The sequence below is a fragment of the Mycolicibacter sinensis genome, from assembly GCF_001667945.1.
Classification (GTDB): domain Bacteria; phylum Actinomycetota; class Actinomycetes; order Mycobacteriales; family Mycobacteriaceae; genus Mycobacterium; species Mycobacterium sinense_B.
In genome coordinates this window covers 1-43574 of record NZ_LZJK01000108.1, presented here as the reverse complement: position 1 = coordinate 43574, position 43574 = coordinate 1, and the positions used below count along the sequence as shown (strand labels likewise).

Here is a 43574-nt window from a genome sequence, read left to right as displayed (position 1 = left end):
GGCGCGCTGATCACCGACGACGAGGAACTCGACGCCGCCTTCGCGTTCCTGCAGAACGGCGCCGGCGCGGTGCCCGGCCCCTTCGACGCCTACCTGACCCTGCGGGGCCTCAAGACGCTGGTGCTGCGGATGCAGCGGCACAGCGAGAATGCGACCGCGGTGGCGGAGTTCCTCACCGGGCACCGCGCCGGCGCCGTTCTGCAGGAACGCGAAGGCGGCGTCGAGTTCCTCGTCGTCGGTGATCAGCGCGCCGCCGACCACGTCGGAGTGACCGCCGATGTATTTGGTGGTCGAATGCAGCACCACGTCGGCGCCCAGCGTCAGCGGCTGTTGCAGCGCCGGCGAAGCGAAGGTGTTGTCCACCAGCACCTTTGCGCCGGAGTTGCGACCGATTGCCGCAATGCCTTCGATGTCACTGATCGACAACAACGGGTTGGTGGGGGTCTCCACCCAGATCAGCCGGGTCTTGTCGGTGAGCGCGGCGCGCACCGCGTCCAGGTCGGCCAACGCGACCGGGGTGTGGGCCACACCCCAGTGGGTGAACACCTTGTCGATCAGCCGGAAGGTGCCCCCATAGGCATCGTCCGGGATGATCAGGTGGTCGCCCGGGCGCAGCATCGCCCGCAGCGCGCAGTCCGTCGCGGCCATCCCGGAGGAGAACGCGCGTCCGAAACTGCCGTGCTCGACCGCGGCCAGAGCGGTCTCCAGCGCGGCCCGGGTCGGGTTTCCGGTGCGCGCGTACTCGTACCCGCCGCGCAGGCCGCCGACACCGTCCTGGGCGAAGGTGCTACTGGCGTAGATCGGGGCGTTGACCGCGCCGGTCGCCGGGTCGGGACGGAATCCGGCGTGGATCGCCTTGGTGGACAGGCCCTTTAGGCCGTGTCCTTGACCCTGGCTCACCGGATCGGCAGGCAGACGGTGGTCATGATCTTGTCGGCGAGCGTCTGCCGTTTGGCGTCCCAGAGCGGGAACAGGTAGCCGATACACAAGATGGCGCCGTCGATGATGTGAGCCAGCTGCCGCACGACCGACATGCCGAACCCGATCGGCTGGCCGGTGGCCTCGGAGACGACCTTGAACTTCATCACCGATTTGCCGATGCTCGACCCGGTGACCCCTTGCCGGTAACCGAAGTTCCAGATTCCGTAACCGAGCGCCGCCACCCAACCGACGAACATCAGCATCGCGCCGGCGCCGGACGGGCTGACGGTGCAGGCGAACCCCGTCGACGTGGTGATGCACTCCTTCTTCGCCGTAGATCCGGCGATCATCGACGGGATTCCGTAGAGCACCAGGATGGGGATGAAGTCGATGAAGTAGGCGCCCACCCGGGTCAGCCACGACGTGTAGGCCTCCTGCGGAAGCTGGCCGACCGGGCTTCCGGCCGAGGCGTATCCCGGCGGCGGGGGCGGGTAGTTGCCGGGCGGCGGCGGCGGGTAGTTACCGGGGGGGGGTAGTCGCCGGGCGGGGGCGGGTAATTGCCCTGGGGCGGCTGCGGGAAGTCAGTCATGGGCAACCCTTCTGGCGAATCGATTGGTGCGGATTGCCACGCTACCGCAAGGCACCCTCGCCGTGGCTACCTGCGACGCGGCCCGTCGGAGAGGAAACCCAACAGGTCGTGGCGGGTGATGACCCCGACCGGCTTGCCGTCTTCGACCACCATCACCGCGTCCACCTCTCGCAGCGTGGTGGCGGCGACGCCGACCACTTCACCCGAGCCGATCAGCGGCAGCGGCGGACCCATGTGCTGCGACACCGCGTCGGCCAGCTTGGCGCGGCCTTCGAAGACCGCCGAGAGCAGTTCGCGCTCGGACACGCTGCCGGCCACCTCCCCCGCCATCACCGGTGGCTCGGCGCCGACGACGGGCATCTGCGACACTCCGTACTCCCGCAGGATCCCGATGGCGTCGCGCAGGGTCTCCGACGGGTGGGTGTGCACCAGGTCCGGCAACACCCCGGACTTGGCGCGCAGCACGTCGGCGACGGTGGGCTGCACGGTCGAGCCGTCCAGCCGGGAGCGCAGGAACCCGTAGGACGACATCCAGGCGTCGTTGAAGATCTTCGACATGTAGCCGCGGCCGCCGTCCGGCAACAGCACCACCACGAGCGCATCGGGCCCGGCTTTGACGGCCGCTTCCACCGCGGCCACCACGGCCATTCCGCAGGACCCGCCGACCAGCAGCGCTTCCTCGCGGGCCAGGCGCCGGGTCATGTCGAACGAGTCGGCGTCGGACACCGCGATGATCTCGTCAGGGATGCTCGGGTCGTAGGCGGCCGGCCAGAAGTCCTCACCGACGCCTTCCACCAGATACGGCCGCCCGGTACCGCCGGAGTACACCGAGCCTTCCGGGTCGGCGCCGATGATCCGCACCCGGCCGCCCGACACCTCCTTGAGGTAGCGGCCGGTGCCGGTGATGGTGCCGCCGGTGCCGATCCCGGCGACGAAGTGGGTGACCTGGCCGTCGGTGTCGGCCCAGACCTCCGGACCGGTGGTCTCGTAGTGACTCTCCGGGCCGGCCGGGTTGGAGTACTGGTCGGGCTTCCAGGCGCCGTCGATCTCTTCGACCAGCCGGTTGGACACGCTGTAGTAGCTGGCCGGATCGTCGGGCGGCACCGCAGTCGGGCACACCACGACCTCGGCGCCGTAGGCCCGCAACACGTTCTGCTTGTCCTCGCTGACCTTGTCCGGGCAGACGAATACGCACTTGTAGCCGCGGCGCTGCGCGACCAGCGCCAAGCCGACACCGGTGTTGCCGGAGGTGGGTTCGACGATGGTGCCGCCGGGCTTGAGCGCCCCGCTGGCCTCGGCCGCGTCGATCATCTTCACCGCGATGCGGTCCTTGGAGCTCGCGCCCGGGTTGAGGTATTCGATCTTGGCCACCACCCGTCCCGCGCCGGCGGGAACGATCGAACCCAGCTCGACCAGGGGGGTGTTGCCGATGAGATCACTGATGTGGCGCGCTATCCGCATGTCTGCCATCGTCTCAGGTTGTTGGTCCCTCCGGGTCAGCCGGTGGCTTCGCGGATGTATTCGCCGATCTGGCGCAGCGACCGGGTGGCCTCCGGCACGAACGGTGCGGTGATCTGGAAGACGTGGATCTGGCCGGGCCACACCCGCAGTTCGACCGGGACGCCGGCTGCGGCCAGCACCTTGGCGCCCAACCGCGCGTCGTGCAGCAGCACTTCGGAGCCGGAGACGTGGATCAGGGTGCGCGGCAGCCCCGGCTTGACGTGCTGCAGTGGTTCGAGGATGTCACCGCCGTGGACGCGGTCCCGCCGTGCCGCATCTTCGATCAGCTCGACGAACGCGTCGAACGCCTTGGGCGGGAACATCGCATCGACGTGGATGTTCCGGTGGGCCTTCTTGGCTTCCTTGGCGATCTCCAGCAGCGGCGACATCGCGACGATCGCCGCCGGGGCTTCGTCGCCCTGCTCCAACAGCTTTTCCGCCAGCGCCAGCGACAGGTAGCCGCCGGCTGAGTCGCCGGCCAGCACGATCTGGTCCGGTGTGTAGCCCTGGCGGCGCAGCCACCGGTAGGCGTCGTAGCAGTCGTCGATCGCGTCGGCGATGGAGTGCTTGGGGATCATCCGGTACTCGACCACCAACACCGGGCTGTCGGCGTACTTCGACAGCTTGGTGACCAGCCGGCCGTGGGTGTTGGCCCCGCAGGTCAGAAAGGCCCCGCCGTGCATGTACAGCACCACCCGGCGGGTGCCGTCGGGCGGCAAAACACCGGCGGCCCGCACCATCTGGGCGGTGCAGCGCGGCAGCCGGATGGTGGCGCGCACGGTACCCGGCGCCGGCAGCACCGCCTTGGCGGCGAAGTCCAGCAGGCCGAACGGCCACGGCATGCGCGGAAGGTAGCTGCCGACCGAGAGCACCGTCCGGATCGTGGGCCGGGCCGCCAGCCACGCCAGCCGTCCTTCGACGCTGGGAGGGTCCTCGACGACCTCGACGGGCAGGCCGTCATTGCGGGGGAAGCGGTGGGTTCGCGGTCCGGGCCGCAGACCGCTGAATGTGCGCGGCGAGCTGGCAATCTTGCTGGGCGCGGTCATGGTGCACACTCCCTCCAGCCGGCCCCGGACGGCACAGCCAACGCGGTAGCTCGTATCGTCACACGGCCGCGTTTGTGAAGAGATCCTAAGAGTCGTTCCGATACGGCTTCGGGTCCGCATCGTGATCATTTGTGTTTGCTACACCCGGTCCCCGGGGTGCTTGCTCGCCTAAACTTGCGGCATGGGGATCCGGGTGGCGCGGCGGTCGGCGATCACGCTGGCCACCGCCGGAGCGCTCGCCTCCAGCGGAACCCTCTACCTGGGTGTGCGCAATCTGTTGGCCGGTCAGGCCGACCTGGCCCGCCAAACCATCCCTAGGGCATGCCAGATCCCACCGCGCGCCGATGGCATATACGTTGCTGGCGAGACCACCGTGCAGCGCTTTCAGCGTGGCCTGGGCGTCGATCTGCACCTGATGATGTTCGGCGACTCGACCGGGACCGGCTACGGCTGCTGTTCGGCCGAGGAGGTCCCCGGCGCGCTGATCGCCAGGGCGCTGGCGGAGCGGACCGGTAAACGGGTTCGGCTGAGCACCAAGGCGATCGTGGGCGCCACCTCCAAGGGCCTCGCCGGGCAAGTCGACGCGATGTTCGTCGCCGGGCCGCCACCGGACGCGGCGGTGATCATGATCGGCGCGAACGACGTCACCACGCTCAACGGGATCGCCGGCGCGGCGCAGCGGCTGCACGCGGCGGTAAGGCGGCTGCGCTGCAGCGGTGCGGTGGTGGTCGTCGGCACCTGCCCCGATTTCTCGGTGATCAGCGTGATCCCCCAACCGCTGCGCTGGGTCGCGCACACCCGGGCGCGGCAGCTGGCCCGGGCCCAGACCCAGGCGGTCAAGGCCGCCGGCGGTATCGCCGTCCCGTTCGCCGACTTGCGCACGCCGGCGTTTCGCAACTCCCCCGGCTTGCTGTTCGCCCCCGACCAGTACCACCCGTCGGCGGCGGGTTATGCGCTGGCGGCGAGTCAACTGATCCCGGCACTGTGCGCCGCGCTGGACGAGGCCGATTCACGCGTGATGGCCTGAGCGGACTAGATTTCCCTGGAGTACCCGACCAGAGGAGCCAGAAGTGCCCGAAGCTGTCATCGTCTCAACTGCTCGTTCGCCGATCGGCCGGGCCGGCAAGGGATCGCTGGTCACCATGCGGCCCGATGACCTGGCCGCCCAGATGGTGCGCGCCGCGCTGGACAAGGTGCCCGAGCTGAACCCGCACCAGATCGACGACCTGATGATGGGCTGCGGCCAGCCCGGCGGCGCGGCCGGCTACAACATCGCGCGCGTCGTCTCGGTGCTGCTCGGCTACGACTTCCTGCCGGGCACCACGGTGAACCGCTACTGCTCGTCGTCGCTGCAGACCACCCGGATGGCGTTCCATGCGATCAAGGCCGGCGAGGGCGACGCCTTCATCTCCGCTGGGGTGGAGACCGTTTCCCAGTTCGGTATCGGCGCCGCCGATGGCGCCCCGAACAGCAAGAATCCGCTGTTCAACGACGCGGTGGCTCGCACCGAGGCCGCCGCGGCCGGCGCTACCGAGTGGCATGACCCGCGCGCCGACGGCAACCTGCCGGACATCTACATCGCGATGGGCCAGACCGCCGAGAACGTCGTGCTGCACACCGGGATCAGCCGCGAAGACCAGGACCACTGGGGCGTGCGCAGCCAGAACCGGGCCGAGGAAGCCATCAAGAGCGGCTTCTTCGCCCGCGAGATCTCCCCGGTCACGCTGCCGGACGGCACCGTGGTCAGCACCGACGACGGCCCGCGCGCCGGCACCACCTACGAGAAGATCAGCCAGCTCAAGCCGGTATTCCGGGAGAACGGCACGGTGACCGCCGGCAACGCCTGCCCGCTGAATGACGGCGCGGCCGCGGTGGTCATCACCAGCGACACCAAGGCCAAGCAGCTGGGCCTCAAGCCGCTGGCCCGGATCGTGTCCACTGGGGTGTCGGGCCTGTCGCCGGAGATCATGGGCCTGGGCCCGATCGAGGCGGTTAAGAAGGCACTGGCCAACGCCAAGATGTCGGTCTCCGACATCGACCTGTTCGAGATCAACGAGGCCTTCGCCGTGCAGGTGCTCGGCTCGGCCCGCGAGCTCGGTATCGACGAGGACAAGCTGAACGTGTCCGGCGGTGCGATCGCCCTGGGCCACCCGTTCGGCATGACCGGCGCCCGCATCACCGCCACCCTGCTGAACAACCTGGCCACCCACGACAAGACCTTCGGCGTGGAGACCATGTGTGTGGGCGGCGGCCAGGGCATGGCGATGGTGGTGGAGCGCCTCTCCTAATTTCTCCGTTGCCGTCTTGGGGCGTCCCAAGCACGCCTGACGCGGCGAATCACGTCGCAGCCCCGGTGCTCGGCGAGCACTCTGATATGCGTCCAGCCGACCTGCTGGATGTACTCGAGGCGTTCGGCGTCCTTGACGAACCGGGGGCGGCTGGTGCGGTGTTGTTCGCCGTCGTATTCGACCGTGAGCATGAGGTCCTGCCACCCCATGTCCAGGAAGTATTCGGGTAGCCGTCATTGATCAACAGCAGCCGCAGCCAGGACTCCTTCAGCGACTGCGCTCCGGCGTCGACGAGATCGAGGGCAGCTTCCAATTGCCGCAGGCCGCGGGTGTGCCGATGCCGGGCGACGAGATCCGCCACCTGCTCGACCTTGAGGCCGGTGGCATGCGCCAACGCGTCGAGCCTGGCGACCGCCTGCCCGATACTGCCCCGCCTGCCCAGGTCGCCAACGCCTCACTGCCGATGAAGGGCTCCGCCATGCCCAGAGGGTGACAGGCCGATCGCCGAACCGCGGGCCGTCAGCCACAGCAGAAATGACTCTGCGCTGAGGGCAGGTGCTACTCGCACTTTTGCGCCCTCAGCGCAGAGTCAACGGGGAAAGACGAAGGTCACTCGTTCTGGAAGTAGCTGAGCAGGCGCAGGATCTCCAGGTACAGCCAGACCAGCGTCACGGTCAGACCGAGTGCGATACCCCAGGCCGCCTTCTCCGGCGCCCCGGCCCGGATCAGCTGATCCGCCGCGTCGAAGTCGATCAGGAAGCTGAACGCGGCGATGCCGATGCACACCAGCGAGAACACGATCGACAGGGTCCCGCCGCTGCGCAGGCCCAGACCCTCACCACCACTGACGCCGAACAGCGACAGCACCAGGTTGCCGATCATCAGGGCCAGCACCCCGAACATCGCGCCCACCAGCATCCGGGTGAACTTCGGGGTAACGCGGATGGCGCCGGTCTTGTAGACCACCAGCATGCCGCCGAACACCCCGAAGGTGCCCATCACGGCCTGACCGATCATCGAGCCGGCATTGCTGGTCCCCACCGTGACCGCGGTCAGCACGAACGAGATGGCGCCCAGGAACAGCCCCTCGAGCACCGCGTAGCTGAGCACCAGCGCCTTGCTGTCCTGCTTGCGGGCGAACATGCCGACCATGACCAGCGCCAGCCCGCCGAACGCGCCGATGAAGGTCAGCGGGCCGGCAAGCGCCTGGTTGGCCGACACCAGGAAGAAGGACACGATCGCGGCGACGCTGAGCACCCCCAGCGTGATACCGGTCTTGGTGACGACGTCGTCGATGGTGAGCGGGCGACTGACCTCCCGCCGATAGTCGGTCTGCGGGCCCTGCAGGCCGGGATAACCCGGGGTCATCTGCTGGGCTGCGCCGGCGGTGGCCTGACCGAAGCCGGTTCCGAACTGCGCGTAACCGCCCTGTTTGGGCAACGAACGAAATACCGGGTTGCTGGTCTCCCGCACCTTCCCGATCCTCTCTAATGCTGTCTTGTGCTCTGACACGAAGATGTGCGAACAACTGATCAACGATCCGCGGCCCGCCGGAGTTCCCGGCGTCCGGCCGTTCTTCCGCCAAACCTTACCCGCGGATGGACGACCGCGGGTAGGGATCTACATTGCGAAGGCGTGACAGGTGAATCTGACGAGGTACTGGCCCGCGTCGATAGCGGGGTCGGGCTGCTGACCCTGAACCGTCCGCAGGCGATCAACTCCCTGACCCTGCCGATGGTGACCGCGATGACGACGGCGCTATCCACCTGGGCTGATGATCCGTCAGTGCGTGCCGTGGTGCTGTCGGGGGCCGGGGAGCGCGGGCTATGCGCAGGCGGAGACGTGGTCGCGATCTATCACAGCGCCAAAGCCGACGGCGCCGACGCGCGGCGCTTCTGGCACGACGAGTACCTGCTCAATGCCCAGATCGGTGCGTTCGGCAAGCCGTACGTGTCCTTGATGGACGGCATCGTGATGGGCGGCGGCGTCGGGGTGGGCGCGCACGCCAACACGCGTGTGGTCACCGACACCACGAAGATGGCGATGCCCGAAGTGGGTATCGGCTTCATCCCCGATGTGGGCGGCACCTATCTGTTGTCGCGTGCACCCGGTCACCTGGGCCTGCATGCGGCGCTGACGGGCGCACCGTTCTCCGGCGCGGATGCCATCGCGCTGGGCTTCGCCGACCACTTCGTACCGCACGACGCGTTGGGCGACTTCACCGCGACGATCGTCGCCGACGGGGTCGCCGAGGCACTGCAGCGCCACGCGGTCGAACCGCCACCGAGCCCGCTTGCCGCGCAACGCGAGTGGATCGACGAGTGTTATGCCCACGACACCGTCGCCGAAATCACCGCGGCGCTGGCCGGCCACGGCAGCCCCGGCGCCACCGCCGCCGCAGAGCTGATCGGCACCCGCTCGCCGATCGCGTGTGCGGTGACGCTGGAGTCGGTGCGCCGGGCAGGCAGTCTGGCCACTCTGGAAGACGTTCTGGTTCAGGAATTCCGGGTGTCGACCGCCTCACTGCGCTCCCACGACCTGGTGGAGGGCATCCGTGCCCAGTTGGTCGACAAGGACCGCAACCCGCAGTGGTCGCCGGCAACCCTGGCCGAGGTGAGCGCCGCCGACATCGAGACCTACTTCGCCCCCGCCGAACCCGATCTAGCCTTTTAAGGAGTCTTTCCCATGGCGCAGAACACATACGAAACGATTCTCGTCGACCGCGACGGGCGCGTCGGAACCATCACCTTGAACCGGCCGCAGGCCCTCAACGCGCTCAACAGCCAAGTGATGAACGAAGTCACCACCGCCGCAGCTGAATTCGACGCCGATCCGGGAATCGGCGCGATCATCATCACCGGGAGCGCCAAAGCGTTCGCCGCCGGGGCGGACATCAAGGAGATGGCGAACTTGAGTTTCGCCGAGGTGTTCGCCGCCGACTTCTTCGCCGCCTGGTCCAAGCTGGCCGCGGTGCGCACCCCGACCATCGCGGCGGTCGCCGGGCACGCCCTGGGCGGCGGTTGCGAACTGGCGATGATGTGCGATCTGCTGATCGCCGCCGACACCGCCAAATTCGGCCAGCCGGAGATCAAACTCGGCGTGCTGCCCGGCATGGGCGGCTCCCAGCGGCTGACCCGCGCCATCGGCAAGGCCAAGGCGATGGACCTGATCCTGACCGGCCGCACCATCGACGCAGCCGAGGCCGAACGCAGCGGGCTGGTGTCCCGCGTGGTGCCGGCCGACGACCTGCTCGCCGAAGCTCACAAGGTCGCCGCCACCATCGCGGGAATGAGCTTGTCGGCGGCCCGGATGGCCAAGGAGGCCGTCAACCGGGCGTTCGAATCCACCCTGGCCGAGGGGCTGCTCTATGAGCGCCGGCTGTTCCATTCGGCGTTCGCTACCGAGGACCAGACCGAGGGCATGGCGGCGTTCACCGAGAAGCGCGCACCGAACTTCACCCACCGCTAAGCGATGGCCGGGTCGCCCGAACGGCCTTGGTGGATACGGCATTACACCTTCACCGGTACCGCGACCGGACTGGTGTTCATCTGGCTGTCGATGACGCCGTCGCTGCTGCCCCGCGGACCGCTGTTCCAGGGGCTGGTCAGCGGCGCGTCCGGGGCCGCCGGGTATGGAATCGGCGTGTTCATCGTGTGGCTGGTGCGCTACATGCGGTCGGCGGAAACCAGCCCGCCGGCGCCGGGCTGGGCCTGGGCGGTGCTGATCCCGGTCGCCGTCGTCATCCATGTGGTGATGATCGTCCGCGTCCACGACTGGCAGCGGGATGTCCGTTCGCTGATGGGCGTACCGCAGCTGAGTTGGTACTGCTTCCCGATGGCGGCCGGGCTGGCGGTGCTGACCCTGTTCGTGCTGGTCGAACTCGGACAGTTGGTGCGCATCGTGGTCCGCACATCGGTGCGTCAACTCAACCGCATTGCGCCGCCACGGGTTTCGCTGGTCGTGGTGGTGGCGCTGCTGGCCGGGCTGACCATCGCGCTGCTCAACGGTGTGGTGGTGAAGTTCACCATGCGCACGCTGAACAACTCCTTCGCCGGAGTCAACAACGAGCTGGACCCCGATCGGGCGGCGCCGTCGACCGGGCTGCGTTCGGGCGGCCCTGAGTCGCTGGTCTCCTGGGAGTCGCTGGGCCATCAGGGCCGCATCTTCGTGGCCGGCGGACCGACCGTCGCGCAGCTCACCGCCTTCAACGCCACCCCGGCGGTCGAGCCGATCCGCGCCTACGCCGGCCTGAACTCCGCTGACGGGATCCAGGCGACCGCCGAACTGGCCGCCGCGGAACTGGCCCGCACCGGCGGGCTGACCCGTGCGGTGGTGGCGGTGGCGACCACGACCGGCACCGGCTGGATCAATGAGGCCGAAGCCTCTGCCCTGGAGTACATGTTCAACGGTGACACCGCGATCGTGAGCATGCAGTATTCGTTCCTGCCGAGCTGGCTGTCCTTCCTGGTCGACAAGGAGAACGCCCGCCAGGCCGGACAGGCCTTGTTCGAGGCGGTCGACAAGCGGGTACGGGCCATGCCGGAGTCCCGGCGCCCCAAGCTGGTGGTGTTCGGTGAGAGCCTCGGGTCCTTCGGCGGCGAGGCACCGTTTATGAACCTCAACAACGTGCTGGCACGCACCGACGGCGCGCTGTTCTCCGGGCCGACGTTTCAGAACACCATCTGGAAAGACCTGACCGTCAACCGCGATCCCGGTTCGCCGCAATGGCTGCCGATCTACGACCACGGCCGCAACGCGCGGTTCGTTGCCCGCCGGACCGACCTGACGCGCCCAGACGATCCCTGGGATACCCCGCGCGTGGTGTACCTACAGCACGCATCTGACCCGATCGCCTGGTGGAACCCGGATCTGCTGTTCCACAAGCCGGACTGGCTGTCCGAGCCGCGCGGCTATGACGTACTGCCGCAAGTGCATTGGAAGCCGATCGTGACGTTCCTGCAGGTCTCCGCCGACATGGCGGTAGCAGTCGACGTGCCCGACGGCCACGGACACTGCTATGTCGCCGAGGTAGCCGACGCCTGGGCGGCGATATTACATCCAGCGGCGTGGACCCCGGACAAAACCGAGCGGCTCCGACCGCTGCTGCACTCCAATGCCTAGCCGGTTGAGCCCCCGGGACCCTTTCGGCTCCACCAGCACCCCGGCGGCGGCCAGGGCGTGATAGCCGCCGATGACATCGGTGGCGCGATGCAGGCCCAGGTCCACCAGCGCGGCGGCGGCCAGACTCGAGGTGTAGCCCTCCGAGCACAGGATCACCCACTGCACGTCGTCGTCGAGGGCCTGCGGCAGCCGGGCGTCGCTGGTCGGGTCGCAGCGCCACTCCAGCACATTGCGCTCGATCACCAGGGCGGCGGGGACGTGTCCTTCCCGGGCGCGCTGGGCCGCCGGACGGATGTCGACCAGGATCGCGCCGTCGCGCAGCGCTGCGGGTAGCTCCTCGGCGGTCAACCGGTGCAGCCTTGCCCGTGCCGCGGCGAGCATCCCGTCGATACGACTGGTCACCTGCGTCGCGGTCATGATGCCTCCGGGTGTTCGGTGAGTTCGGTGCGTTGCCGGCGCAACGTGTTGTCGCTCGCGACGTCGTAGTAGGACATCTCGACCAGCGGCGGGGAGTAGGCGTGCACGCTCAGCGTCGGTCCGGGACGTGACGGCGCCCAGACGACGTCATGCACCCAGCCCCGCGAAAATGCGGCCTGGTCGCCGGCTTCGAGACGGCGCCGCGCCAATCCGGCGCCGTCCCAGTGGTATTCGTCCAGGGAGCCGGACAGCACCGTCAAGGCGCCGAGCGAGTCGCCGTGGTCGTGCAGTTCGGTGGGGTGTCCGGGCACCCAGCTGATCAGCCAGATGTCGAGCCGCTCGTCACCGTGGATCCGGGTGAACCAGCGACTGTCTTCAGGCAGCCCGGCGGCGGGCAGCAGGTGCTCGTAGCGGCCGGCCAGCACCGCGTCGGCGGCCAGGTCGGTGGTCTGCAGGAGGTCGGGCAGGCGCAGCGAGCGGGGCCGGGAGCCCGAACGCCGCAACGCAACAGGATCAGCGATAACCATGGTGGAAAACTCCAGAACGGATGGGGTGGATGTCAGGGGTCGGCGGCAGCGATCAGCTGCGGCAACAACAACCCGGGAATCCGACGTACTCCATCACGACGGCCATGCTAGGCGGTCGGCGGCGCCAGGCGCATCCGCCCACGACGGGCGGCCGGGCGGCGTCCGTCCCACGCGCCGCAGTGTCACCCGCCGTGAGCTGGGCATTTGCGCCGGAAGTGCGGTTGCAATCACGGTGAGGAAAAAAGCCGGGCCGGCGCTGCCCGCAAAATGGTGGGCATGACCTCTACAACTGCACCGCGGGTGTCGGTGGTCCTGGGCAGCGGCAGTGCACGCGGCTACGCCCACATCGGGGTGATCTACGAGTTGCGCGAACGCGGGTACGACATCGTCGGGATCTCAGGGTCGTCGATGGGCGCGCTGGTCGGCGGTCTGCAGGCGGCCGGGCGGCTCGACGACTTCGCCGAATGGGCCAAGTCGCTGACCCAGGGGGCGGTGTTGCGGCTGTTGGACCCGTCGTTCACCGCGGCCGGTGTGCTGCGGGCCGGGAAGATCCTCGATGTCGTCCGGGACATCTTGGGCGACATCGACATCGAGCGGCTACCGATCCCCTACACCGCCGTCGCCACCGACCTGATCGCGGGCCGGTCGGTGTGGCTGCAGCGCGGTCCGGTCGACACCGCCATCCGCGCCTCGATCGCGATCCCCGGGGTGATCGCACCGCATGTGGTCGACGGGCGGCTGCTCGCCGACGGCGGCATCCTCGACCCGCTCCCGATGGCGCCGCTGTGTGCGGTCAACGCCGACCTGACCGTGGCGGTGAGCCTCAACGGTGGCGATCCGACGGCCGCCGGGCCGGCTGCCGAGGATTCCGAGCGCGGCGCGCCGGCCGGGCGGCTCAACCGCATGCTGCGCAGCACCTCAGCCCTGCTGGATACCAGCGGGGCGCGTTCGCTGCTGGATCGGCCCACCGCACGGGCGATTCTGGACCGGTTCAGCAGCGGTGAATCCGAGCACGCTGACGCCGATCCCACTGAGGCCGCGGCCGAGGCGCCCAAGCTGGGCAGCTTCGAGGTGATGAACCGCACGATCGACATCGCCCAGGCGGCGCTGACCCGCCATCAGCTGGCGTCCCACCCGCCGGATCTGCTCATCGAAGTGCCTCGCGCCGCCTGCCGCAGCCTGGACTTCCATCGCGCCGCAGAGTTGATCGACGTCGGCCGCGAACTCACGCGCCGCGCCCTGGACAGCATTTAGCCGGTGAGGAATTCGGCGATCGCGGCGGCATGCCGGCGACCCTGCTCGCGTCCTGCGCGCGCCGACGGCACCCGGCACGCCGGGTCCAGCGGGTTGCTGCCGAAGGCGCGCAGCGCGGCGGAGTCGGCGAACACCGCGTACACCCGCCCGCCGAACGCCGCGATCTCGGCGGCCGCGCCGGCGCTGAACGGCGACGGCGCCGATTCCCCGGAGGGCACCAGCACGACGGCCACGGCGCAATCGTCGGCGACGTCGAGGTTGATCGAGCTGCGCATCCCACCGTCCATGTAGCGCCGCCCGCCGATCACCACCGGCGGCCACACGCCCGGGACCGCGCAGCTGGCCGCCACCGCGTCGACGAGCCCGACGCCCGAGTCCCGGTCGAACACCATCAGCTCACCGGTGTCGATGTCGATGGCGGTGATCCGCAGGCAGCGCTCCGGCCAGTGGTGGGAGGGCAGCCGGCGTTCGATCACCTGCCGGCGCACCGGGGCGGGGACGGTCTCGGCAGCCAGCGCGACCGCACCGATGCGCTGCATCTTCTGCGCGGCAGAGGTGTTCGGTTCGGTCATCGCGGCCAGGAACAGCTCGGCGATCCCCTCCACCCCTACCCCGGGGTCGAGCTCCGGCGAGGTTTCGGCGACCTGGCGGGCGTAGAGCTCATCGAGGCTGGTTCCGCTGCTGATCTGTCCGCTCACCGCGGAACCGGCCGAAGTCCCGACCAGTACGTCGGAGTCCAGCAGCGCCGCCGCGGTGGCCGGCGACTCGTCGGCGATGCCGCACAGCACACCGGTCTCCCAGGCGATGCCCGCCACTCCCCCGCCGGCCAATACCAGGGCACGTTTACCTGTCACAGCCGTTCTTTCCAAGGGTGTTGAGCCTCCTGCGCCGCGGTGGTCAGTTCGTCGCGGCGCAGTTGCCGGGCGGGGGGATCGGGGAAGGCCAGCTCGGTGGTGAGCTGCAGCTCGGCGTCGACGTGGATCAGTTCGCCCGGGGCCAGCAGCCGCCAGCGCGGGTCGGTGTCCATCGGTTCACTGGCGAACACCACCGCACGGCGGCCGCGCAGCTGTTCGGACTGTGCCCGGATCCGCTGGGTGTACAGATCCACCCCGAACGGTTCGGCGCCGTCACGGCGGTCCAGCAGGTGCAGTTGGTGGGTGTCGGGATAGCGCAGCGCCCACATGTCGGTGGCGGTGCTCAGCAAGATGTTGAGCGCATAGATCGGCACGTGGGCCGCTAGCCAACCGATCGCGTCGCGCAGGCCAGCGCCGACATCGCCGTCGCACGCCCGGATCGACCCGGTGATCAGCGCGAAGACGCGCTCGGAATCAGTCTGTCCCGCAACGAGTTCAGCGGTGCCCAGCTCACCGAGGCGCTGTTCGACGGCGTCGAGACCGCGTAACACTCCGTTGTGGGCGAAGATCCGGCCGTCCTGCAGAAACGGGTGGGTGTTGGCCATGTCGCGAGCGCCGGTGGTGGCGTAGCGCACGTGCGCGACGAACGTGGTGCCGGCCATTTCGTGTGCCTCGGTGGCGAATTCGGTGTCCTGCCACGCCGCGACCGGCTCCTTGCGCAGCCGCGGGCGGCCGTCGCGGCCGAACACGCCCAGGCCGGTGCCGTCCGGGTTGCGCCGGCTCTGGGCGGCGAGGTTGTCCGGAGCGTTGAGCAACCAGAACGTGGCGGTGACGGCATCGGTCCCGGCATGCAGTCCGAACAGTCGGCACACGGGTGCCTCAGCCCTCCAGCAGTGTGGCCAACTGCGCCAGGGCCCGCTGGGCGTAGCCCTTCCACAGCCGCCCGAGCACCGGCATCGCGGGGGCCGCCAGCGCGGACCGCGGGTGGATGATCCACCGCCAGGTGACCGTGGTGCCCGTTGCCGTCGGGCTGAATTGCCACCGGCCCTCGACGAATCGCACCAACGGCGCCAACGGGCCGGTGATCTCAGTGAGCCGGTAGCCGAACGACTGCGGCGGCTCGATGCTGGTCAGCTCCTCGCGCATGCTGCCGCCGCCGGTCAGCCGCACGATCCTGGTCTGGCCGGCCGCCTCCCATGCGCCGGTCTGGCCCAGCACCTCTTTGATCGGGGGAATCGGCCCGTACCAGTGCCGGAACAGCTGCGGCAACGGCAGCGGCATCGTGCCGGCGAAGGCGTCCTCGACCGGAACTGCTATCACCCGGGATTGCTCGACTGCGTAGGCCACGGTTTTCAGGTTAACGTTCAGCGCGCCAGGCGCGGGGCGGCCCGACCGGTGATCAGCGGCAGGTCGAAGAACCCGGCGAACCCGGCCGGGGCCGCACAGGTCGCCGGAATCGCGTTGACGCAGTGCGCCGCGGTCGCCACGACACCGGGGTTGCTGATCAGGCCGGCCTCGACGGTCTCGGGCTGCCAGCCCTTGACGGTGACGAACGTGTCGGGGTTTCCCCGCACCTCCATCTCGTAGCGCTCCCCTGCGGGACCGAACGTCCAGGGCGGGTCGAGGTTCTCCTGGCCCATCTGCCAGTTGACCGTGACCCGCGCGACCACCTCGTCGCCGACGGTGGCCTCCCAGTGGAACCGGCGCCCGGCCACCTGACCGGGTTCGATGGAACCGATCGGCGAGTCGATCGGGGCGGTGGCCACCGCGACCTCCTGCCGAGAGCGGATCTGCTCGTCGGCGGCGAAGCCCAGCCGGTCGACGCACAGGCGTACCGATTGGCGAAACCCGCCGTCAAGCAGCTTCTGCATCGGGCCGCTCAACGCCTGATCCGGGGTGCCGCCGAAGCCCATCACATGGCGCAGCACATCCGGCGCGTCGTAAGTGCGCAGATCCGAATACTCTTCGCCGCGAATGAATGTCACGCCGGTGGACATCACCGACAGCAGCAGCGGGAACAACTCGAAGGCCGCGCCCGGCCCGATGCCGGCGCCGTGCAGGGTCACGCCACCTTCGCGCGCTGCCGCCTCCAACGGTCCCACCTCCTTCTCGGACGGGTAGAACCAGCCGACCGGGGTGACGACGTTCTTGCCGGAGCGCAGCAGCGCGGCGACCTCATCGGGGTTGGGCAGCAGGGGCGCGTAGATCACCGCGTCGGCGTCGAGCGCCAAGATCTCGTCGACGCTGTCGGTGGCCGTCACGCCCAGCGGCTCGGCGCCGATGATCTCGCCGACGTCCTTGCCGCTCTTGGCTTTCGAGTGCACCCAGCAGCCGACCAGCTCGAGGTCGGGGTGTTCGAGCACTCCTTTGATCGCGGCCACGCCGACCGAGCCGGTCGCCCACTGGATCACCCGCAGACTCATCAGTCACGCACCTCGCTCACTTGGTATTGGCCGTCGGAGTATCGGGCCCGGATGGTCTTCTTGTCGTACTTGCCGACGCTGGTGCGCGGAATCTCCTCGACGAATGTCCACCGTTCCGGCAGCCACCAGCGGGCGACCTTGTCGGACAGGAACGTTCGCAGCTCGCCAGGGCTGACCGAGGCGCCGTTGCGCGCCACGACGACGGCCAGCGGACGTTCCTGCCAGCGCTCGTCGGGCACCCCGACGACGGCGGCTTCGACCACGTCGGGATGGGCGATCAGGTCGTTCTCCAGCTCCACCGAGGAGATCCACTCCCCGCCGGACTTGATCACATCCTTGGCCCGATCGGTCAAGGTGATGAAGCCTTGGGCGTCGATGCGGCCCACGTCGCCGGTGCGCAGCCAGCCGGAGGAGAACTTCGACTCGTCCTGGCCGCGGTAGTAGGCGCCGGTGATCCACGGGCCGCGCACCTCCAGCTCGCCGACCGCTTCGCCGTCGTTGGGCAGCACCGCGCCGTCGTCGTCGACGATGCGGGCCTGCACACCGCACACCGGCTGCCCTTGGGTGCCGCGCAGCGACCAGTGCTCCTCGGGCGGGGTACCGGGTGGTGGCCAGGCCATGGTGGCCAGCGGCGAGGTCTCGGTCATGCCCCACAGTTGCCGCACCTGCACCCCGTAGCGCTCTTCGAAGGCGCGCATCAGCGACACCGGGACCGCCGAACCGCCGCACGCCACCAGCCGCAGCGACGAGATGTCGTGGCCCGGTTGGCGATCCAGGTAGTGCATGACGTCGTTCCAGATCGTCGGCACCGCTCCGGCGACCGTGGGTCGCTGGGTCTCGATGAGGGCGACCAGCGACGCGGCGTCCAGATGCCGGTCTGGCATCGCCAGATCCGCACCGGCCATCAGCGCCGAATACGGCAGCCCCCACGCGTTGGCGTGAAACATCGGCACGATCGGCAGGACGCAGTCGCTTGAGCCGACTCCGATGCCGTTCGTGGTGCAGCCGGCCATGGTGTGCAGGTAGCTGGATCGGTGGCTGTACACCACGCCCTTGGGGTTGCCGGTGGTGCCGCTGGTGTAGCACATGGCGGCCGCCGAGTTCTCGTCGACGACCGGCCAGTCGAACTCTTGCGACTCGGCCGCCAGCAGCTCGGCGTAGCGCAGCACGGTCTTACCGGAGGCCTCCAGCGCCGCGATATCACCCTCACCGACCGCGATTACGGTGTGCACGGTGTCGAGTTGCGCCAGCACCGGCGCCAGCAGCGGTATCAGCGATGTGTCGATCAGGATGACGCGGTCCTCGGCCTCGTTGGCGACGAAGACGATCTGCTCGGCGAACAGCCGGATGTTGAGGGTGTGCAGCACCGCGCCCATCGCCGGCACCGCCAGGTAGGCGGCCAGGTGTTCGGTGTTGTTCCACATGAACGTGGCAACCCGCTCGTCGCCGGTGATGCCGATCCGCCGCAGGGCGTTGGCCAGCCGGGCCACCTGCCCGCCCAACTCCCGGTAGGTGGTGGTGCGAAAACCGTCGTCGGTCATGGTGGTCACGGTGCGGGCGCCGTGAATGCCGGTGGCGTGGTGCAGGATGGCACCGATCGTCAGCGGCCAGTTCTGCATGGTGCTGCGCATCGACATATTCGACCATGCCGACGCGAGCCGCGTGGCGTTGGCTACAGAGCGGGTTCGAGTTGGAGCATCCGGCTGACGGCGTCGTCGAGCGCCAGTTGCTCATGCAGCGACGCCGACGGCGCCGGCAGGTCGGCCAGCGAGGCGACGGTCACGGTGCCGTCGAAGCCGGCGATGTACAGGCGGCTGCCGTCCGGGCTCTCGGCTGCGCAGGACGGCGCCGTGGTCGCGGTCAGGGTGCCGAGGGCCTCGTTGGTGCGGGCGCACATCACCAGGACGCCTGCCGCGGTGACCAGGTAGGCGCGCTCGCCGTCGCGGCTCACGATCAGCTGGATCAGCTGGGTGTCGACGACGAAGCCGGCCCCGACGGCGTGGGTGCGGGCGTCGACGGCATGGACTGCTCCGCGACCATCGGCACCGCAGGTCGCGACGAACAGCCGGGCACCGTCCGGGCTGACGGCGACGTCGATGACGGTCGAGCCGACCTTGATGACGTCGACGACGTTCAGTTCCCGGTCCAGGACGGTGACGGTGTCGCCCCCGGGTTGGCGGACCGCCACGTAGAGGCGGCGGCCGTCGGGGCTGATCCGCAGACAGGCCGCCACCGCGGCGGGGCTGTTGGAGACGCTGACGACCCCGGCCGGGCGCATGGTCACGTCCAGCGCGAGCACCTCGATACCGGCCGAACCGGTGCGGGTGACATAGACGCGGCTGCCCATCGGGTCGGCGACCAGCTCACCGAGATCCATCGCCACCGGGTAGCACCCGGTGACCTCGGCGGCGTCGACGTCGATCGCCAGCACGGCGTCCAGCGCCGTCGAGCCGGCGGTGACGTACGCCCGAGCGGTACCGGCCGGGCCGACGGCGACCGAGAACGGCTCGTCAGCGTGGAACACGGTGGCCACGATGCTGCAGCTGGCGGTGTCGATGACCGAGACGGTGTCGTCGCCGTAGTTGGTGGCCAGCAGCCGGGTGCCGTCCGCGGTGACCGCGAGGCCGCCGATCGGGCCGCGGTCCAGCGCCACGGTGTCGACGATCCGAGCTCTCGGGCTGGTCAATCCGTAAGCCACCACGTCGTCCACATCGCTCCCATCGATCACACTTCGCTCGTCTTTGCGCCCACGCCCGCGCAGCTGCCGCAGCGGCGCGGCCAGTACGACCGGGGTGCCAGGACGGGGTGTTCGTTCGATCCTAGCGGTGAATTCCAGGTGAAAGGAAAATGTCCTAATTATTGTGATAGACGTCGCAGCTTAATCCCGCGCCGCCTGGGTACCAGTGGGCCAAACCGCTGGTCGCGACGACCGCCAGCAAACATAGACAGTCGCATCGCCAGGCCCTTCAGGCGCCTGGGCTAACTTGTGATCTGCATCGCAATTAGTACCGAATAAGAAATTAAGAAGACTCGCCGGACGAATTCGGCGGTTCTGGTCACAGGCCCTTGCAAAACGCTCGGCGGCCGGGTATGGGCGGCCGCGGAAGTCTCGCGCGACAGGAAGCCTGCCAGACGTGTTCCCGGGAATCCGAGGCGGCTCGGCCAGCGGGGAACTAATCTCGCCTCAGCTCTCGTCCACAGTGATGCCCTGGAGGCCCTGAATGGTCCGTGCACTGTTGTTCGCCCTGGCGTTCGCGGCCGGCTTGCCGGTCCTGACGATCCCCGCCATGCCCACGGCCCACGCCGACGTCCCGTACCGCAACTGCACCGAAGCAAGGGCAAACGGGGACTGCGACATTCCGGCAACATCCGACAAATACCAGTCCAAACTCGACCGCGACGGCGATGGCATCGGCTGTGAGTGCTAACTAGCCCTCCCAGCACAGCTGTTGGGTCATTCGCTGCGCGGGATCGGCAGTTCGGCGTTCCGGCAGACCGCTAAGCGGGGCGCCACCGGCCCAACCACCGTGTGCCCCCAGTCGGACTCGAACCGACACTGGGCGGATTTTAAGAACGGGCGGGCGGCTTTTTGAGCGGGCCGGGTAACCCCTGGTAGATGGCCTGTCAGCTAACTCAAATACCAACTGCAACTGCTATTTTGAGCCGTTCAGCACACGGCCCAAGTACGGCCCGAGTAGGCCCCGAATACGCCCCGAGTAGCCCCCTGGCCGCCGGGGTGACGCCGGGGTGAAACCGGCGGTTAGACCGCGCCGCCGCAGCCGCCAGGCGGCGCGAGCGTTCCGCTGGGGAACGCGTCGTCAATGACGCAGTTCATCTCGAAACGCGGGGTGGCGAAGGTGCCACCGGTCATTGCCACGTTGTGCCAATAGCTGCCGTCCGGGAACTTCTCACCGTTGCACCAGGCGACGGCGAGGATGCCGCCTTTGCCGCCGGGGCAGTCGCCCGTCGTGAGGTTGGGCTTCTGAGACGGGTCCGCGTACGCAGTTCCGGCAAAGAGAAGCGTCGTAGTCGCGGCGACTGCCGACGCTGCGAAAAGTCTGGCGATGTTCACGCTGACCTCCGTTGCTCCGAGTTGGTACATCCCGCGCTACGGCGGGTCTAGCGCGATCTAAGCAAACCCGCCGCTGCGGCAGGAGCTAAACCCTCAACCCCGGTCTGTGGGTACAACCGGGGCGGGCGCAGACGTTTAACCCGCCCCGGCTGTGTCTAGGGGCCGCTGATTCGCGGCCTCGTGTGGCCGTAGCCGGGTGAACCCGCCGACCGTGGGTAACCCCGGTGCGCATGGTCGCCGCGCCACTACCGCGCCACTACCGCGCCACCGGGTCGCCGGGGTAGCCGCGCGCCTCGTTGGGTGGCCGACGTTTCTGCCGGGGCGTGAGGGATAGCCCGTGCAGTTCCACCGGCGGGCACTTCGGCATGTACTGGCCGCCCTTCGACGGTGGTAGCCCGTTCGCGTGCGGCGCCACCAACCCCTCGCCCCACGACATCTCCGTGTCGCCGGTTTCGGCTTGGCCGGTGAGCGGGTCGCGTGAGCTGGCATAGAACTGCTTTTTCCTGGGCGGCGGTTCCCGCCAAGGCTCGGGGGCATGAACACCGGCCACGATCACGTCGCAATCGTCGTCGGCGCGGTGTAACTGGCATTGGCCGTGATCTGACAGACCACGGCGGCTCCGCGATGACGAGTGCCAACACCGAATCCACGGGCGAAGAATGAATCTTGCAGCGGATAGCCAACCCAGTGGCCGGGGATGTGCCGAAGTCCTTGGTACGCCGGGTTGATGTGCTCGCGGAACCCTACTGCGTTGGCTTCGCTACCCGGCCCGCCCGTCGCCACCAGGGCCACGTAGCCCTTCGGCACGTAGTTGCTCTGGATCAGCAGAGCGTTTCCGTACGCACCCCACACCTGGAGACCGTAAAGCTCGGCGTTGGGGATTGCGCCGTGGACGGTCTCGTTGGAGATCCACGCGGGCATCAGCGCACTGGGGATGAAGTCGTGCTTCGGTAAAGGTGCGCCGGTGCGGTACTCGACTCCGGCTCGCCACGCGGTCACCGCGGCATCCTCAACATCCAACGGGTTCATCATCAGCAAAAGTGTTGCGCTATTTGATGTGCCCGGCACCCCGTAGCCGTGTTCCTGCACATGCTTGATCATGTTCTCCACGTCGGCCGCGTCGAGAACTGTTGAGCCGCTGGTGAGATAGTGCGAGTGGGTGCCGTCAAACGTCTGGCCGGCGTTCGGCGGCGGAACCATGCCGTCGTTCGACCAAAGGCCGTAGCAAGTGTGGCCCCACTCGTTGAGCGCGGTCGCCGGGTTGAACAGGCGGTTGAGCACAGTCCCGTTTGTTAACTTGTTGTCGCTCTCCAAAATGCGGGTAACCTGCGCCTGTACTTGCTCGGCGGTCGCCTCCCGCAAGAACTTCCAGGTTGCCCGCAGGCTCAAATCCCAATCTTTGAACGAGTATCCAAGTTTCAAGACATCGCTCGGCGGGCGGATCGCGCGGGGCACTCCCGCCTCGGTGGCTTCCTCGAACGAATCACTGCTGATGCTCTGCGGGATCGCATCGGCGACATTGACCGTGCGATAGCACAACAGGTTTGCGATGGATGTGCGTTCAGCGTTCCACAGCTCAAGAACCTGCTGCACTTCGGCCCAGATGTCATTGAGGTCCACGCCGTCGGCTGTCTGATTGACCAGAACATCGCCGTGGGTTGAAATGCCTTTAGCCATCGCGGCCTCCTGAAGCTCTCGGTATTCGGGCCGACGCTACGCCAGTACCACGTTGCGCGAGAGGCGATTACCGCGCCGCTGAATGATGCTCGGCGGTCGGTGGCGGACGCCGTCATAACTTCGGCGAACCGGGGAGGCTCGCGGCTAGGCTCGGCGGTGACCGCGAAACGCGGTGCAGCGGCGCACTATACCGCCGCCGGTTACGAAACGGATTGCAACGGAGGATCACATGGCGCGAGCGCCCATCAAACACCGACCACCGCCCGGAGTCGTGTTGTCGACTGTTCCGACGATCCGGGGCCGAGCCGGGGCGTACGCCTGGCTAAATGACGTCTTGGGGGTTCCGGTGCGGCTGAACTACGTTCGCGCCGCGACGGCCAAGGGCGAGATACCCGCGACCAAAATCGGTGGCGCTTTGGTTTTCTCGACTCAGGCCTTGTTCGACTGGATCATGTCACTCACCACGGAGGCAACCGTATGAGCACCATCGACCCGAAGCGCCGCGAATACCTGACGGCGAAGTTTCCCGACCTCACCGCCCTGCGGCCTATGCGCCCCGACGCCAACACGCAAGTGCGCGCGACCGACCGCGCCGAACAGATCATCGAAAGGGTGTGGGGCGACCGGGGCGGCGAGGGCGGCGTGCTGTTCGATCCGGCGCGGGTACCCGCCTTGGCCGAGCGAGCCGACGCAGCAGCCGCCGAGTACCACCGCCGAGCTGCCAGCGGTGAGCTTCGCTGGGATACCGGCGACGGCCTACGCGGCGACTACAACCCCGACGCACCCGCCGAGCAAGGCGTAGTGCGTATTTGGCGCGTCGGCACCAGCGAAGTCGATGTGGTGCGGGAACGCTGGCGCGACCGGCCTGGCCGGCGCTGGGGAACCGTTGACTACACGGTGGGCATGCTGGAACACCTGGCGGAGCAACTCGACTACCACGACTGCGCCGACGACGGCTGCGCTGGCGACTGCGACCTACGGTGCAACGTCAACATCACCAAGGCGTGCGGTGGGCCGACGCGGCTACTGCCGGTGGACCGGGGAACCCTGGTGCTGCTGTTCCGCTGTTGCCGGAACTGTGAGGACTCGGCCGGCACGACGGCAAGCACCAACTTGCAGATAGCCCTCATGGAGGTTCACGAGCGCCTGGCGGATCAGACCGACCCCGCGTGGGCTCGCACAGCGCCCTGGTGGATGCGGTGGCGGGCCGCGATCCGGCGACGGCTGCGGCGGCGACGTTAGGCACCGCTGAAGTTGTGCACGCGTGCACAAGTTTTCGGAAGTAGTCGAACACCTGTGCGACATTGCACACGCCGCAATGGGAGGCTATGGTGGTGTGGTCGCCGAATAAGCAGGCACGGCGGAATGAACATTCCGAAAGCTGGAACTCCAGCCGAGTAGGACTACGAAAGGCAAGGGTCGCATCCGCAGGGTCCATCATGGGCGAGGTCGGGTGTGGACCGCTGTAGCTGCCAAGAGCGTTACTAGAAGCTACAGCCGACCGAACTCTTGACCGACGCGGAGCGCTAACCTCCCAAGGATTTTGACTAGACGCGATTGATACCAAGGGGTGCTCCGGGAAGCAACACCCGCACAACCGTGCGTGGTGAAAAGCTTTCCGGGGTACCCTTTTTTGCTTCCCCGGACGGCACGCACCGGAGGACGCAAGAATGAAAACAACGAACGACGACGATGTGTTGTTCGAGCTGGGCGACATTCAGCAGCGAATCACCAAGAGCGAGACCGACAGCATCATGGACCGCTGGGAGTTTGGGCGACTGCTGCTGACGCAGCGCTCGGGCAAGCAGCTTCCGCGCGGGGTGCGGGACTCGGTCAAGGAGCTATTCGGCCTGGAATCCTCGGAGATCACCCGGCGGATGCAGCTGGCCGAGAAGTTCTCCAACGCTGAGGAACTGACGGCGGCATGCGAACGCCGGGGCGGTTCCTGGCGGCGGATCATCCGCGAGGAACTGACCAAGGCGGCGAGGCCGTCGAACGAAGTCGCATGGGGCGAACGCATGAAGTGGCGGCTCGACAAGATAAAGCAGGAAGCCATCACCGCCGACCATGAAGGCGACCTCATTGACCTACTTGAGGAGATGCTGTCCACGCTGAGGTCCGAGTTGATGAAGGTGGCCTCATGACCACCCCGAAGATCACTGGGATTCAGCAACACATCGACAAGAGCGGCAACAGGACCATATTGGCGCTGCCCAAGCATGCCCACCTGGCGGAGATGCTGGCGTTGGGCGACGGTTCCGTGGTGCTCCGATGGTATGAGCACGATGGCAGCCATGGCGATGAACCAGGCTTCTGGTCGGTCATGCTGTCCGCGGACGGGGGAACCGTTAATGTGGAGATCACATACGAATCTCTGTCACCAGATCTCGGCTATGTACTGGATGTATTGAGACATGTGCTCCAGTACGTTTCCGGCACGAACGTCACGATCAGCATGAAGCACCGGCAGCTAAGTGCCTAAAACCCGTTCCGTCGCTGTCGCGTTCGCCGATCAGAAGATCGGCGGCACGGCGGCGGTTCGGGGTATTATCAGGGTTCGGGCCGAGCGGCATCGGAGTTTAAGCCGAGGTAGCTAGGCCCGGTCGAACGGCGTCACCTTGGCGGGCAGATACGCCGTTCATTAAACAACCAAAACAGGAGCGCCGAACACCAATCCTGGTGCCGGTGTTGGTTTGTCCTGCCTTCAACCAGGTCAGGACGGCGACCCTGGAGTTGTTTGTGAAACATGATGACCCGGTGCTCACCGAGCAGCAGCTATTCGAGTACCTGCGCTACGAGCGCGGACTGATCGGCGTCACCCGGCATGCAATCAAGCAGGCGGTGATCCACCGCAGAATCAAACCGACTCAGCTGCAAGGCAAGAACTGGTTCTCCAAGAGCGACGGTGACGAGTGGATCGAGTCGTGCAAAAGCCCTGAGCCGAGCAAGTTTACCGGCGTTCACGCGGGGCGTGGGCAGAAAACTCATGCAGTCCAGTAAATGGAAATCCCCGGCACACACTTTGGCGGGCGCACCGGGGACTACCGAACAAGCGAACCTGAAGGATCAAGACAGGTGTACCCGATGATACCTGAGGACACAGCCCGACGAAAGCCCAAGGGGCCGTACGTCATCGCTGCGAAACGGTACCGAGCTGCTGGCTTCCTGGGGACGATTCCGCTGCCCCCTGGGCAGAAAGAACCGCCCCCGACCAACTTCACCGGCGGCGGTAAGCCCTACCCGAGCGATGACGATGTGCGGCGCTGGCGCAGGGATCAGGGCGACGGGAATATCGGCCTGCGCCTCGCTGAGGTACCGAGTGAATTCTTGGGCGAGCGTGACGATTTGCCGGTGGTCTATGCGGCAAACAACGTGGACGGCTGGGAACTCATCGGCGTCGATGTCGACAACTACGCGAAGGCGAACGGCCAGCCTAAGGTTGGCGCTGCGGAGCTGAGCGGCTTGGAGGCGCAGCTGGGCGAGTTGCCGACCACAGCCCTCAGCGGAGCGCGATTCGAGACGGGCAGCTGTATCGCGGTGTACCTCGTGCCGAAGGGTTACCGGTTCGCTGGGAAGGTCGCGGAGTGCATCGAAGTAGTGCAAAAGCGCCACCGCTACATGGTCGTAAACCCGAGCACCCACCCGGATGCGCGTGATGCCGATCGGCAGCCGGCCATCTATCAGTGGCGCCGGGGAGCGCCGTCGAAACTCGCTGAGGCTGGCGTCGATGTGGTGGAGCGGTTCGACCGCGACCTACCCGCCATCAGTGATGTGGCGGTGCTCCCCGAGGCGTGGTTTGTACACCTGACCCACGGCGGGATGTTGGAGAGCGACGACCCGATCAGCGACCTATCGCCGAGCCAGTTGGTGGAGTGGATGGAGAGCCGACCGCTGTTCGACGCTGAGCCGTGCGTGGTCATGAGCAACGCGGTCGCCGCTCATCTCTTGAAGATTGCGGACAGCCCGAGTAGCCACGACCGGCTTACCCCGGCGCATTGGCAGCTGTTGAACTTGGCCGCCGAAGGACATTCCGGGGTGCAGTGGGCGCTGGCGGAGGTCGGGCGGGTGTGGCGGGAGCATGCAACACAAAAACGGGCGCCCGAGACGCTGAGCGCCGAGATGAACCGAAGTCTGTTGGGCGCGCTGGGAAAGATCCAGCCGCGATACCAGACGGACGTCAGCGGCGAGTATGTGCCGGACGATACGTGTGCGTCGGCCGGAAAATTCGACTGTGACGCTTGGGCCGACCGACTAGCAATAGCCGATGTTGAGGAGAGCAGCGAGCAAGATGGGCTTGCCTGGGAGGTTGAGCGTGCCTACACGCGCCGGAGGGCCGACCAGTTAGCTCGGCAACGGATGGCGCTAGAGGACTGGGCTGAACCGGAGGATGAGGGCGACCTCGCCTACCAGATCGACCACCCTGAGCCCGTCGAGTGCGACCTTGTCCGCGGGCTCATCCGGTCGCGCGGAATCGTGCTGATCAACGCGCAATACAAGACCGGCAAGACCACGTTGGCGTCGGTGAACCTACCTAAGGCGCTCGTCACCGGTCAGCCGTTCCTGCGCAAGTTCAGCGTTGAGTTCGGAGGCCATGAGTGCGTTGGGATATGGAACCTGGAGGTAGACCGCCAAGACCTTGTTGACTGGCTCGAACGCGTCGGTATCCCGCCGGGGGAACACAAACGCATATACCCGAAGTGCCTTCGCGGCAACCGGTCCGTCGACTTCCGTAACCCGCTAGCCGTCGATTGGACGGTGCGGTGGCTGCGCGAGCGCGGGATCACCGTGTGGATCATTGACCCGCTGAGCAAGCTCTACCGGGGCGATGAGAACAGCAGTACCGAGTTCAACGCGTGGTGGTCGGCGTTAGAGGAGATCATGCAACGCGCGGGAGTTCGCGTGGCGGTTTTGGTTCACCACTCTGGGCACGGCGGGGAGGGACGGGCACGCGGTACGTCAGCGATGATGGGCAACCCCGATGTGCTGGTGGAGTACCGGCACGGCGGTGGACACGGCGAGCTACCGCCCGACAACAAGCGGTACCTACGGGCGTTTGGTCGCCGCATCGACCAACCCAGCATCACCTTGGATTACAACCCCGCCACGATGGAACTACTTGTGGATGAGAACGGCGGGAGCCGCGAAGAAAACCAGGAAAAGCAGCTCGCGCTGAAACTTTGGAATGCGCTCCAGAAGTCGAGCAAACCCCTGAATCAGGGTGAACTGCTGAGCGCCGTGGGTAGGAAGGCGCAGGGCAAGAACTCCGCGAAGGGCCGGGCGGCGATCGACTACGCGCAAGGCCGGGGCTGGATCACCGTCGAGAAGGCGGGTAGCGCCTTTAAGCACTCCATAGGACCGAACGACCCATACGCCGGCCACCGAGTGCGGGTCAACCTCCGCGAAGAGGACGAGGACGGCGAATGAGTGAAACACCGAAAACGTATGTCTACCAGCGATTTCTTTGTTACCCCCGCCCGGGGGTAACAAGGCGAGAAACGCCGGTCGGACGCCGAAAGCCGTTACCCCCGTTGTTACCCCGTGAAAGCGCTGGTAGGGCGCTTGTTACCCCTTTAGTACCCCATTGTTACCCCCACTCGGGGTACTTAGTACCCCTCGCCTATAGGGGCGAAGCCCCTAGGCGGGGTACGAGTACCGACGGACCGATACGGCCGATCCTATGAACGTCTACACGCCCGTCGAGACGCCGTATTGGTTGCAACCCAACCGACTTAACAGGCGCGGACACCTCACACGGCCCCGCCGGAACCCGAGCCGGCCACCACGGCCCGTGGACTACACCCGACCCGGAACCCGTTGAGAAAGGACAGTCCGCGATGAAAGAAACCAATAACAGCCGTAACCCATCGACCGCGCCCAAGGACAGCCGCGAGGCGACCACGGACTTCAAGAGCGGCGGGATGCGGTGTACTGCTAGAAGCTCGCGCACCGGCGAGCCGTGTAAACGCCCGCCCATGCTCGGCGGGAACGTGTGCTATCACCACGGCGGGGCAGCCCCGCAAGTTAAAGCCAAGGCGCAGAGGCGCTTAGAGCAATCCTGCGATGCCCTCGTGCAGAAACTCTTGGGGATGGCGCTCGACGGCGACGTGCCGGATCACGTCGCGCTCGCGGCGATCCGCGATGCCTTGGACCGCGCAATGGGCAAGGCGACCACGACCGTTGAGGTGTCGGCAGTTCAGCCGTGGGAGCAAGTCATGAACGACATCGTCGGGGTCGCGCAGATCACCCGCGCGGAGTCCCAAGCCCGCCAGGGCCTCACGCCGGAGCCGCCCGCCTTGGTCGCGTCGGAGCCGATGGAGGTCGTGGACGCGGAACTCGTAGACGAGCCGGATTCGCGGCCCGGTCGTGGCGGAGCCGAGCGAGACCGCTACGTCCGGCCGGACGACCCCACGGACCCCGACGCATCCCGTAGCGGCCCACCTAGCCGCCCACCGGGGCGGGAGCTGGCGACGTTGGAGGACGCGACCGCCGACGCCGCCGCCGCGAACAGGGCAGCCGCCCGGTTAGGCCGACTACGGAAGATGCGCTAGCTGGCGCATAACCGCAGGCCAGGCGCTAGTTGTCGGTTAGCTGGCGTACCGTTAGCGCCGTAAGCGCCGCGCAAACTCTAGGTCTAGCGGCGTACCTGGTAGAGCGAGTGGAGGTAGGACGATGAGGAACCTTGTAGCAGCGATAGCGGTAGCGGTAGCGGCAGCAGCAATCGCGCCGGTCGCAATTGCGCCGGCCATTGCGGCGGCGGACCCGGTGCCGTTTCCGTATTGCGCGTACGACCCGACCGGTAACGCGGGCCAGTGGAGCGACCCATGCCAGCCGGTCGGGCCGCAACCCGATGGCCGGTACAACCCGCCAGCCATGCAGTGGGCACCAGCTACCGACCCCGACACCGGCCTGACCCAGAACCCCTACGTCGCAGGCGGCGGGCAGTGGTGAAACTGGTTGCCTACTTGAGGGTTTCAACTATCGAGCAAGCCGCTCATGGGTTCGGCCTCGATGTTCAGCGGACCGCAATCCGCAAGGCCGCCAAGGCGCTTGGTGCTCGGATCGTCGCGTGGACCTCCGATGAGGGCAAGAGCGGCGCACTCGGCGCGGAAGATCGCCCCGGCCTGGCGGAAGCCTTGGAGCTGATCGACTCGGGGCGGGCCGATGGCCTGATCGTGCGCGACCTGGACCGGCTCGCCCGCGCTGTAACCGTGCAAGAGGCCGTCATCGGGCAGGTCTGGCTAACGGAGGGCGCGGCGGTGTTCACGAGCCTCCCGCCGCAGGAAGTCACCCGCGACGACCCCGACGACCCCATGCGCACGGCCATGCGGGAGATGGCGGGCGTGTTCGCGGGATTGGAGCGCAGACTGATCGCTAAGCGGCTGCGCGACGGGCGGAAAGCCAAGGCCGCGTTGGGTGGCCATGCGGCCGGTTCGCCGCCGTACGGGTGGCGGGTAGAGAAGCCCAACCCCGGCAACCCAGCTGGCGCGCTCGTGCCGGACCCCGCCGAGCAGGTCGCCTTGGCGCGCATGACGGCCCTCGCAGGGCAGGGCGTATCGACCCGCGAGATTGCGCGCGTGCTTACCGCCGAGGGCCACCCGACCAAGCGCGGCGGAACCTGGAGCAGCCCCACCGTCGCCCGAATACTCAGCCGCGCCAACACGAAAGGCAGCGCCGCATGATCGTTTACCCGGTCGGCACGCGGGTTCGCCTGCTAGCGCCGCACGAACCGTACACCGGTCAGGTCGGCACGGTCATGGAGCACTTCGATGACGGCGAGGGCGGGCTGGTGCATGTCCTGCGGTACAACCCCGATGAGCCGCCCCAGCCGCAAAACCTGAGCTTTCATCTCGCCGACGAGTTGGAGCCTGAGTGACCGGCCCGCACCGCAGCTCGCGGGCGTTGGTTCGGCGGACCCCGCTCGGCGTCCCGTACGCCGCGCCTACACCGTTGCCAAACCCATCTCTGCCCGCCGTCGCCGAACCACGCCCGCAGCCACGCAGCGGCCACGACGGCCCGCCGGAACCCACACCGGCGGACAAGACCGACCGGCGCGCGAAGCTCACCGAGGACGACGTGCGGGCGATCCGCGCGGACTACGCGGCGGGGCGCTGGGGCATCAAAGACTTGGCGGACATCTACGGCGTGACCCAGCCGACCATGAGCGCGGTTGTTCACCGCCGCACCTGGCGGCACGTCACCGACCAACCAACCGAAGGGAATTGACCAATGGCCTACATCCGCAGCTACGAAACCAAGCAGAAACGCAACGGCAAAACCCTTAAGCGGTATGAGGTCTGCTGGCGGGAACCCGCGACGGACCCCGCTACCGGGTTGCCCACTGGCAAGGAACGCGCCCGCCAGGAGAGCTACCCCACCCGCGAGACCGCTGAGGCCCGCCGGGACGAACTGAACGCGGCGAAGCACATAGGCGGCACGTCCGCCTTGGCCGACGCAAAGAAAGCCGGACAGTTGACCTTTGCCCACTATGCGGCGGCGTGGCTCGACCAGCAGGCCGTAAAGGTCAGCCAAGGCAAGCTCAAGAAGCGCACCGCCGACGAGTACGGGCGGCTGTTGAGGTGCTATGTACTCGGTGAACTCGGCGGGTCCGCGATAGCCGCCATCACGGGCACGCGCTGTGAGCAACTACTCGCCGCCCTGGTTCGGCAGGCCTCCACCCAAGGCGACGGGAAGCCGCTCACCCCCGGCACCGTTAAGCACGCCTGGGACGTCACGCGGCGGGTGTTCAAGTACGCCGTCCAGCACAAGGCGATCCCAGCGAACCCATGCGACGCTGTGGACTTCGCGGCGAGCCGCGCGACCGGCGACCACAGCGGCTTTGAGCACTACCCGCTCGCCGCTGAACAGGTTGGGGCGCTGAGCGCCGCCATCGCCGGTGTCCCGCCCGGTTGCTACGACGGCCCCGCACTGCCTGCGTACCCGGTGTACGCGCTGATGGTGGAGTTCATGGCCTACACCGGATTGCGCGCGGCGGAGGTGGCCGGCCTTGAGGTCCGCGACCTGAAGTTCCTCCCCGGCCCGCGATGCTTGGTGAAGGTCCAACGAACCAAGGACCGCGACGGCGGCGAATGGGTCACCGGCAACCCCAAGTCCAAGAAGTCGCGGCGCACGGTCCCTCTGCCGGGGTGGCTGGCGGAGCGGATGGTGGCCTACCTCGCGGAGCACCCGCGCGCCAACGAGCCGACCGCGCCGTTGTGGCCGAGCCGGAAGAACGGCGGCGGGTACCGCGCGACCGGGCAACGGTACGCGGTGCCGCTGGATTGGTCACAGCCGTTGGCGATGGGGACGTTCTACGACACGATCCTCAAGCCCGCGTTGGAGGCGGTTGGGTTGCCGGCCAGCCGACCGGCCTACACCGCCAAGGACGGCACCCGCATAGCAGCGGTTCGCGGTGTCCGGCTCCACGACCTACGCCACACCTTCGCGGTGCTCCAGCTGTCGGCGGGGGTCCACTTCATGCAGGTGTCGAAGTGGCTCGGGCACAGCACCTACACCCTGACGTTGGACGTGTACGGCGACTACATCCCCGAGACCGATGGCGGGGCGCTGAACACCCTGCCGGAGCCACCCGCCCCTGCGAAGCTAGCCCCAGTGGCCGACAACGTAGTCAGTCTGTTTGGTTCGCTGGCGAATTAGTGCGGCGTAACTCCATCTCGATGGTCTCGCCGAACGCTGCGCGCCTGGTATTGATGCGATCAAGTAGCTCGCCAAATTTTGCGTGTGACTCCCGGTGTTGCGCTTGAAGCGGCGGCGCCAAGCTAGTCGCCCGCCGGAAATGGTGCAGCTGAACGAGGGCACCGACCAGTTCGGGGTCATTGATCGCAACACGGAGTTCTCGGCAGCGCTGGGCTGCGTCGTGGGCGCCGATCAGAGCTAGCCGAGCGGTGCCAGCACCGACCGCCCTGCCGTGCCTGTCGATTGGTTCGATCGAGTCTGGCGTGAGGTCGTCGGGCAAGGCGCAGATTTTGCCGTACTCGTCCTGGGCTTCAATCGCGGCTTGCACAACTTCCTGGCCGATCTGAAGCAGGGTGTCTCGTTGCCAGACCCGAAAGTCCCGGTCACGTGACTCCCTCAACTCGGCATTGCTCCGCGCGTCGGCGGCGTCGATGGCCTGCCGGTTCGTTCGATTGCTCCAGAAGATTCCGAAGAGCGCGACCAACGAGCCGACGATTGCTGTGATGAACGGGAGCCAGAGCGGCAGCCAATCGGTGTGGTTGGTGATCTCGACAGGTAGCGGCTCATCGAAAAGGGGCAGAGGTGTCCACGGCACGCGGCAATCGTCCCACCGAGTACCGACATGGCCCGGGCGTTTCACGCGCTCCCGGCGCGCCGGGGTAAGTCTCCCGCTCGCCGGGGTGACGCCGGGGTGAAGCCCACCGACGAGCCGCCCGACTAGAACAATGGGCTATCTACCAGGCCAAACACCGTGCCCCCAGTCGGACTCGAACCGACACTGGGCGGATTTTAAGTCCGCTGCCTCTGCCAATTGGGCTATGGGGGCTCGCGGCGAATCTAACGCGGCGAGGCCAGCGACAGCCCACCGGGACAGTGGTAACGGGTGCTCAGCGACTCAGGCGTGCTCGGGGCAGTAGTTCTGGGCAGCGATGCGGGCGAACTCCGCGGCGCGCTGCAAGGTGAAGCCGGGATTGGTGGTCTGCACCGCAACGACGGTGTCCATCGGGGTCAGGCCGGCGTCCATCAGCTGACACACCGAGTGACCGGCGGAGATCGCCACCTCGTCGGAGCCGCGGTGACTCAGGCCGGCTCCGGTCAGCTGGGTCAGGAAGGCGGCGTCGCTCCCGACCGGCTCGGCATGCGCGGGCGCCGCCAGACCGACCATGGCGGTCAGGCCCGCCAGCAGCAGAAACCGTTTCATAGCTCGTAGTGTGCTGAGCGTTGGTTAAAAGCGTGTTACGCACCGTTTACTCCGCCGGATCGTCATGTTAATTCGGCGTTACCGCGCGCTCACACCGTCGGCGTGCCGTGCCACGGCCGCCACAACCCGCCCGGCATCGCCTCCCCAAAACCCTTGCGTGCCACCATCTTTAGCTTCTCAGCCCGCGATGCAGCAAGGCTGCCCTACGCACGTTGTCAAAGTCGTTGTGTGCTGGGCCACTTCCGGTGTGGCGACGAAAGTTCTTCACCGGCCGCCGCTGGCCTCTTGCACGGCTTTTCGCTCCGCGGCTGTCGGCGCGGCCTGGTGCGGCACCGGCCAGCTGCCCTTCGGGAGCGCCGCGAAGGTGCTCGTAAAAAGTTCGGACACCCGGGTTAAGAAGCGGTTAACCAGCTTTCACAATCGCTCAGTGATACGGGACCGTAGTCGCAGGAGCCGATAACCATCCGTTCCGTGAGGAGATACCCATGTCTTTCGTGACTACGCAGCCGGAGGCCTTGGCCGCTGCCGCCGGCAGCCTGCAGTCGATCGGTTCAGCGCTCAACGCCCAGAACGCCGCCGCGTCCGCTCCGACCACCGGCGTCGTTCCCGCGGCGGCCGACGAGGTTTCGGCGCTGACCGCTGCGCAGTTCGCCGCGCACGCAAGCATGTACCAGTCGGTTGCCGCGCAGGCCGCGGCTATTCACGAGATGTTCGTGGCCACCTTGAACGGCAGTGCCGAGTCGTACGCCGCCACCGAAGCCGCCAACGCGCTCGCCGCGGGTTAGGCGGATTTGATGCTGGATTACGGAGCCTTGCCCCCCGAGATCAACTCCGGGCGCATGTACGCCGGTCCCGGATCGGCACCGATGATGTCCGCCGCCTCGGCCTGGCGCGCGATGGCCGCCGAACTGGCGTCGGCCGCACACTCCTACGAGACCGTGGTGTCGCAACTGTCCAGTGAAGACTGGCTCGGCCCGGGTTCGGCGTCGATGTACGCCGCGGCGACCCCCTACATCGCCTGGATGAACGCCACCGCTGCGCTGGCCGAGCAGGCCGCCACGCAGGCCACCGCTGCCGCGACCGCGTTCGAGACGGCCCGGGCCGCAACGGTGCCCCCGGCGGCCGTCACGACCAACCGGGTGCAGCAGGCGGCGCTGGTCGCCACCAACATCCTGGGCATCAACACCCCGGCCATCGCCGCCCTCGATGCCCTGTACGCCGAGATGTGGGCGCAGGACGCCGCCGCGATGTACGGCTACGCCGCTGGATCGGCCGCCGCCTCGCAGGTGACCCCGTTCAGCGAACCCGCCCAGACCACCAACCCGGCCGGCCAAAGCGGCCAGGCCGCCGCGGTCGCTCAGGCCGCCGGAACCGGTGCCGCGAACAACGCTCAAGTGGCGCAGATGATTTCGTCGGTGCCGAACGCGATACAGGGCCTGTCCTCCCCGGCCGCCGCCACCCCGCCGGGTGACTGGATCACCTGGCTGGAGTCGATACTGAGCAACAATGAGCTCAACGGCTTCGCGTACTTGATCGGCAACCCGCTGTACAACTTCGCCAACACGATGGGCACCGGCGCGGCCTTCATCCCGTCCAGCCTGCTGCCGAGCCTCATCGGTTACCTGACCGGCGGCGGTTTCAACGCCGCCGGCGGCGGTGCGCTCGGAAGCGGCCTGGGGGCAGCGCTGAGTCCCGGTGGCGCGCTGGGCGCCCTGGGTGCGCTCGGCGGCGGGGTGAGCAGCGCGTTCGGGGTGAGCTCGGTGACCCCGAGCGTCACCGCCAGCATGGGCCAGGCATCGCTGGTCGGGACGTCGTTCTCGGCGCCGGCGAGCTGGTCGGCGGCCACCCCGGCCGGCGCCGCGTCCCTTGCCCCCTCCGGGTGGGCGGTCCCCGCCGAAACCCACAACAACATGGCCTCCATGCCGCCGCCGGTTCCCACCGGTGCCGCACGGCCCGGCATGCACTACGGCACGCCGCGGTACGGGTTCCGTCCAAAAGTCATGCCGAAGCCGATGGTGGTCTGACCATGTTGCGGCCCAACGTTTGTCAGGAGCAACGATGATCGACTACGCCCTGCTGTCTCCTGAGGTCAATTCGGGGCGGCTGTACTCCGGGCCTGGTTCGGCGCCGATGATGGCCGTCGCCTCCGCCTGGCGCGGACTCGCCGCGGAGATCACCTCGGCCCTGACGTCCTACGAGACGACGCTGTCCCAACTCGTGGACGACGAGTGGATGGGCCCGGCATCGGCGGCGATGTCCGCCGCCGCCAAGCCCTTCCTGGCCTGGATGGCCGAGACCGCGGCGAACGCCGAGCAGACCGCTACCCAGGCCACCGCCGCCGCGGCGGCGTTCGAAGCGGCCCATGCGGCCACCCCGCCGCCCGCGGTGATCACCGCCAACCGCATCCAGCAGAAGCAACTGGTGGCCACCAACGTCGTCGGCCAGAACTCCGCCGCGATCATGGCCAGCGACGCCCAGTATCTCCAGATGTGGGCTCAGGCCGCCGAAGTCATGTACAGCTACGCCGCGTCCTCGGCAGCGGCGACCAATGTGACCCCGTTCTCCGAACCGAGCCAGAACACGAATCCCGCCGGGACGGCCAACCAGGCTTCGGCGGTCGGTCAAGCCGGCAGCACGGCGGCCGGCAACACCGCACAAACCGCACAGATGATTTCGTCGCTGCCGAACGCGGTGCAGAGTCTCGCCTCGCCGGCGGCGGCCAGTCAGCCCGCAGCCGCAGGAGACCTGTCCGGACTGTGGTCGGCCTTCTTGAACAACGCCTCGGTGAACGGCATCGCCTCGCTGCTGTCCGATCCGCTCAACGGCGTGGTGAGCTTCGCGGGAACGTCCCTGGCCTTCACGCCGTCGAGCCTGATCCCCACCATGACCAGCTTCTTCTCCGGCGGGGGTTTCAACGCCTTCGGCGGTGGTTCGGCAGGTGCCGGAATCGGCGCCCTGCTGGCTCCCGGCGGCCCGCTGAGCAGCCTGGGCGCGCTGGGTGGTGGCACCACCGGTGCCGCGTCCGCGGCGGCCGGCGCCTTTAGCGCGAGCGCAACCACACCGGCGGTCTCGGCGGGCGTGGGCCAGGCCACACTGGTCGGCGAGTTGTCCGCACCGCCGGCGTGGGCCGCGGCCGCCCCGGCCAGCACCGCCGAGGCCCCCAGTGCTCTGCAGGCCAGCAGCTGGGCGGCCGCCCCAGAAGAAATCGAATCGATGGCCGCGATGCCTGGCGGAATGCCGGTCGGCGCCGACCGGGGCGGCTTCGGTCTGAGCACCCCCCGCTACGGGTTCAAGCCGACCGTGATGGCCCGGCCGGTCGTTGCCGGATAAAGCAGATTCACGCTACGCCAACCAACTTCAGGTAAGGAGACACGACAATGGCAACACGTTTTATGACCGATCCGGATGCGATGCGGGCGATGGCGGGGCGTTTTGATGTGCACGCCCAGACGGTCGAGGATGAGGCCCGGCGGATGTGGGCGTCGTCGACCAACATCTCCGGTGCGGGCTGGGGTGGTCTGGCCGAGCGGACGTCTTACGACACGATGGGTCAGATGCAGACGGCGTTTCGCAACATCGTGAACATGTTGCACGGGGTGCGCGATGGTCTGATTCGCGACGCGAACCACTACGAGCAGCAGGAAGCTGCTTCCCAGCAGATCCTGTCGAGCTAGGAGGAGAACTACAGATGAGCATTAACTACCAGTTCGGTGATGTGGATGCCCACGGTGCGTTGATCCGCGCCCAGGCCGCTTCGTTGGAGGCCGAGCACCAGGCGATCGTGCATGATGTGCTGGCTGCCGGGGACTTCTGGGGTGGCGCGGGTTCGGTGGCCTGCCAGGAGTTCGTGGCCCAGCTCGGCCGCAACTTCCAGGTCATCTACTCCCAGGCCAACGCCCACGGTCAGAAGGTGCAGACCGCCGGCAACAACATGGCCAACACCGACGCCTCTGTCGGCTCCAGCTGGGCCTGACAAAGCCCCGATCAAGCAAACCGGCGCAGCGGAGGGGGCTGCGCCGGTTTGTTTGTCTTCTGCGACATCAAGGACCCGTCAAGGTTCGATCCGGCGCCGTTAAGAGCGCGTAAGGGTCACTACTAACCGAGCATCGTTGCGGCACGGTGGATCTCGGCCGGCAAGGTGCCGGCTGGTTCGGTTAGGAGACAGCGATGTCGTTCGTGAGCGCTCAGCCTGCAGAGCTGACGGCCGCGGCCGGCGAATTGACCGGTATCGGCTCGGCGATGGCCGCCCAGAATGCGGCTGCCGCCGCGGTGACCACCAGTGTGGTTCCCGCAGCGGCGGACCCGGTGTCGGCGTTGACCGCCGCGCAGTTCGTGGCACACGCCGGCCTGTACCAGGCGGTCAGTGCCCAGGCGAATGCGATTCACCAGATGTTCGTCACCACGCTGATCACCAGCGCTGGATCGTACGCGGCCACCGAGGCCGCCAACGCGATCGCGGCCCGGTAAGCCCGGCCAGACAAAGGGATTCAAGACATGATGGATTTCGGGGCATTGCCGCCGGAAGTCAACTCGGCCTGGATGTACACCGGGCCTGGGGCGGGCCCGCTCTTGGCAGCCGCCGCAGCCTGGCGCGGTCTGGCCGCCGAATTGGGCTCGACCGCGGCCGCCTACCAGGCGGTGATAGCACGGATGGCCGGGGAACTGTGGGCCGGTCCGGCGTCGGCATCGATGGCCGCCGCGGCGGCTCCCTACGTGGCGTGGATGAACACCACCGCCGCCCAGGCCGAGCAGGCCGCCGGTCAGGCCACCGCGGCGGCCGCCGCGTTCGAGACGGCGTTCGCGATGACGGTTCCCCCACCGGTGATCGTGGCCAACCGCAGCCTGCTGATGACCTTGGTCGCAACCAACCTGCTGGGGCAGAACACCCCGGCGATCACGGCCACCGAGGCGCACTACGCCGAGATGTGGGCCCAGGACGCCGCTGCGATGTACGGCTACGCGGGCGGATCGGCGGCTGCCTCGCAGCTGACGCCGTTCGCCGAGCCCAGCCAGACCACCAACCCCGCCGGGTTGGCCGGCCAGGCCGCCGCGACCGGCCAGGCCGCCGGCGCCGCCGCTGCGGACAACAGCCAGACCAGCCAGCTGATCTCCACGCTGCCCGGCGTGCTGCAAAGCCTGGCCTCGCCGGCACAGGGCGGTTCGTCGTCGACGTCGTCCGGCTTGTCGGGGCTGCTGGGCAGTCTGTTCGACAACAGCCAGATCACCGACAGCATCAACGGAATGGTCAACACCGGGGCCTGGAATGTGGCCAGCACGCTGTCGACCGCCGTCGGGTTCTTGAGCAGCCTCGGCAGCAGTGCGGGCTCCTCGGTGGGAACAGCGGGCTCCGCGGCCGCCGGCGGGCTGGGTTCGGCCGTCGGTGCGGTGGCACCGGTGGCTTCGCTGGGCTCGGCGGGCTTCGCCGGCCTCGGCGGGCTCGGCACGTTCGGCGGCGCGCCGGTTTCCGCGGCCCTCGGACAGGCCAGCTCGGTCGGCATGCTGTCGGTACCGCAGAACTGGCTTGCCGGAACCACCTCCGGCACCGTCGCCGCGGCGCCCGGCGCCGGTTTGAGCGCGACCGCCGCAAACGGGGCTTCGGCCATACCGGCAGGAATGCCGATCGGTGGCCTCGGCGGACGCGGCGGACCCACCGGCAATGTGCCCCAGTACGGGTTCAAGCCAAACGTTGTCGCGCACCCGGTCCTGGCCGGCTGACCCGGCACGAACAATTCACGAAGGAGACACACCCATGACCACACGCTTTATGACCGACCCGGACGCGATGCGTTCCATGGCGGCCCGGTTCGACACTCATGCGCAGACGGTGGAGGACGAGGCCCGGCGAATGTGGGCGTCCTCGACCAGCATCTCCGGCTCCGGCTGGGGCGGTCTGGCCGAGCGGACGTCCTACGACACCATGGGCCAGATGCAGACCGCGTTCCGCAACATCGTCAACATGCTCCACGGCGTACGCGACGGTCTGATTCGCGACGCGAACCACTACGAACAGCAGGAAGCTGCCTCGCAGCAGACCCTGAGCAGCTAACCAAGGAAAGGAAACCCGACGATGTCCATCAACTACCAGTTCGGTGATGTCGACGCCCACGGCGCACTGATCCGCGCCCAGGCCGCCTCGTTGGAGGCCGAACACCAGGCGATCGTGCACGACGTGCTGGCCGCCGGGGACTTCTGGGGCGGCGCCGGTTCGGTGGCCTGCCAGGAATTCATCACCCAACTCGGACGAAACTTCCAGGTCATCTACTCCCAGGCCAACGCCCACGGCCAGAAGGTGCAGGCCGCCGGCAACAACATGGCCAGCACCGATGCGGCGGTGGGGTCCAGCTGGGCCTGAGCCGGGCCACCGGACCGCTGTGAAGTGCCTGTGCGAATAAACCGTCAAGAATCCTGGCAGGGGCGTTAAGAACCCGTAAACGACTTCTGCAATCCGGCGTTCGAACGGAAACAGTGGACCCTGCACTCGGCCGACGGCCGGCCCGTTTTCCATCAGGAGAAGTCATGTCCTTCGTGACCACCCATCCCGAGGCGATGGCGGCGACCGCCAGCAACCTGCAAGCGATCGGCTCGGCGATGACCGCGCAGAATGCCGCGGCGGCCACACCCACCACCAGCATCGCCCCGGCCGGGGCCGACGAGGTCTCGATCCTGCAGGCGACCCAGTTCGCCGCCTACGGGCAGCTGTACCAGCAGATCAGCGCCCAGGCCGCGGCGATCCAGGAGATGTTCGTCAACACGCTGCGCACCAGCGGCGACTCCTACGGCTACACCGAGACGGCCAACTCCGCAGCCGCCGGGCTGGGCACGGCAACCGCAGGACTGGGCGCCGGCTCGGGGGCCGCCGACCCGACATACGGGCTGGGCGGGATCGCCAGCAACAGCTCCATCCTGGCCGCCATGCAGGCCGGCACCATCGGCTCGGCCGCCTCGGAGTTCACCGGGTTGGGCAAGGGTTACATCACGTCGCCCTCGGGGGTCGTTCACCAGGTCGCACCCGAATCGCTGCTGCCCTCAGCGGGCCTCACCAGCCAGACCACGCCGGCCGGCGCGGCAGCACCGGTCTCGGCGAGCGCGGGCCCGGCCGCGGCGCGGCCCCTCGGCACGCCGGTGCCACCGAGCTGGGCCGGCGAGGCCGCTCCGGCGGGGACCGCACCGGCGGCACTCTCCGGCACCAGCACCGCGGCCGCGGCACCCCGTGCCTCGACGGCGGCCGTACCCGCCGGACTGCCGGCGTCCACGAGCGACCAGGGCAGCCGCGGCCGGTTGCGTTACGGCATCAAGCCGAAGGTGATGCCCCGCCCGCCGGTGGGCTGACGGGGAGACAATCGGTGACCAGCGATCGGAATTGACGAAGATGGACTTTGGCGCGTTACCCCCGGAGATCAACTCCGGCCTGATGTATGCCGGTGCCGGAGCGGCACCGATGATGGCCGCCGCGGCGGCATGGAACAGTCTGGGCGCCGAGCTTGCGACGACCGCGACGTCCTACCAGTCGGCGGTCGCGGCGCTGACCGGCGAGGAGTGGCAGGGCCCGGCTTCGGCGTCGATGGCGGCGGCCGTGACGCCCTACATCAACTGGCTCAACACCACCGCGGCCGCCGCCGAGCACGCAGCCGCCCAGGCCACCGCGTCGGCCGCCGCCTTCGAAGCGGCGTTCGCGATGATGGTGCCGCCGCCGGTGATCGCCGCCAACCGAGCGCAGCTGGTCGCGCTGGTCGCCTCGAACTTCCTGGGCATCAACACGCCCGCGATCGCCGCCACCGAAGCCCAGTACGCCGAGATGTGGGCGCAGGACGCCATCGCCATGTACGGCTACGCGGCCTCCTCTGCGAGCGCTGGAACCTTGCAGCCCCTGTCTTCCCCCAACGCGATCGCCAACCCGCTCGGCACGGCGGGTCAGGCTGCCGCGGTCGGCCAGGCCTCGGCCAGCGGAACCCAGAACGGGTTGTCCCAGCTGATTTCCGGGCTGCCCAACACCGTGCAGAGCCTGTCCTCCCCGTTGAGCGCGGCGGCCGGGCCGGCCCAGGCCGGCGATTTCCTGTCGGATTTCATCGGCTCGACGCAGAACATCGGGATCTGGAACGCGATTCAGACCTACAGCACCTACGCGGTGACCGCCGGCTCGTGGCACCTGTTCGCCGGCATCGCCAGCGCCATCGCCATCGCCTCGCCCGGCGTGGGCGCCGCCACCGGCCCGATCCTGGTGGATTCTGTGGACGCCCCGGGCGGCGCGGCCGCCTCCGGCGCTGCAGCGGCCGGCCGGGCGCCGGTGCTGGCCAGCGTGGCCCAGGCCGCCCCGGTCGGTGGGCTCTCGGTGCCGACGAGCTGGCCAGGGGCGCTGCCGTCCGAGGCCGGTGCGGCACCGCTGATCACCTCGGAATGGATTCCCGGTGCGGTCGAGGAAGGGCAATCGGTGTCGGCGGTTCCAGCCGCGATGGGTGCCGCCGGGGCGGCCGCAGCACGTGGCGGCCGCGGTTTCAGCGATCCGCGCTACGGATTCAAGCCCACCGTGATGTCGCGACCGGTCGCCGCTGGCTGACGACGCGGCTTGCCGGGATGATGGTCGGGTGAGCGTCATGAGGCAGCGTGGCCGGCGGGGCGAACTGCGGATCTATCTCGGTGCATCGCCCGGGGTCGGCAAAACCTACGCGATGCTCGGCGAAGCCCACCGCCGGGCCGAACGCGGCACCGATGTGGTCGCCGCCGCGATCGAGACCCACGGCCGGAAGAAGACAGCGGAACTGCTGGACGGAATCGAGGTCGTACCGCCGCTTTTGATCGACTACCGGGGCAAGCGTTTCCCCGAGCTCGACGTCCCCGCGGTGCTGGCTCGGCGGCCGCAGGTAGTGCTCGTCGACGAGTTGGCCCACACCAACACACCGGGCAGCGCGAACCGCAAGCGGTGGCAGGACGTCGAGCAACTGCTCGCCGCCGGGATCACGGTGATCTCGACGGTCAACGTGCAGCATCTGGAGAGCCTCAACGACGTCGTCGCCGAGATCACCGGAATACAGCAGCAAGAGACGGTGCCGGATTCGTTCGTCCGTCAGGCCGCACAGATCGAGCTGGTCGACATCGCACCCGAAGCGTTGCGCCGCAGGCTCGCCCACGGCAACGTCTACGCGCCGGAGCAGGTCGACGCAGCGCTGTCCAACTACTTCCGCAGCGGAAACCTCACTGCGCTAAGGGAATTGGCGCTACTTTGGGTGGCCGACCAGGTAGACGCCGCCCTGGCCACCTACCGCGCCGACAAAAAGATCACCGCAACCTGGGAGGCGCGCGAGCGGGTGGTCGTGGCCGTCACCGGCGGCCCGGAATCGGAGACGCTGGTCCGCCGAGCCTCGCGGATCGCGTCGAAGTCCAGCGCCGAGTTGCTGGCGCTGCACGTGCTGCGCGGTGACGGGCGCTCGCCCTTGCCCGATGCCCGGATCGGCAAGATCCGCGAGTTGGCGGCCAGCCTCGGCGTCTCGCTGCACGTCGTCGTCGGCGACGATGTGCCGACCGCGCTGTTGGATTTCGCCCGGGACGTCAACGCCACCCAGCTGGTGATCGGGACGTCGCGGCGGTCCCGCTGGGCACGTTTGCTCGACGAGGGTATCGGTGCGACGGTGGTGCGGCTGTCCGGGAAGATCGATGTCCACATAGTGACTCATGAAGAGTCCGGGCAAGGCTTTCGCGGCGGAGCGCTCTCGGCTCGGCAACGCCGTGTGCTGCCATGGCTAGCGGCGGTGCTCGTGCCGTCGCTAGTCTGCTGGATCACAACCGCATGGCTGGATCCGGTGCTGCGCCTAGGCGGAGAGAGCGCGCTGTTCTTCGTCGGCGTGCTGGTGGTCGCCCTCCTCGGCGGCGTCGCCCCCGCAATGCTGTCGGCTGTGGTCTCGGGCCTGCTGCTCAACTACTTCCTGATCGACCCCCGACACAGTTTCACCATCGCCGAAACCGATTCGGCGATCACCGAAATCGTGCTGCTGCTGGT

44 protein-coding genes, 1 tRNA gene and 5 pseudogenes are annotated in these 43574 nt (G+C 67.8%); 30 read left to right on the top strand and 20 right to left on the bottom strand.

Annotation, left to right across the window (positions count from 1 at the left end; all coding sequences use genetic code 11):
- Nucleotides 1-6: 6 nt before the first annotated feature.
- Nucleotides 7-126: pseudogene (locus A5694_RS24680) on the top strand (PLP-dependent transferase); the annotation flags it as partial.
- Between the two features lie 48 nt (nt 127-174).
- Here A5694_RS24680 and A5694_RS14555 read toward each other — a convergent pair.
- From A5694_RS14555 to A5694_RS14540, 4 genes and pseudogenes are all read right to left on the bottom strand, one after another.
- A pseudogene (locus tag A5694_RS14555) lies at nt 175-900 on the bottom strand (aminotransferase class I/II-fold pyridoxal phosphate-dependent enzyme); the annotation flags it as partial.
- Nucleotides 897-1510, bottom strand: a pseudogene (locus tag A5694_RS14550) (RDD family protein). The pseudogenes A5694_RS14555 and A5694_RS14550, both read right to left, overlap by 4 nt.
- Nucleotides 1511-1576: 66 nt before the next feature.
- The gene (locus tag A5694_RS14545; RefSeq protein ID WP_064922532.1) at nt 1577-2971 is read right to left on the bottom strand and encodes a cystathionine beta-synthase; all 1395 of its coding nucleotides are present in this window, start codon (nt 2969-2971) and stop codon (nt 1577-1579) included.
- Nucleotides 2972-3006: 35 nt separating this feature from the next.
- On the bottom strand, nt 3007-4056 hold the full coding sequence (locus A5694_RS14540; protein ID WP_064922537.1) for an alpha/beta hydrolase: 1050 nt from the start codon (nt 4054-4056) through the stop codon (nt 3007-3009).
- Nucleotides 4057-4237: 181 nt separating this feature from the next.
- On the opposite strand from A5694_RS14540, the gene A5694_RS14535 reads away from it, so the two are divergent.
- Entirely contained in the window at nt 4238-5083 is an 846-nt protein-coding gene (locus tag A5694_RS14535; RefSeq protein WP_064922531.1) for an SGNH/GDSL hydrolase family protein, read from the top strand.
- Between the two features lie 43 nt (nt 5084-5126).
- The gene (locus A5694_RS14530) at nt 5127-6344 is read left to right on the top strand and encodes an acetyl-CoA C-acetyltransferase (protein WP_064922530.1); all 1218 of its coding nucleotides are present in this window, start codon (nt 5127-5129) and stop codon (nt 6342-6344) included.
- Here A5694_RS14530 and A5694_RS22670 read toward each other — a convergent pair.
- Nucleotides 6341-6789 (bottom strand): annotated as a pseudogene (locus A5694_RS22670) (DUF559 domain-containing protein); the annotation flags it as partial. The gene A5694_RS14530 and the pseudogene A5694_RS22670 sit on opposite strands and share 4 nt — an antisense overlap.
- A 164-nt stretch (nt 6790-6953) precedes the next feature.
- Nucleotides 6954-7817 (bottom strand): Bax inhibitor-1/YccA family protein, encoded by an 864-nt coding sequence (locus tag A5694_RS14520; RefSeq protein ID WP_064922528.1) that lies wholly within the window; start codon nt 7815-7817, stop codon nt 6954-6956.
- Between the two features lie 162 nt (nt 7818-7979).
- Between A5694_RS14520 and A5694_RS14515 the strand changes: the two genes are divergently transcribed.
- The 3 genes from A5694_RS14515 to A5694_RS14505 are packed head-to-tail and all read left to right on the top strand — an operon-like array spanning nt 7980 to nt 11465.
- Nucleotides 7980-9017: an enoyl-CoA hydratase/isomerase family protein gene (locus A5694_RS14515; RefSeq protein WP_064922527.1), complete on the top strand. Its 1038-nt coding sequence runs from the start codon at nt 7980-7982 to the stop codon at nt 9015-9017.
- Nucleotides 9018-9029: 12 nt separating this feature from the next.
- Nucleotides 9030-9812: an enoyl-CoA hydratase gene (locus A5694_RS14510; protein WP_064922526.1), complete on the top strand. Its 783-nt coding sequence runs from the start codon at nt 9030-9032 to the stop codon at nt 9810-9812.
- A gap of 3 nt (nt 9813-9815) precedes the next feature.
- On the top strand, nt 9816-11465 hold the full coding sequence (locus A5694_RS14505; protein ID WP_064922525.1) for an alpha/beta hydrolase: 1650 nt from the start codon (nt 9816-9818) through the stop codon (nt 11463-11465).
- A gap of 9 nt (nt 11466-11474) precedes the next feature.
- On the opposite strand, the pseudogene A5694_RS14500 reads toward A5694_RS14505, so the two are convergent.
- A pseudogene (locus A5694_RS14500) lies at nt 11475-11882 on the bottom strand (rhodanese-like domain-containing protein); the annotation flags it as partial.
- On the bottom strand, nt 11879-12409 hold the full coding sequence (locus A5694_RS14495; protein ID WP_064922523.1) for a cysteine dioxygenase: 531 nt from the start codon (nt 12407-12409) through the stop codon (nt 11879-11881). The gene A5694_RS14495 and the pseudogene A5694_RS14500, both read right to left, overlap by 4 nt.
- Nucleotides 12410-12685: 276 nt before the next feature.
- Here A5694_RS14495 and A5694_RS14490 point away from each other — a divergent pair, with 276 nt between their 5' ends.
- Nucleotides 12686-13663, top strand: a complete 978-nt coding sequence (locus A5694_RS14490) for a patatin-like phospholipase family protein (RefSeq protein WP_082952681.1) — start codon at nt 12686-12688, stop codon at nt 13661-13663.
- On the opposite strand, the gene A5694_RS14485 is transcribed toward A5694_RS14490, so the two are convergent.
- The 6 genes from A5694_RS14485 to A5694_RS14460 are packed head-to-tail and all read right to left on the bottom strand — an operon-like array spanning nt 13660 to nt 19668.
- Nucleotides 13660-14517: a patatin-like phospholipase family protein gene (locus tag A5694_RS14485; protein ID WP_064922521.1), complete on the bottom strand. Its 858-nt coding sequence runs from the start codon at nt 14515-14517 to the stop codon at nt 13660-13662. The two genes, A5694_RS14490 and A5694_RS14485, sit on opposite strands and share 4 nt — an antisense overlap.
- Nucleotides 14514-15389, bottom strand: coding sequence for a class II glutamine amidotransferase (locus tag A5694_RS14480; protein WP_064922520.1), 876 nt, complete (start codon nt 15387-15389; stop codon nt 14514-14516). The genes A5694_RS14485 and A5694_RS14480 overlap by 4 nt, the downstream gene beginning before the upstream one ends.
- A 7-nt stretch (nt 15390-15396) precedes the next feature.
- On the bottom strand, nt 15397-15864 hold the full coding sequence (locus A5694_RS14475) for an SRPBCC family protein (protein WP_064922519.1): 468 nt from the start codon (nt 15862-15864) through the stop codon (nt 15397-15399).
- Nucleotides 15865-15881: 17 nt separating this feature from the next.
- A complete protein-coding gene (locus tag A5694_RS14470; RefSeq protein ID WP_064922518.1) occupies nt 15882-16940 on the bottom strand; it encodes an NAD(P)H-dependent amine dehydrogenase family protein in 1059 nt (352 codons plus the stop codon).
- The gene (locus A5694_RS14465; protein ID WP_064922536.1) at nt 16940-18571 is read right to left on the bottom strand and encodes a long-chain fatty acid--CoA ligase; all 1632 of its coding nucleotides are present in this window, start codon (nt 18569-18571) and stop codon (nt 16940-16942) included. The genes A5694_RS14470 and A5694_RS14465 overlap by 1 nt, the downstream gene beginning before the upstream one ends.
- Before the next feature lie 41 nt (nt 18572-18612).
- Nucleotides 18613-19668, bottom strand: coding sequence for a YncE family protein (locus tag A5694_RS14460; RefSeq protein ID WP_234786521.1), 1056 nt, complete (start codon nt 19666-19668; stop codon nt 18613-18615).
- A 493-nt stretch (nt 19669-20161) separates the two neighbouring features.
- On the opposite strand from A5694_RS14460, the gene A5694_RS14455 reads away from it, so the two are divergent.
- Nucleotides 20162-20368: an excalibur calcium-binding domain-containing protein gene (locus tag A5694_RS14455; protein WP_064922516.1), complete on the top strand. Its 207-nt coding sequence runs from the start codon at nt 20162-20164 to the stop codon at nt 20366-20368.
- Nucleotides 20369-20700: 332 nt separating this feature from the next.
- On the opposite strand, the gene A5694_RS14450 is transcribed toward A5694_RS14455, so the two are convergent.
- The 3 genes from A5694_RS14450 to A5694_RS14440 form a co-directional block, all read right to left on the bottom strand.
- On the bottom strand, nt 20701-21012 hold the full coding sequence (locus A5694_RS14450; RefSeq protein ID WP_131809597.1) for a hypothetical protein: 312 nt from the start codon (nt 21010-21012) through the stop codon (nt 20701-20703).
- 256 nt (nt 21013-21268) lie between these two features.
- Entirely contained in the window at nt 21269-21568 is a 300-nt protein-coding gene (locus A5694_RS14445; RefSeq protein WP_082952679.1) for a hypothetical protein, read from the bottom strand.
- Nucleotides 21565-22689, bottom strand: a complete 1125-nt coding sequence (locus A5694_RS14440) for a hypothetical protein (RefSeq protein WP_064922515.1) — start codon at nt 22687-22689, stop codon at nt 21565-21567. Before A5694_RS14440 ends, A5694_RS14445 begins: the two co-directional genes overlap by 4 nt.
- Nucleotides 22690-23166: 477 nt before the next feature.
- Between A5694_RS14440 and A5694_RS14430 the strand changes: the two genes are divergently transcribed.
- From A5694_RS14430 to A5694_RS14385, 10 genes are all read left to right on the top strand, one after another.
- A complete protein-coding gene (locus tag A5694_RS14430) occupies nt 23167-23931 on the top strand; it encodes a hypothetical protein (protein ID WP_064922513.1) in 765 nt (254 codons plus the stop codon).
- 428 nt (nt 23932-24359) lie between these two features.
- Nucleotides 24360-24833 carry a hypothetical protein gene (locus tag A5694_RS14425; RefSeq protein ID WP_064922512.1) on the top strand — a complete coding sequence of 158 codons (474 nt, stop codon included), beginning with the start codon at nt 24360-24362 and terminating at the stop codon, nt 24831-24833.
- Nucleotides 24830-25171, top strand: a complete 342-nt coding sequence (locus A5694_RS14420; RefSeq protein WP_064922511.1) for a hypothetical protein — start codon at nt 24830-24832, stop codon at nt 25169-25171. Before A5694_RS14425 ends, A5694_RS14420 begins: the two co-directional genes overlap by 4 nt.
- A gap of 197 nt (nt 25172-25368) precedes the next feature.
- Nucleotides 25369-25689: a hypothetical protein gene (locus A5694_RS24305; RefSeq protein WP_064922510.1), complete on the top strand. Its 321-nt coding sequence runs from the start codon at nt 25369-25371 to the stop codon at nt 25687-25689.
- 84 nt (nt 25690-25773) lie between these two features.
- Nucleotides 25774-28113, top strand: coding sequence for an AAA family ATPase (locus A5694_RS14410; RefSeq protein ID WP_234787931.1), 2340 nt, complete (start codon nt 25774-25776; stop codon nt 28111-28113).
- 410 nt (nt 28114-28523) lie between these two features.
- Nucleotides 28524-29237: a hypothetical protein gene (locus A5694_RS14405; protein ID WP_131809596.1), complete on the top strand. Its 714-nt coding sequence runs from the start codon at nt 28524-28526 to the stop codon at nt 29235-29237.
- 393 nt (nt 29238-29630) lie between these two features.
- Complete coding sequence (locus tag A5694_RS14400) at nt 29631-30368, top strand: recombinase family protein (protein WP_234787929.1); 738 nt, start codon at nt 29631-29633, stop codon at nt 30366-30368.
- Complete coding sequence (locus tag A5694_RS14395; RefSeq protein WP_064922507.1) at nt 30365-30562, top strand: hypothetical protein; 198 nt, start codon at nt 30365-30367, stop codon at nt 30560-30562. Before A5694_RS14400 ends, A5694_RS14395 begins: the two co-directional genes overlap by 4 nt.
- A complete protein-coding gene (locus A5694_RS14390; RefSeq protein WP_064922506.1) occupies nt 30559-30912 on the top strand; it encodes a hypothetical protein in 354 nt (117 codons plus the stop codon). Before A5694_RS14395 ends, A5694_RS14390 begins: the two co-directional genes overlap by 4 nt.
- 3 nt (nt 30913-30915) lie before the next feature.
- A complete protein-coding gene (locus tag A5694_RS14385; RefSeq protein WP_064922505.1) occupies nt 30916-32343 on the top strand; it encodes a tyrosine-type recombinase/integrase in 1428 nt (475 codons plus the stop codon).
- Here the strand turns inward: A5694_RS14385 and A5694_RS14380 are convergent.
- From A5694_RS14380 to A5694_RS14370, 3 genes are all read right to left on the bottom strand, one after another.
- Nucleotides 32315-32977 carry a hypothetical protein gene (locus A5694_RS14380; RefSeq protein ID WP_064922504.1) on the bottom strand — a complete coding sequence of 221 codons (663 nt, stop codon included), beginning with the start codon at nt 32975-32977 and terminating at the stop codon, nt 32315-32317. The two genes, A5694_RS14385 and A5694_RS14380, sit on opposite strands and share 29 nt — an antisense overlap.
- A gap of 157 nt (nt 32978-33134) precedes the next feature.
- Nucleotides 33135-33208: transfer RNA gene (locus A5694_RS14375), tRNA-Leu, on the bottom strand.
- A 69-nt stretch (nt 33209-33277) separates the two neighbouring features.
- Nucleotides 33278-33583: a DUF732 domain-containing protein gene (locus tag A5694_RS14370; protein ID WP_064922503.1), complete on the bottom strand. Its 306-nt coding sequence runs from the start codon at nt 33581-33583 to the stop codon at nt 33278-33280.
- A 485-nt stretch (nt 33584-34068) separates the two neighbouring features.
- Between A5694_RS14370 and A5694_RS14365 the strand changes: the two genes are divergently transcribed.
- The 12 genes from A5694_RS14365 to A5694_RS14310 all read left to right on the top strand — a co-directional run.
- Nucleotides 34069-34368: a PE family protein gene (locus A5694_RS14365; RefSeq protein ID WP_064922502.1), complete on the top strand. Its 300-nt coding sequence runs from the start codon at nt 34069-34071 to the stop codon at nt 34366-34368.
- 9 nt (nt 34369-34377) lie between these two features.
- Nucleotides 34378-35607 carry a PPE family protein gene (locus A5694_RS14360; RefSeq protein WP_082952676.1) on the top strand — a complete coding sequence of 410 codons (1230 nt, stop codon included), beginning with the start codon at nt 34378-34380 and terminating at the stop codon, nt 35605-35607.
- Between the two features lie 34 nt (nt 35608-35641).
- Entirely contained in the window at nt 35642-36913 is a 1272-nt protein-coding gene (locus A5694_RS14355; protein ID WP_064922501.1) for a PPE family protein, read from the top strand.
- 47 nt (nt 36914-36960) lie between these two features.
- Nucleotides 36961-37257, top strand: coding sequence for a WXG100 family type VII secretion target (locus A5694_RS14350; protein WP_064920336.1), 297 nt, complete (start codon nt 36961-36963; stop codon nt 37255-37257).
- A 14-nt stretch (nt 37258-37271) separates the two neighbouring features.
- Nucleotides 37272-37556, top strand: coding sequence for a WXG100 family type VII secretion target (locus tag A5694_RS14345; protein WP_064922500.1), 285 nt, complete (start codon nt 37272-37274; stop codon nt 37554-37556).
- A gap of 194 nt (nt 37557-37750) precedes the next feature.
- On the top strand, nt 37751-38050 hold the full coding sequence (locus A5694_RS14340) for a PE family protein (RefSeq protein WP_064922499.1): 300 nt from the start codon (nt 37751-37753) through the stop codon (nt 38048-38050).
- Nucleotides 38051-38068: 18 nt separating this feature from the next.
- A complete protein-coding gene (locus A5694_RS14335; RefSeq protein ID WP_275080519.1) occupies nt 38069-39298 on the top strand; it encodes a PPE family protein in 1230 nt (409 codons plus the stop codon).
- Between the two features lie 34 nt (nt 39299-39332).
- Nucleotides 39333-39629, top strand: coding sequence for a WXG100 family type VII secretion target (locus A5694_RS14330; protein ID WP_064922498.1), 297 nt, complete (start codon nt 39333-39335; stop codon nt 39627-39629).
- A gap of 21 nt (nt 39630-39650) precedes the next feature.
- Nucleotides 39651-39935, top strand: a complete 285-nt coding sequence (locus tag A5694_RS14325) for a WXG100 family type VII secretion target (RefSeq protein ID WP_064922497.1) — start codon at nt 39651-39653, stop codon at nt 39933-39935.
- 164 nt (nt 39936-40099) lie between these two features.
- Nucleotides 40100-40912 carry a PE family protein gene (locus tag A5694_RS25095; protein WP_064922496.1) on the top strand — a complete coding sequence of 271 codons (813 nt, stop codon included), beginning with the start codon at nt 40100-40102 and terminating at the stop codon, nt 40910-40912.
- 40 nt (nt 40913-40952) lie between these two features.
- The gene (locus A5694_RS14315; protein WP_064922495.1) at nt 40953-42137 is read left to right on the top strand and encodes a PPE family protein; all 1185 of its coding nucleotides are present in this window, start codon (nt 40953-40955) and stop codon (nt 42135-42137) included.
- Between the two features lie 37 nt (nt 42138-42174).
- Nucleotides 42175-43574: sensor histidine kinase (locus A5694_RS14310; protein WP_131809599.1), on the top strand; the 1400-nt coding region annotated here is incomplete at its 3' end.

Bases quoted from the DNA above. Each gene is read 5' to 3' on its own strand.
- A5694_RS14365 (WP_064922502.1), top strand. From the start codon at position 34,069: ATGTCTTTCGTGACTACGCAGCCGGAGGCCTTGGCCGCTGCCGCCGGC.
- A5694_RS14430 (WP_064922513.1), top strand. From the start codon at position 23,167: ATGAGCACCATCGACCCGAAGCGCCGCGAATACCTGACGGCGAAGTTT.
- A5694_RS14505 (WP_064922525.1), top strand. From the start codon at position 9,816: ATGGCCGGGTCGCCCGAACGGCCTTGGTGGATACGGCATTACACCTTC.
- A5694_RS14315 (WP_064922495.1), top strand. From the start codon at position 40,953: ATGGACTTTGGCGCGTTACCCCCGGAGATCAACTCCGGCCTGATGTAT.
- A5694_RS14350 (WP_064920336.1), top strand. From the start codon at position 36,961: ATGGCAACACGTTTTATGACCGATCCGGATGCGATGCGGGCGATGGCG.
- A5694_RS14370 (WP_064922503.1), bottom strand. From the start codon at position 33,583: ATGAAACGGTTTCTGCTGCTGGCGGGCCTGACCGCCATGGTCGGTCTG.
- A5694_RS14345 (WP_064922500.1), top strand. From the start codon at position 37,272: ATGAGCATTAACTACCAGTTCGGTGATGTGGATGCCCACGGTGCGTTG.
- A5694_RS14540 (WP_064922537.1), bottom strand. From the start codon at position 4,056: ATGACCGCGCCCAGCAAGATTGCCAGCTCGCCGCGCACATTCAGCGGT.
- A5694_RS14490 (WP_082952681.1), top strand. From the start codon at position 12,686: ATGACCTCTACAACTGCACCGCGGGTGTCGGTGGTCCTGGGCAGCGGC.
- A5694_RS14410 (WP_234787931.1), top strand. From the start codon at position 25,774: ATGATACCTGAGGACACAGCCCGACGAAAGCCCAAGGGGCCGTACGTC.
- A5694_RS14325 (WP_064922497.1), top strand. From the start codon at position 39,651: ATGTCCATCAACTACCAGTTCGGTGATGTCGACGCCCACGGCGCACTG.
- A5694_RS14535 (WP_064922531.1), top strand. From the start codon at position 4,238: ATGGGGATCCGGGTGGCGCGGCGGTCGGCGATCACGCTGGCCACCGCC.
- A5694_RS14360 (WP_082952676.1), top strand. From the start codon at position 34,378: ATGCTGGATTACGGAGCCTTGCCCCCCGAGATCAACTCCGGGCGCATG.
- A5694_RS14470 (WP_064922518.1), bottom strand. From the start codon at position 16,940: ATGAGTCTGCGGGTGATCCAGTGGGCGACCGGCTCGGTCGGCGTGGCC.
- A5694_RS14330 (WP_064922498.1), top strand. From the start codon at position 39,333: ATGACCACACGCTTTATGACCGACCCGGACGCGATGCGTTCCATGGCG.
- A5694_RS14425 (WP_064922512.1), top strand. From the start codon at position 24,360: ATGAAAACAACGAACGACGACGATGTGTTGTTCGAGCTGGGCGACATT.
- A5694_RS14405 (WP_131809596.1), top strand. From the start codon at position 28,524: ATGAAAGAAACCAATAACAGCCGTAACCCATCGACCGCGCCCAAGGAC.
- A5694_RS14465 (WP_064922536.1), bottom strand. From the start codon at position 18,571: ATGCGCAGCACCATGCAGAACTGGCCGCTGACGATCGGTGCCATCCTG.
- A5694_RS14495 (WP_064922523.1), bottom strand. From the start codon at position 12,409: ATGGTTATCGCTGATCCTGTTGCGTTGCGGCGTTCGGGCTCCCGGCCC.
- A5694_RS14545 (WP_064922532.1), bottom strand. From the start codon at position 2,971: ATGCGGATAGCGCGCCACATCAGTGATCTCATCGGCAACACCCCCCTG.
- A5694_RS14510 (WP_064922526.1), top strand. From the start codon at position 9,030: ATGGCGCAGAACACATACGAAACGATTCTCGTCGACCGCGACGGGCGC.
- A5694_RS14340 (WP_064922499.1), top strand. From the start codon at position 37,751: ATGTCGTTCGTGAGCGCTCAGCCTGCAGAGCTGACGGCCGCGGCCGGC.
- A5694_RS14455 (WP_064922516.1), top strand. From the start codon at position 20,162: ATGGTCCGTGCACTGTTGTTCGCCCTGGCGTTCGCGGCCGGCTTGCCG.
- A5694_RS14440 (WP_064922515.1), bottom strand. From the start codon at position 22,689: ATGGCTAAAGGCATTTCAACCCACGGCGATGTTCTGGTCAATCAGACA.
- A5694_RS14420 (WP_064922511.1), top strand. From the start codon at position 24,830: ATGACCACCCCGAAGATCACTGGGATTCAGCAACACATCGACAAGAGC.
- A5694_RS14395 (WP_064922507.1), top strand. From the start codon at position 30,365: ATGATCGTTTACCCGGTCGGCACGCGGGTTCGCCTGCTAGCGCCGCAC.
- A5694_RS25095 (WP_064922496.1), top strand. From the start codon at position 40,100: ATGTCCTTCGTGACCACCCATCCCGAGGCGATGGCGGCGACCGCCAGC.
- A5694_RS14385 (WP_064922505.1), top strand. From the start codon at position 30,916: ATGGCCTACATCCGCAGCTACGAAACCAAGCAGAAACGCAACGGCAAA.
- A5694_RS14355 (WP_064922501.1), top strand. From the start codon at position 35,642: ATGATCGACTACGCCCTGCTGTCTCCTGAGGTCAATTCGGGGCGGCTG.